At 52.4% G+C, this 56526-nt stretch carries 57 protein-coding genes, 2 tRNA genes, 1 other RNA gene and 2 pseudogenes; 30 read left to right on the top strand and 32 right to left on the bottom strand.

Annotated elements, in window-relative coordinates:
- The 5 genes from GA0061070_RS15950 to nth all read left to right on the top strand — a co-directional run.
- The coding region (locus GA0061070_RS15950; RefSeq protein ID WP_090137032.1) for an electron transporter RnfC at positions 1-203 on the top strand (203 nt) is incomplete at its 5' end.
- Positions 204-1256, top strand: a complete 1053-nt coding sequence (gene rsxD, locus GA0061070_RS15945; protein WP_090137031.1) for an electron transport complex subunit RsxD — start codon at positions 204-206, stop codon at positions 1254-1256.
- 9 nt (positions 1257-1265) lie between these two features.
- Positions 1266-1886, top strand: a complete 621-nt coding sequence (gene rsxG / locus GA0061070_RS15940) for an electron transport complex subunit RsxG (protein WP_090137030.1) — start codon at positions 1266-1268, stop codon at positions 1884-1886.
- Between the two features lie 3 nt (positions 1887-1889).
- Entirely contained in the window at positions 1890-2585 is a 696-nt protein-coding gene (locus tag GA0061070_RS15935; RefSeq protein WP_090137029.1) for an electron transport complex subunit E, read from the top strand.
- The gene (gene nth / locus GA0061070_RS15930) at positions 2585-3220 is read left to right on the top strand and encodes an endonuclease III (RefSeq protein WP_090137028.1); all 636 of its coding nucleotides are present in this window, start codon (positions 2585-2587) and stop codon (positions 3218-3220) included. The genes GA0061070_RS15935 and nth overlap by 1 nt, the downstream gene beginning before the upstream one ends.
- A 6-nt stretch (positions 3221-3226) precedes the next feature.
- Here the strand turns inward: nth and GA0061070_RS15925 are convergent, their stop codons facing one another.
- Positions 3227-3652, bottom strand: a complete 426-nt coding sequence (locus GA0061070_RS15925) for a CopD family protein (protein ID WP_090137027.1) — start codon at positions 3650-3652, stop codon at positions 3227-3229.
- A 743-nt stretch (positions 3653-4395) separates the two neighbouring features.
- Here GA0061070_RS15925 and dtpA point away from each other — a divergent pair.
- Together dtpA and gstA are read left to right on the top strand one after the other, a co-directional pair.
- Positions 4396-5898 carry a dipeptide/tripeptide permease DtpA gene (gene dtpA, locus GA0061070_RS15920; protein ID WP_090137026.1) on the top strand — a complete coding sequence of 501 codons (1503 nt, stop codon included), beginning with the start codon at positions 4396-4398 and terminating at the stop codon, positions 5896-5898.
- 108 nt (positions 5899-6006) lie between these two features.
- Entirely contained in the window at positions 6007-6612 is a 606-nt protein-coding gene (gstA, locus tag GA0061070_RS15915) for a glutathione transferase GstA (RefSeq protein ID WP_090137025.1), read from the top strand.
- Between the two features lie 78 nt (positions 6613-6690).
- Here gstA and pdxY read toward each other — a convergent pair whose 3' ends face one another.
- The 5 genes from pdxY to anmK form a co-directional block, all read right to left on the bottom strand.
- Positions 6691-7551: a pyridoxal kinase PdxY gene (pdxY, locus tag GA0061070_RS15910; RefSeq protein WP_090137024.1), complete on the bottom strand. Its 861-nt coding sequence runs from the start codon at positions 7549-7551 to the stop codon at positions 6691-6693.
- A gap of 71 nt (positions 7552-7622) precedes the next feature.
- Positions 7623-8897 carry a tyrosine--tRNA ligase gene (gene tyrS, locus GA0061070_RS15905; RefSeq protein WP_090137023.1) on the bottom strand — a complete coding sequence of 425 codons (1275 nt, stop codon included), beginning with the start codon at positions 8895-8897 and terminating at the stop codon, positions 7623-7625.
- Between the two features lie 142 nt (positions 8898-9039).
- Positions 9040-9696, bottom strand: a complete 657-nt coding sequence (gene pdxH, locus GA0061070_RS15900; protein ID WP_090137022.1) for a pyridoxamine 5'-phosphate oxidase — start codon at positions 9694-9696, stop codon at positions 9040-9042.
- A 57-nt stretch (positions 9697-9753) separates the two neighbouring features.
- A complete protein-coding gene (gene mliC, locus GA0061070_RS15895; RefSeq protein ID WP_090137021.1) occupies positions 9754-10074 on the bottom strand; it encodes a C-type lysozyme inhibitor in 321 nt (106 codons plus the stop codon).
- Between the two features lie 91 nt (positions 10075-10165).
- A complete protein-coding gene (gene anmK / locus GA0061070_RS15890) occupies positions 10166-11290 on the bottom strand; it encodes an anhydro-N-acetylmuramic acid kinase (protein ID WP_090137020.1) in 1125 nt (374 codons plus the stop codon).
- A 284-nt stretch (positions 11291-11574) separates the two neighbouring features.
- Here anmK and slyB point away from each other — a divergent pair, with 284 nt between their 5' ends.
- Positions 11575-12042: an outer membrane lipoprotein SlyB gene (gene slyB / locus GA0061070_RS15885; RefSeq protein ID WP_090137019.1), complete on the top strand. Its 468-nt coding sequence runs from the start codon at positions 11575-11577 to the stop codon at positions 12040-12042.
- A 73-nt stretch (positions 12043-12115) separates the two neighbouring features.
- Here the strand turns inward: slyB and slyA are convergent, their stop codons facing one another.
- Complete coding sequence (slyA, locus tag GA0061070_RS15880) at positions 12116-12556, bottom strand: transcriptional regulator SlyA (RefSeq protein WP_090137018.1); 441 nt, start codon at positions 12554-12556, stop codon at positions 12116-12118.
- A gap of 197 nt (positions 12557-12753) precedes the next feature.
- On the opposite strand from slyA, the gene GA0061070_RS15875 reads away from it, so the two are divergent.
- Both GA0061070_RS15875 and GA0061070_RS25555 read left to right on the top strand, forming a co-directional pair.
- The gene (locus tag GA0061070_RS15875; RefSeq protein WP_090137017.1) at positions 12754-12969 is read left to right on the top strand and encodes a DUF1656 domain-containing protein; all 216 of its coding nucleotides are present in this window, start codon (positions 12754-12756) and stop codon (positions 12967-12969) included.
- Positions 12947-13156: pseudogene (locus tag GA0061070_RS25555) on the top strand (FUSC family protein); the annotation flags it as partial. The gene GA0061070_RS15875 and the pseudogene GA0061070_RS25555, both read left to right, overlap by 23 nt.
- On the opposite strand, the gene sodC reads toward GA0061070_RS25555, so the two are convergent.
- From sodC to GA0061070_RS15855, 3 genes are all read right to left on the bottom strand, one after another.
- Entirely contained in the window at positions 13149-13670 is a 522-nt protein-coding gene (sodC, locus tag GA0061070_RS15865) for a superoxide dismutase [Cu-Zn] SodC (protein WP_090137016.1), read from the bottom strand. The pseudogene GA0061070_RS25555 and the gene sodC overlap by 8 nt on opposite strands.
- A 72-nt stretch (positions 13671-13742) precedes the next feature.
- Entirely contained in the window at positions 13743-14639 is an 897-nt protein-coding gene (locus tag GA0061070_RS15860) for an aldo/keto reductase (RefSeq protein ID WP_090137034.1), read from the bottom strand.
- Between the two features lie 49 nt (positions 14640-14688).
- Positions 14689-14928: a DUF1289 domain-containing protein gene (locus GA0061070_RS15855; protein WP_035889243.1), complete on the bottom strand. Its 240-nt coding sequence runs from the start codon at positions 14926-14928 to the stop codon at positions 14689-14691.
- 119 nt (positions 14929-15047) lie between these two features.
- On the opposite strand from GA0061070_RS15855, the gene GA0061070_RS15850 reads away from it, so the two are divergent.
- From GA0061070_RS15850 to rnt, 4 genes are all read left to right on the top strand, one after another.
- On the top strand, positions 15048-15644 hold the full coding sequence (locus tag GA0061070_RS15850; RefSeq protein ID WP_090137015.1) for a TetR/AcrR family transcriptional regulator: 597 nt from the start codon (positions 15048-15050) through the stop codon (positions 15642-15644).
- A 56-nt stretch (positions 15645-15700) separates the two neighbouring features.
- On the top strand, positions 15701-16795 hold the full coding sequence (gene nemA, locus GA0061070_RS15845; RefSeq protein WP_090137014.1) for an alkene reductase: 1095 nt from the start codon (positions 15701-15703) through the stop codon (positions 16793-16795).
- 96 nt (positions 16796-16891) lie between these two features.
- The gene (gloA, locus tag GA0061070_RS15840; RefSeq protein WP_090137013.1) at positions 16892-17299 is read left to right on the top strand and encodes a lactoylglutathione lyase; all 408 of its coding nucleotides are present in this window, start codon (positions 16892-16894) and stop codon (positions 17297-17299) included.
- A gap of 91 nt (positions 17300-17390) precedes the next feature.
- On the top strand, positions 17391-18044 hold the full coding sequence (gene rnt, locus GA0061070_RS15835; protein ID WP_090137012.1) for a ribonuclease T: 654 nt from the start codon (positions 17391-17393) through the stop codon (positions 18042-18044).
- A 41-nt stretch (positions 18045-18085) separates the two neighbouring features.
- Here rnt and GA0061070_RS15830 read toward each other — a convergent pair whose 3' ends face one another.
- The gene (locus GA0061070_RS15830; RefSeq protein WP_074779280.1) at positions 18086-18430 is read right to left on the bottom strand and encodes a Grx4 family monothiol glutaredoxin; all 345 of its coding nucleotides are present in this window, start codon (positions 18428-18430) and stop codon (positions 18086-18088) included.
- 330 nt (positions 18431-18760) lie between these two features.
- Between GA0061070_RS15830 and GA0061070_RS15825 the strand changes: the two genes are divergently transcribed.
- Both GA0061070_RS15825 and sodB read left to right on the top strand, forming a co-directional pair.
- Entirely contained in the window at positions 18761-19594 is an 834-nt protein-coding gene (locus tag GA0061070_RS15825) for a C40 family peptidase (protein WP_090137011.1), read from the top strand.
- A gap of 123 nt (positions 19595-19717) precedes the next feature.
- Positions 19718-20299 carry a superoxide dismutase [Fe] gene (sodB, locus tag GA0061070_RS15820; RefSeq protein WP_090137010.1) on the top strand — a complete coding sequence of 194 codons (582 nt, stop codon included), beginning with the start codon at positions 19718-19720 and terminating at the stop codon, positions 20297-20299.
- A 61-nt stretch (positions 20300-20360) separates the two neighbouring features.
- Here the strand turns inward: sodB and GA0061070_RS15815 are convergent, their stop codons facing one another.
- Together GA0061070_RS15815 and cydH are read right to left on the bottom strand one after the other, a co-directional pair.
- Entirely contained in the window at positions 20361-21530 is a 1170-nt protein-coding gene (locus GA0061070_RS15815; protein WP_090137009.1) for an MFS transporter, read from the bottom strand.
- A 164-nt stretch (positions 21531-21694) separates the two neighbouring features.
- Positions 21695-21784 carry a cytochrome bd-I oxidase subunit CydH gene (gene cydH, locus GA0061070_RS15810; RefSeq protein ID WP_090137008.1) on the bottom strand — a complete coding sequence of 30 codons (90 nt, stop codon included), beginning with the start codon at positions 21782-21784 and terminating at the stop codon, positions 21695-21697.
- Positions 21785-22083: 299 nt separating this feature from the next.
- On the opposite strand from cydH, the gene purR reads away from it, so the two are divergent.
- On the top strand, positions 22084-23109 hold the full coding sequence (purR, locus tag GA0061070_RS15805; RefSeq protein ID WP_090119933.1) for an HTH-type transcriptional repressor PurR: 1026 nt from the start codon (positions 22084-22086) through the stop codon (positions 23107-23109).
- Positions 23110-23128: 19 nt separating this feature from the next.
- Here purR and punR read toward each other — a convergent pair whose 3' ends face one another.
- A complete protein-coding gene (gene punR / locus GA0061070_RS15800; protein ID WP_090137007.1) occupies positions 23129-24040 on the bottom strand; it encodes a DNA-binding transcriptional activator PunR in 912 nt (303 codons plus the stop codon).
- A gap of 110 nt (positions 24041-24150) precedes the next feature.
- On the opposite strand from punR, the gene punC reads away from it, so the two are divergent.
- Entirely contained in the window at positions 24151-25350 is a 1200-nt protein-coding gene (gene punC, locus GA0061070_RS15795) for a purine nucleoside transporter PunC (protein ID WP_090137006.1), read from the top strand.
- A 288-nt stretch (positions 25351-25638) separates the two neighbouring features.
- Complete coding sequence (gene cfa, locus GA0061070_RS15790; protein ID WP_090137005.1) at positions 25639-26787, top strand: cyclopropane fatty acyl phospholipid synthase; 1149 nt, start codon at positions 25639-25641, stop codon at positions 26785-26787.
- A 27-nt stretch (positions 26788-26814) separates the two neighbouring features.
- Here the strand turns inward: cfa and GA0061070_RS15785 are convergent, their stop codons facing one another.
- On the bottom strand, positions 26815-27450 hold the full coding sequence (locus GA0061070_RS15785; protein WP_090137004.1) for a riboflavin synthase subunit alpha: 636 nt from the start codon (positions 27448-27450) through the stop codon (positions 26815-26817).
- A gap of 311 nt (positions 27451-27761) precedes the next feature.
- Here GA0061070_RS15785 and mdtK point away from each other — a divergent pair, with 311 nt between their 5' ends.
- From mdtK to GA0061070_RS15770, 3 genes are all read left to right on the top strand, one after another.
- Positions 27762-29135 (top strand): MdtK family multidrug efflux MATE transporter, encoded by a 1374-nt coding sequence (mdtK, locus tag GA0061070_RS15780; protein WP_090137003.1) that lies wholly within the window; start codon positions 27762-27764, stop codon positions 29133-29135.
- 151 nt (positions 29136-29286) lie between these two features.
- Positions 29287-29363, top strand: a tRNA-Val gene (locus tag GA0061070_RS15775).
- A 10-nt stretch (positions 29364-29373) separates the two neighbouring features.
- Positions 29374-29450, top strand: a tRNA-Val gene (locus GA0061070_RS15770).
- A gap of 83 nt (positions 29451-29533) precedes the next feature.
- Here the strand turns inward: GA0061070_RS15770 and GA0061070_RS15765 are convergent.
- The 4 genes from GA0061070_RS15765 to GA0061070_RS15750 all read right to left on the bottom strand — a co-directional run bounded on the left by GA0061070_RS15765 (position 29534) and on the right by GA0061070_RS15750 (position 33080).
- Complete coding sequence (locus GA0061070_RS15765; protein WP_090137002.1) at positions 29534-30589, bottom strand: NAD(P)-dependent alcohol dehydrogenase; 1056 nt, start codon at positions 30587-30589, stop codon at positions 29534-29536.
- Positions 30590-30769: 180 nt separating this feature from the next.
- Entirely contained in the window at positions 30770-31492 is a 723-nt protein-coding gene (locus tag GA0061070_RS15760; RefSeq protein WP_090137033.1) for an amino acid ABC transporter ATP-binding protein, read from the bottom strand.
- Positions 31479-32243 carry an amino acid ABC transporter permease gene (locus tag GA0061070_RS15755; protein ID WP_090137001.1) on the bottom strand — a complete coding sequence of 255 codons (765 nt, stop codon included), beginning with the start codon at positions 32241-32243 and terminating at the stop codon, positions 31479-31481. The genes GA0061070_RS15760 and GA0061070_RS15755 overlap by 14 nt, the downstream gene beginning before the upstream one ends.
- A 69-nt stretch (positions 32244-32312) precedes the next feature.
- Entirely contained in the window at positions 32313-33080 is a 768-nt protein-coding gene (locus tag GA0061070_RS15750; RefSeq protein ID WP_035889233.1) for a basic amino acid ABC transporter substrate-binding protein, read from the bottom strand.
- A gap of 172 nt (positions 33081-33252) precedes the next feature.
- On the opposite strand from GA0061070_RS15750, the gene GA0061070_RS15745 reads away from it, so the two are divergent.
- The 4 genes and pseudogenes from GA0061070_RS15745 (at position 33253) to GA0061070_RS15735 (ending at position 36509) form a co-directional block, all read left to right on the top strand.
- Complete coding sequence (locus GA0061070_RS15745) at positions 33253-34044, top strand: inositol monophosphatase family protein (protein ID WP_090137000.1); 792 nt, start codon at positions 33253-33255, stop codon at positions 34042-34044.
- Between the two features lie 295 nt (positions 34045-34339).
- Positions 34340-34468, top strand: a pseudogene (gene ynhH, locus GA0061070_RS26005) (protein YnhH); the annotation flags it as partial.
- 83 nt (positions 34469-34551) lie between these two features.
- Entirely contained in the window at positions 34552-35964 is a 1413-nt protein-coding gene (gene pykF / locus GA0061070_RS15740; protein WP_090136999.1) for a pyruvate kinase PykF, read from the top strand.
- Between the two features lie 308 nt (positions 35965-36272).
- Positions 36273-36509 carry a major outer membrane lipoprotein gene (locus tag GA0061070_RS15735; protein WP_007374746.1) on the top strand — a complete coding sequence of 79 codons (237 nt, stop codon included), beginning with the start codon at positions 36273-36275 and terminating at the stop codon, positions 36507-36509.
- Between the two features lie 60 nt (positions 36510-36569).
- Here GA0061070_RS15735 and ldtE read toward each other — a convergent pair whose 3' ends face one another.
- The 7 genes from ldtE to sufA all read right to left on the bottom strand — a co-directional run bounded on the left by ldtE (position 36570) and on the right by sufA (position 43195).
- Entirely contained in the window at positions 36570-37592 is a 1023-nt protein-coding gene (ldtE, locus tag GA0061070_RS15730; RefSeq protein ID WP_090136998.1) for a L,D-transpeptidase LdtE, read from the bottom strand.
- Positions 37593-37687: 95 nt separating this feature from the next.
- Positions 37688-38104: a cysteine desulfuration protein SufE gene (gene sufE, locus GA0061070_RS15725; RefSeq protein WP_090136997.1), complete on the bottom strand. Its 417-nt coding sequence runs from the start codon at positions 38102-38104 to the stop codon at positions 37688-37690.
- A gap of 14 nt (positions 38105-38118) precedes the next feature.
- Positions 38119-39339, bottom strand: a complete 1221-nt coding sequence (sufS, locus tag GA0061070_RS15720; protein ID WP_090136996.1) for a cysteine desulfurase SufS — start codon at positions 39337-39339, stop codon at positions 38119-38121.
- Positions 39336-40607, bottom strand: coding sequence for a Fe-S cluster assembly protein SufD (gene sufD / locus GA0061070_RS15715; protein ID WP_090136995.1), 1272 nt, complete (start codon positions 40605-40607; stop codon positions 39336-39338). The genes sufS and sufD overlap by 4 nt, the downstream gene beginning before the upstream one ends.
- Positions 40582-41328, bottom strand: coding sequence for a Fe-S cluster assembly ATPase SufC (gene sufC, locus GA0061070_RS15710; RefSeq protein ID WP_090136994.1), 747 nt, complete (start codon positions 41326-41328; stop codon positions 40582-40584). The genes sufD and sufC overlap by 26 nt, the downstream gene beginning before the upstream one ends.
- A gap of 17 nt (positions 41329-41345) precedes the next feature.
- A complete protein-coding gene (sufB, locus tag GA0061070_RS15705) occupies positions 41346-42830 on the bottom strand; it encodes a Fe-S cluster assembly protein SufB (protein WP_090136993.1) in 1485 nt (494 codons plus the stop codon).
- An 8-nt stretch (positions 42831-42838) separates the two neighbouring features.
- Positions 42839-43195, bottom strand: a complete 357-nt coding sequence (sufA, locus tag GA0061070_RS15700; RefSeq protein WP_090136992.1) for a Fe-S cluster assembly scaffold SufA — start codon at positions 43193-43195, stop codon at positions 42839-42841.
- 1479 nt (positions 43196-44674) lie between these two features.
- Between sufA and GA0061070_RS15695 the strand changes: the two genes are divergently transcribed.
- Positions 44675-45412: an EAL domain-containing protein gene (locus GA0061070_RS15695; protein ID WP_090136991.1), complete on the top strand. Its 738-nt coding sequence runs from the start codon at positions 44675-44677 to the stop codon at positions 45410-45412.
- 2 nt (positions 45413-45414) lie between these two features.
- Here the strand turns inward: GA0061070_RS15695 and GA0061070_RS15690 are convergent, their stop codons facing one another.
- The 4 genes from GA0061070_RS15690 to ydiJ form a co-directional block, all read right to left on the bottom strand.
- Positions 45415-45765, bottom strand: coding sequence for a hypothetical protein (locus GA0061070_RS15690; protein ID WP_244153156.1), 351 nt, complete (start codon positions 45763-45765; stop codon positions 45415-45417).
- A 68-nt stretch (positions 45766-45833) separates the two neighbouring features.
- Positions 45834-46751 (bottom strand): kdo(2)-lipid IV(A) palmitoleoyltransferase, encoded by a 918-nt coding sequence (gene lpxP / locus GA0061070_RS15685; RefSeq protein ID WP_090136989.1) that lies wholly within the window; start codon positions 46749-46751, stop codon positions 45834-45836.
- A 209-nt stretch (positions 46752-46960) separates the two neighbouring features.
- Entirely contained in the window at positions 46961-47371 is a 411-nt protein-coding gene (gene menI / locus GA0061070_RS15680; RefSeq protein ID WP_090136988.1) for a 1,4-dihydroxy-2-naphthoyl-CoA hydrolase, read from the bottom strand.
- Positions 47368-50424, bottom strand: coding sequence for a D-2-hydroxyglutarate dehydrogenase YdiJ (gene ydiJ / locus GA0061070_RS15675; protein WP_090136987.1), 3057 nt, complete (start codon positions 50422-50424; stop codon positions 47368-47370). The genes menI and ydiJ overlap by 4 nt, the downstream gene beginning before the upstream one ends.
- A gap of 208 nt (positions 50425-50632) precedes the next feature.
- On the opposite strand from ydiJ, the gene ydiK reads away from it, so the two are divergent.
- On the top strand, positions 50633-51742 hold the full coding sequence (gene ydiK, locus GA0061070_RS15670; protein ID WP_090136986.1) for an AI-2E family transporter YdiK: 1110 nt from the start codon (positions 50633-50635) through the stop codon (positions 51740-51742).
- Between the two features lie 191 nt (positions 51743-51933).
- An RNA gene (rprA, locus tag GA0061070_RS15665) (antisense sRNA RprA) lies at positions 51934-52041 on the top strand.
- Positions 52042-52103: 62 nt separating this feature from the next.
- Here rprA and GA0061070_RS15660 read toward each other — a convergent pair.
- Together GA0061070_RS15660 and GA0061070_RS15655 are read right to left on the bottom strand one after the other, a co-directional pair.
- A complete protein-coding gene (locus GA0061070_RS15660) occupies positions 52104-54500 on the bottom strand; it encodes a glycoside hydrolase family 3 N-terminal domain-containing protein (RefSeq protein WP_090136985.1) in 2397 nt (798 codons plus the stop codon).
- Positions 54497-55906, bottom strand: a complete 1410-nt coding sequence (locus GA0061070_RS15655; protein ID WP_090136984.1) for an MFS transporter — start codon at positions 55904-55906, stop codon at positions 54497-54499. The genes GA0061070_RS15660 and GA0061070_RS15655 overlap by 4 nt, the downstream gene beginning before the upstream one ends.
- Positions 55907-56234: 328 nt before the next feature.
- Here GA0061070_RS15655 and GA0061070_RS15650 point away from each other — a divergent pair.
- Positions 56235-56526 (top strand): transposase (locus GA0061070_RS15650; RefSeq protein ID WP_208598181.1); only part of this gene is annotated, 292 nt, incomplete at its 3' end.

Genomic DNA, 56526 nt, shown 5'->3' with positions numbered 1-56526 from the left:
CCGTCGATCCGCGCAAAGCTGCCGTCGAGGCGGCAGTTGCCCGCGCAAAAGCGCGCAAAGCAGAACAGATGCAGGCAGCGGTAAAGGAAACATCACCGGTTCCGCAGGCCGCTAATGATGATCCACGCAAAGCGGCGGTCGCTGCCGCCATCGCCCGTGTTCAGGCTAAAAAAGCCACGCAGCAAGCTGTTAACGAGGATTAAATGGTTTTCCGAATCGCAAGTTCTCCTTATACCCATAACCAGCGTCAGACTTCACGCATTATGCTGCTGGTGACACTTGCCACCATGCCAGGCATTGCCGCTCAACTGTGGTTTTTCGGTTGGGGAACTCTGATACAGATTATTCTCGCGATTGTCAGTGCCCTTACTGCGGAAGCGCTGGTATTGTCGCTGCGTAAACAAAACGTGGCCGCGATTCTGGCGGATAACTCTGCGCTGCTAACCGGTTTGCTGCTGGCGATCAGTATTCCCCCTTTCGCGCCATGGTGGATGGTGGTACTGGGTACGGTGTTCGCCGTCATTATCGCCAAACAGTTATATGGTGGGCTTGGTCACAATCCATTTAATCCAGCGATGATCGGTTATGTGGTACTACTGATCTCCTTCCCGGTGCAAATGACCAGTTGGCTACCGCCATACGAAATTGCCCATACCGTACCGGGCTTTATGGATGCGGGACAGATGATCTTCAGCGGGCATACCGCAACGGGTGCCACCATGGAAACCCTGCGCATTGGCATTGATGGTGTCAGCCAGGCTACGCCACTGGATACCTTTAAAACGTCACTGCATGCGGGTCACAGCGTCGAGCAGATCCTGCAATACCCGATCTACAGCGGTGTGCTGGCGGGCGCAGGCTGGCAGTGGGTTAACCTCGGCTATCTGGCCGGTGGGCTATTCCTGCTATGGCAAAAGGCCATTCGCTGGCATATTCCGCTGAGCTTCCTGCTCTCGCTGGCGGTGTGTGCCACGCTTGGCTGGATCCTTTCCCCGCAATCGCTGGCTGCACCGCATCTGCATTTGCTCTCCGGCGCAACTATGCTGGGGGCGTTCTTTATTCTGACCGATCCGGTAACCGCCTCCACCACTAACAAAGGGCGGCTTATTTTTGGCGCGCTGGCAGGTTTGCTGGTGTGGCTGATCCGCAGTTTTGGCGGCTATCCTGATGGCGTCGCTTTTGCCGTGCTGCTGGCTAACATCACCGTACCGTTGATTGACTACTACACGCGTCCACGCGTGTACGGGCATCGTTGAGGAGTCGCCATGCTGAAGACAATGCGTAAACATGGCGTGACGCTGGCGCTGTTCGCAGCGGGTTCTACCGGACTGACAGCGGCCATTAATCAAATGACCAAAACCACGATTGCCGAACAGGCTGCGCAGCAACAAAAGGCGCTGTTTGATCAGGTGATCCCCGGTGACAGCTATAATAATGCGCTGCAACAGAGCTGTTATCTGGTGAGCGATCCTGCGTTAGGTAAAGGTCAGCATCATCTGTGGATTGCCAAAAAAGATGAGCAGCCGGTGGCGGCGGTGATTGAAGCCACAGCACCCGATGGCTACTCTGGGGCGATTCAGTTATTGGTCGGTGCCGACTTCTCCGGCACTGTGTTGGGTGTGCGCGTGACTGAGCAGCATGAAACGCCGGGGCTGGGCGATAAAATCGAACTGCGTATTTCCAACTGGATCACGCATTTTTCCGGAAAGAAAATTGAAAGTGCCACCGACCCGCATTTCGCAGTGAAAAAAGATGGCGGCGATTTCGATCAGTTCACAGGAGCCACCATTACCCCGCGCGCCGTGGTCAATGCGGTTAAACGCGCGGGTCTGTATGCAACGACGCTGCCTGAGCAACTTTCCCGTTTACCGGGTTGTGGAGAGTAAACGATGAGCGAAGTAAAAGACGTTATCGTCCAGGGGCTATGGAAGAACAACTCCGCATTGGTGCAGTTGCTCGGGATGTGCCCACTGCTGGCAGTAACCTCCACGGCAACTAACGCGCTGGGTTTGGGGCTGGCTACCACGTTGGTTCTGACGTTGACCAACTTCGTTATTTCACTATTGCGCCGCTGGACGCCCGCAGAGATCCGTATTCCTGTTTACGTGATGATTATCGCGTCCGTGGTCAGTGCGGTACAAATGCTGATCAACGCTTACGCTTTTGGGCTGTACCAGTCTTTAGGGATCTTTATTCCGCTGATCGTCACCAACTGTATCGTGGTCGGACGTGCTGAAGCTTTTGCCGCGAAAAAAGGCCCGGCGTTATCGGCGCTGGATGGTTTTTCCATCGGCATGGGAGCAACCTGTGCGATGTTTGTTCTCGGCTCGCTGCGTGAAATCCTTGGCAACGGTACCCTGTTTGACGGCGCAGATGGTCTGCTCGGCAATTGGGCAAAAGTACTGCGTATTGGAGTGTTTCATACCGATTCACCGTTTTTGCTGGCGATGCTGCCGCCAGGTGCATTTATCGGTCTGGGCATGATGCTGGCGGTGAAATATCTTATCGATCAAAAAATGAAAAAGCGCCGGGAAGCCACTGCCGCTGTTAGTGACGCAGTACACTCGTCGCCCGAGAAAGCATAATGAATAAAGCAAAACGGCTGGAAATATTAACCCGTTTACGGGAAAACAACCCCCACCCGACCACAGAACTCAATTTCAGTTCGCCATTTGAACTATTGATCGCTGTGCTGCTTTCCGCCCAGGCAACAGATGTCAGTGTTAATAAAGCCACCGCGCTGCTCTACCCGGTTGCCAATACACCAGCAGCGATGCTGGCATTGGGCGTTGAGGGCGTGAAACAGTACATCAAAACCATTGGCCTATTTAACAGCAAAGCGGAAAACGTGATTAAAACCTGCCGTATTTTGCTGGAAAAGCATGGTGGCGAAGTGCCGGAAGATCGCGCTGCGCTGGAAGCGCTGCCGGGCGTTGGGCGTAAAACCGCCAATGTGGTGCTTAACACCGCCTTTGGCTGGCCAACTATTGCCGTCGATACACACATCTTCCGCGTCTCCAACCGCACGCGTTTTGCGCCGGGTAAGAACGTTGAAGAAGTGGAGGAGAAGCTACTGAAAGTGGTACCGGCAGAGTTTAAAGTCGATTGCCACCACTGGTTGATCCTACACGGGCGATACACCTGCATCGCCCGTAAGCCGCGCTGCGGCTCCTGCATTATCGAAGATCTCTGCGAGTACGACGACAAAACCGAACTCTGACTGCCGTCAGAACGGCCGGAATACCGCCAGCAGAATAATCCCTGCCACCACGACGATAATCAGTGTGGTGGCATTGCGCACTGCACCAGATCCTTTCACTGGTTCACTCGCCGCCATCCGGCGTATCGTTGCAGAGAGAAAACCGTGCAACCCGGAAAGCGCAATCACGGCCACGATTTTCACGACCAGCCAGAGATGCGGAAACTGACCGTGAGCGATAACCATGATAGCCCCAGCCATCCACAGCAACAGCATCGCAGGGGTGACGACTTTGCGGCTCCAGCGGCGTACCGCCAGCAACAACCCAACCGTTGAGGTTTTATCGCTTTGCAGCGCACTCCAGCCGACAACCACCGCCATTACTAACATGCCGCCAATCCAGACGATGGCGGAGACAAGATGTAACGCATTGAGCCACGGATGAAAACTCATTATTTGACTCCAGTAAAAAAGGACAGGCAGCAGTCTGCCAGCAGCGCGGTGGGATGTCATGAGCAATGCGCGGCATTATGTTTACAAAGCCATGGTTATTGCCCTTTTATCGTATGGGGCAGTAATGGAAATTGGCGGAACTTGCTGATTTGCAGCAGATAACTGATGTGATATTACTCACATCTCTACACATCACCCATAAAGACGAATTAACGTTCGGAAAGTCATGAATTGAACAAATAATAGTTCGCATATTCGTATTCACTAAGACTTATCATTTTTTTAGAATAAAAAAATACAACTAAAGTGTGATTATACTTACATTGCTAATATGTTGTTAAAACGAAGTTTAGCGCGGAAAACTTCAGGTCTGAGCGCAAAGTTTAATCACTCACTTTCAAGACATATAACCATTAATGTTTAATTAACCAGCCCAATGCACTGCGTCACAAGCAAAATAGCAGAACATATAGCTAATGATGCAATCCCACTCCGTAATTGCAGTGGAAAAATCCATCTTTATTACATTGGTAAAATTTAACTCTGAATAACAAACACAACTACCGAGCAATGTAATGCTTAAGTTCTATGTAACAGAATATGTCAAAGGTATTGCCTGAAAGCCCAGGATAGTGAACATTACCCACCGTTTCCCCCTCCCAATATAACTATAAGCGTGATGAATTCTGGTTATCACGCGCTGAACACTCCCGTTAATATGGGATGTAAAAAAAGAGGTATATGTGTCAACTGCAAACAAACCAACCGAAAGCGTTAGCCTGAACGCTTTTAAACAACCCAAGGCGTTTTATCTGATTTTCTCGATCGAGTTATGGGAACGTTTTGGTTACTACGGCCTGCAAGGGATTATGGCCGTTTACCTGGTAAAACAACTGGGTATGTCCGAAGCAGACTCGATTACGTTGTTCTCTTCCTTTAGCGCTCTGGTCTACGGCCTGGTCGCTATCGGCGGCTGGCTGGGCGATAAAGTCCTCGGCACCAAGCGTGTGATTATGCTGGGCGCGATTGTGCTGGCGATCGGCTATGCACTGGTGGCATGGTCTGGCCATGACGCCGGTATTGTCTATATTGGTATGGCGGCTATCGCCGTCGGTAACGGGCTCTTCAAAGCCAACCCGTCTTCCCTGCTCTCCACCTGCTATGCCAAAGATGATCCGCGTCTGGATGGTGCATTTACCATGTACTACATGTCCATTAATGTTGGCTCCTTCTTTTCTATGCTGGCAACCCCGTGGCTTGCCGCGAAGTTCGGCTGGAGCACGGCATTTGGTCTGAGCGTTGTCGGTCTGCTGATCACCATCGTTAACTTCACCTTCTGTAAACGGTGGGTGAAAAACTACGGTTCAAAACCGGACTTCGCACCGGTGCGCATGGGTTACCTGCTGGCAACCATCGTCGGTGTCGTAGTGCTGATTGCCATCGCAACCTGGCTGCTGCACAACCAGGGGATCGCCCGTATGGTTCTGGGTGTTGTTGCGTTGGGTATTATTTGCATTTTTGCGAAAGAGACATTCACCCTGCAAGGCGCTGCGCGTCGCAAAATGATCGTGGCTTTCATTCTGATGCTTCAGGCGATCGTTTTCTTCGTTCTGTACAGCCAGATGCCGACCTCCCTGAACTTCTTTGCGATTCGCAACGTTGAACACACCCTGTTCGGCATCGCGTTTGAGCCGGAACAGTATCAGGCGTTGAACCCGTTCTGGATCATTATTGGTAGCCCGATTCTGGCCGCCATCTACAACAAAATGGGCGATACGCTGCCGATGCCGCATAAATTTGCCATCGGTATGGTGCTGTGTTCTGGCGCCTTCCTGGTTCTGCCGCTGGGCACAAAATTCGCCTCCGATGCAGGTATCGTCTCTGTAAACTGGCTGATCGCAAGCTACGCTCTGCAAAGTATTGGTGAACTGATGATTTCCGGTCTGGGCCTGGCGATGGTTGCGCAGCTGGTACCGCAACGTCTGATGGGCTTCATCATGGGTAGTTGGTTCCTGACGACTGCCGGTGCGAACATCATCGCAGGTTATGTCGCTAACCAGATGGCGATCCCGGAAAACGTGACCGACCCGCTGATGTCACTGGACATCTACGGTACTGTCTTCCTGCAGATTGGTATCGCTACAGCCGTAATTGCCGTACTGATGATCCTGGCTGCACCGAAGCTGAACCGCATGACGCAGAGCGACGACAACGTGCGCGAAGCGTCGGAAACCGCAACAGCGTAAACGCTGCGGGGAACACGAAATATTTAGCCGCTAGCGTAAGTTAGCGGCTTTTTTTTTATTCCGCGACGTAATAACCTAATGCCCGAAATTAACTATAAGGAAAGCATAATGAAACTGTTTTACAAGCCTGGCGCCTGCTCGCTTGCATCGCATATTGCCCTGCGTGAAACCGGTAAAGACGTGACGCTGGTAAGTGTCGACCTGATGAAAAAGCGCCTGGAAAATGGCGAAGACTTTCTTTCTATAAACCCGAAAGGCCAGATCCCAGCACTTCAACTTGATGACACCACGCTGGTGACGGAAGGTGTGGCAATCATGCAGTATGTCGCCGACAGCGCGCCGGACAGCCAGCTTCTGGCACCGGTCGGTACGTTGCCACGCTACAAGACGCTGGAGTGGCTGAACTTTGTCGCTACCGAGCTGCATAAAGGTTTCACGCCGCTTTTCCGCCCGGATACGCCGGAAGAGTACAAACCGACGGTTCGCGCTCTGCTGGAAAAAAAGCTGCAATACGTGAACGAAGCCCTTGCAAACAGCGAGTGGATCAGCGGCGAGCACTTCACCATTGCTGATGGCTACCTGTTTACGGTGCTGCGCTGGGCGCGCGCGGTGAAACTGAACATGGAAGGCCTGAGCCATATCGACGCTTATATGTCGCGCGTTGCCGCACGCCCGGCAGTTGCGGCGGCGATGGCAGCGGAAGGTATTCAGTAATTGATTGATAGCCCCGCAGTGCATTTGCGGGCGGCATGTATGCCGTAAGGGGAAGGCGGGAAGATCCCGCCTTTTTTATTACAACAGGGTTGCGCTGAACAGATGTTCCGGTTTCGCGATCCTGTCCTGCGCTGCCACCACTTGCAGCTCGTACTCTTGCATGCCGTGAGTAGTCAGCATAATTTCATACACCGCGGCCGTTACATGCTCCAGTGCCTCACGCACCGGCGTGCCCTGCAACAGCTTCACCAGTAACAGCCCGCTGGTGACATCGCCGACGCCAACCGGCTGGCGCGCGCCGAAATCGACCAACGGACGGCTGATATGCCAGGCTTCATGTGGCGTTACCAGCAGCATCTCAAAACGATCCGCGCTCAGACCGGCGCGCGCAAGATGCTTCACCAGCACAATCTGCGGCCCTTTAGCAATCAGTTCACGCGCGGCCGCCACCGCCTCCTGCACGCTATTCACTGGATGTTCGCAAAGGATCTCCAGCTCAATCAGATTAGGCGCAATGATATCGCTGGCCGGTAACGCGTTGCGCAGATGAAATTCGGCGACGCCTGGCGCAACGATGCACCCTTTTTCGGGATGTCCCATCACCGGATCGCAAAAGTATTTCGCCTGCGGATTAGCGGCTTTTACCTGACGCACGATGCCGAGAATATGTTCACCCTGTTCCGCCGACCCAAGGTAGCCGCTCAGTACCGCATCGCAGCGCTGTAGCTGATCAATAGCGGCGATACCCTGCACAATTTCTGTCAGATGCGCGGGCGACATGACGCTGCCTGTCCATTTACCGTACTGGGTGTGGTTAGAAAACTGCACCGTATTCAGCGGCCAGACATTGGCCCCAAGACGGCGCATCGGAAATTCAGCCGCACTGTTCCCCGCATGCCCAAAGACCACATGCGATTGAATGGCGAGGATGTTCTTCATTTTTGTAGCCTTGCAATGACGGGACGAAAAAGAAGGGAGTGATTTCTCACTCCCCCGAGATATGACGTGAATTATTTCCAGCAGATCAGGCAGTAATTTTTCTTACCGCGACGCAGCAGCGTGTAGCGACCAAACAGGCGATCGCCATCAACGAAGGTGTATTCCGGATCGGACTGTTTTTCACCGTTGATGGTCACTGCATTGGAAGCGATGGTTTTACGCGCCTGGCCGCGGGACGGTTGCAGTTCGGAGTCGACCAGCGCCTGCATCAGATCCGCGCCTTTTTCCATCTCAACCATCGGCACGCCATCCTGTGCCAATTGTTCGAAATCCGCTTCGCTCAGATCGCTCAGCGTGCCGTTAAACAGGCTTTCGGTGATGCGTTTTGCGGCAACCAGCCCCTCTTCGCCATGCACCAGACGCGTGACCTGCTCAGCCAGCACATACTGCGCGCGCGGCGCTTTACCGCTGTTTTTGTCTTCTTCTTCCAGCGCATTAATTTCTTCGATGTCCATAAAGGTGAAGAATTTCAGGAAGCGATAAACATCCGCATCGGCGGTGTTGATCCAGAACTGGTAGAACTTGTATGGACTGGTTTTCTTCGGATCCAGCCAGACCGCGCCGCCTTCGGTTTTACCGAATTTGGTACCGTCAGCTTTGGTGATCAGTGGAACCGTCAGGCCAAATACCTGATTCTGGTGCAGACGACGGGTCAGGTCGATACCGGAAGTGATGTTGCCCCATTGATCGGAGCCGCCGATCTGCAACACCACGCCGTGCAGCTTGTTCAGGCAGGCGAAGTCGTAACCTTGTAACAGGTTGTAGGAGAACTCGGTAAAGGAGATACCAACATCATCACGGTTCAAACGCTGTTTCACCGCTTCTTTGTTAATCATCTGGTTAACAGAGAAGTGCTTGCCGATATCGCGCAGGAAAGTCAGCACATTCATGTTGCCGAACCAGTCGTAGTTGTTCGCCGCAATTGCCGAGTTGTCACCGCAGTTGAAATCAAGGAACGGTGCTACTTGCTTGCGGATTTTATCCACCCACTCCTGCACAGTGTCTTCGGTATTCAGTTTGCGCTCGGTCGCTTTAAAGCTCGGATCGCCAATCAGCCCTGTCGCACCGCCTACCAGCGCAACCGGCTTGTGACCAGCCTGCTGGAAGCGTTTCAGGCATAACAATGGAACGAGATGCCCCAAATGCAAGCTGTCTGCGGTGGGATCGAAGCCGCAATAAAGCGCGATTGGCCCCTGCGCCAGTCGTTCTGCTAACGCTTCCTCATCCGTTACCTGAGCCACCAGGCCCCGCTCTTGCAATTGTTTAATCAAGTTACTGCTTGCCATCAAATTCTCCATGTATAAAACGGAACTGCACCTTTGCCGGTACACGACTTTTCGCCAGATGCGAAAGGATACTTCAGGGGGGCAGATAGCATAAAGCGCCGGAACACGGAGTGCCAGCGCTTAACGCAACATTTTTCAGGGATTACGGAGCGAGACGATCAATTTTCCATGCGTTATTTTCACGCTGGTATAAAAAACGATCATGCAGACGGTTAGCACCACCCTGCCAGAACTCCATCTGCTCAATGCTGACGCGAAAACCGCCCCAGAAGCTGGGCAACGGTATTTCGCCCTGCTGAAACTTTTGCTTCAGTTCAAGGAATTTGCTTTCGAGGATACCGCGTGCGGAAATACGGCTGGATTGTTTAGAAACCCAGGCGCCAATTTGGCTGTCGCGCGGGCGGCTATGAAAGTACTTCACCACTTCCAGCGTCGATAAACGCTCCGCTTTACCGGTTACCATCACCTGGCGTTCCAGTGTGTGCCATGGGAACAGCAGGCTGACCGCCGGGTTATGCTCAATATGGTGCGCTTTACGGCTGCCCAGGTTGGTATAAAACACCAGCCCTTTTTCATCATAATGTTTGAGCAGCACGATGCGCTGATAAGGCTGGCCATTCTCATCTACCGTTGCGACCACCATGGCAGTCGGATCGGCGAGCTGAGCCTCACAGGCTTGCCCTAACCAGCGCTCAAAGAGTTTCAGCGGCTCTGCTGGCAAGTCGTTGCGGCGCAGACCGCCTTTAGTGTATTCACGGCGCAGATGCGCGATTTGCTGCAATTGATCGTTATCAGACATGGCGTTAGCAAAAAATAATCATCAGGGAGGGCTATTATGCTCCCCCCCGTGAAAATCTCAACGCTCTGGGATTAACTGACAGTTATTCAGCACGATGCGGTCGCGTTTATAGACCGTCGCGCCATTACCTTTCGACCAGAAAACATAAACGCCATCGGTATAGCGCACACCAGATGCCGATAACCCCTGTTGCAACGTCAGTAGTTTGCCATCCCAGACGAAACTGGCCTGCTGGCGAGTATTGTTAATTTTCACGGTCAGGGGTTTTTCATCACACTGGTAAAGCAGCGTGTCGGTATGCATTCGTTCAACGAACTGGTTGTAATAACTACACCCAGCAAGCAGAGCGGGCAGGCAGGCAATCAGTATTTTTTTCATTGGGTATCTCCGGACGGTCCTGGTCACGGAGGGCTAAGCGCCCTCTTTAAATTCGGTCAGTCTAGCGATGTAACACCAAAGTAAAATCCGGTTAACTCTGATTCTGGCGTGGATTTGCAGGAAAGATGGCACCAAGTACCGTCGGCGCAGAAGCGCCGGTCACCGACGGCAGATTGCCAGGTAATCCGGCGAGGGTTCGCCATGCCAGCCAGGCAAAAGCCAGCGCTTCCATATCATCGCCGCTGATCCCCGCGTCATCCGTAGTAGAAACTTCGATACCCGGCAGCGCTGCCGCCAGACGCGCCATTAGCAGCGGATTGCGACTGCCGCCGCCGCACACCAGCAGGCGTTCACAACCGCCGCTCAGCAATACCTGTTCGGAAATGGTCACTGCCGTCAGCTCCGTCAGCGTTGCCTGGACATCGCTGGCGCGAATAGCTGGGAAATGGGCCAGATGGCGTTCAAGCCAACCATAGTTGAAATATTCACGCCCGGTGCTTTTCGGCGGCGCTGCCGCAAAGTAAGGATCGCTGAGCATGTTTTGCAGCAACGGTAGCACCACTTTCCCTTCACTTGCCCACTGAGCATCTTTGTCATACGGCTTGCCTTTTTGCCGCCAGATCCAGGCATCCATCAGCATATTACCCGGCCCGGTATCATAGCCTCTGACCGGCTGCCCAGGGATTAACAGCGACAGGTTAGCAATGCCGCCAATATTGAGCACCATCCGCCGTTCAACCGGATGCGCCAGCAGCGCGTGGTGAAAAGCCGGAACCAGCGGCGCCCCCTGTCCGCCCAGTGCCATATCGCGCCGACGAAAATCGCCGACCACCGTTACGCCAGTACGTGCGGCAATCTGATTGTTATCGCCAATTTGCAACGTATGCGGCGCAATGCCCGTTGGCTCATGCCAGACCGTTTGCCCGTGGCAGCCAATCGCCACGATATCTTCCGGATGCAGATGCTCGCGATCCATCAACGCCAAAACAGCATCAGCGAACAGTTTCCCCAGTTGCGTATCCAGTCGTCCCAGTTGCGAAAGCGTGAGCGACTGCCCCTGGCAAATTGCGAGTATCGCCTCTTTCAACGGCAGTGGAATAGGAAACGTCAGGCTTGCCTGCTGCGCGACCATGTTCTCATCGATGGCCGCCAGCACCACATCCACACCGTCCAGACTCGTTCCCGACATCACCCCAATGTAGCGACCCGATTTCATACGCCTTCCTTAATTTGCGTAACTCAGAAGTCACACTCCACCATAAAGCAACCATTAACGCTATCGACTACAAACACTTTTTAACAATCCTGACGTTTTGCACTAAGTGAAATCCTATCAGGCTGCGTTTATAATCGCTTCGTTTAAAGCGGGTTAAACAGACACCACGTATTATTTTTGCCAGGATTGGGCGGAAGATACGACCTGGCATTGTAAAAATGCCATATAATTTAAGCATGACGGATGCTCATAAGAGCGTTTCATGGTGAACAGGAGATTCATAAATGATGTTACGTGCACTGGCAGTTTCGCTGATTGGTTTTACGTTGGCTGGTTGTGTCAACAACGATACGCTTTCCGGCGATGTTTACTCTGCCTCCGAAGCCAAACAAGTGCAAAATGTCACTTACGGTACTATTGTTAATGTCCGTCAGGTACAGATTCAGGGCGGCGATAACAACAACGTTATTGGCGCGATTGGCGGCGCGGTGCTGGGTGGTTTCCTTGGTAATACCGTGGGCGGCGGCACAGGTCGTTCTCTGGCTACCGCAGCAGGCGCGGTTGCAGGCGGCGTAGCGGGTCAGTCCGTTCAGGGTGCGATGAACAAAACTCAGGGCGTTGAGCTGGAAATTCGTAAAGATGACGGTAAAACCATCATGGTGGTGCAGAAACAGGGCAATACCCGTTTCTCTGCGGGTCAGCGCGTCGTGATGGCCAGCAATGGTAGCCAGATCACTGTTTCTCCGCGCTAAGCAGGAGACTGTCGGTTACTGTTGAGACCACTTCAGACATAAAAAAGCCTTGCAATTGCAAGGCTTTTTCAATTCAATCCCGCGACTGGAGTTCAAGGATATTTTGCTCCAGCCGGGCAATCATCTTGATTAACAGATCCAGTTCTTCCGCAGAGATCCCGGAAAGAATTTCACCCCGGGTTTTGCGAATCACAGCCTCCATTTCATCGATAATCGGTGCTGCTTTTTCCGTCAATTTGATCCTTTTTGCCCGGCGATCGTTGGCGCATGTCTGCCGAGAAATAAGGCCCTTTTCCTCCAGTTGGTCAAGCGTTCGCACCAGCGAAGGCTGCTCAATACCAATCGCTTTAGCCAGTTGAATTTGCGACTGTTCGGGCGGCAACTGATGAATATTGTGCAGTGTTACCCAATGAGTCTGCGTTAATTCCAGAGGTTTCAGGCGATGGTCAATCAAAGCACGCCACACGCGCACTAAGCGCGCCAGATCAGAACCTAATGGCGATTCCAATTTCATCTCCTTATAATTAGCTTGCTAACTTATTATACTCATTTTAAAATAGTTTGCAGTATTTGTATCGGTAAGACAAATGTATTGCGGTTCTGGTCAGGTAGTTTGCGAAGTCGCTCCCAGCTCTGAAGTAGCACCTTTATCGATTTTCTTACTATTCAGCCCTGCCCGGCGATCCGTTTGACTATACAGGCTTCATAAACATGATGTGGAATTCAAGTTCGCTGGATTTACCCCGGCAGGACTTGGTTTTCGGCGCATCAGTCTATTTTCTTCCCTTATTTAAAGTTGCGATGCCTGGCTTTCTGCTCTGGTATATCGCCCATCGCCTGTTGCGTGAGTGGATCTATTCTGGAGAGATCTGGCACTCCATTCTGCTGGATATTTCCTTGTTTGTTACTGTGCGATGTGATGAATGAGCGTGGCGTACAGCAGCGAACATTGTCCGCCACGCTGGCGGAGTTACAACATATTTGTGTCACGCGGGGAAAACACCATCAACTTGCAGCGCGCGAACTGGCGTCAGTTATCTGGCGCCTTTACTGTTCGCTTTCCCAACCAGAACAAGTGCCGCCCGAAGGCACGCTCACAGAGCGAATCACTTGATGATGCCGCAGGCGTAACGTGCCCCGCCACCGCCCAGCGGTTTTGGTTGATCGGACATATTATCGCCGCCAACATGAATCATCAGCGCTTTGTCTTTTACGTCATCCAACTTTTTCAATCGCGGCGCGATCACCGGATCAGTAGCTTTACCGTCGTTATTGACCACCAGCACCGGTAGATCGCCTAAATGTCCGACACCCTCAGGCCCTTCATGTTTACCCGTATGTTGCGGATCAAGGTGACCACCAGCGGCTTCGGCTGCGGAGGCTTTGCCCTCCTTCATTGCGGGCTCACAACTGCCTTTGGCATGGACGTGAAAGCCATGCTCGCCGGGCGGCAGGGCTTTCAGATCCGGTGCAAATTCCAGCCCTTTGTCCGTTTCACTGATTTTCACGCTGCCGATCGACTGCCCAATGCCGTGGGCAGTGACGAGATGCATCTCGACATCTTCACTGGTAGCCTGCGCTCCAGCACAGACCAACAGCGCCAGCATTGCCAGACTAAAACGCTTCATATGACCTCCTTTGATATACATTAACCCTGTCAGTTTAAGCCAGGATGAATGATTTCACCGGGAAGTCTTTACTTAAGGAACGTCGTAGCCCAACGCCGCTTTGCGGATGCGGAACCATTGCTGACGAGTCATCTGCAATTCCAGGGCGCCAAGCGCCGATTTAACGCGTTCAATTTTACCGGAACCGATAATCGGCAGCGGCGATGATGGCAGACGCATGACCCAAGCGTAAACCACCTGCTCGATAGTTTGCGCATTCAGCTCGCGAGCAACATTTGTCAGCTCATCGCGCAATGGTTGAAACGCAGGATCATTAAACAGGCGACCACCGCCCAGGCACGACCAGGCCATCGGGCGAATGCGCAGTTGTTGCAGTTGATCCAACGTGCCATCAAGAAGCAGCGGTTGATGTACCGGGGAGATCTCCACCTGATTAGTTGCCAGCGTAAACGGAAGCCGTGATTGCAACAGTGAGAATTGCGCCGGGGTGAAGTTGGAAACGCCAAAATTGCGTACTTTACCGCTCTGGTGCAGATGCAAGAATGCCTCTGCCACTTCATCGGCATCCATCAGCGGATCCGGACGATGAATTAGCAGTAGATCGAGATGATCGGTAGCAAGATTGCTCAGCGACTGTTCAGCGCTCTTGATGATGTGGTCACGATCGGTAATGTAATGACCAAGCTGATTTTCCGCTTTCGCGGTGGTCGCAATACCGCATTTGCTGACGATTTCCATCCGTTCACGCAAATGCGGAGCCAGTTTCAGCGCGTCGCCAAACGCAGATTCACACTGATAACCGCCATAAATATCGGCATGATCAACAGTTGAAATGCCCAGATCGAGATGTGCCTCGATAAAACTCACCAACTGGCGCGAGGAGAAGTTCCACTCCATCAAACGCCAGTACCCCATCACAAAACGAGAGAACTCCGGGCCTTGCGGCGCAAGAGTAATACGTTGAACCATAATGGTATCCTCAAAGGTCATTTTCCTGTGAGTATACGCATTTTCACGGTTAAAAAAGTGAAGGTTGCTGAGGTTCTTCCGGGGGAAGGGATTTGTTTGCGCGCATCTTGCGCAGCCAGCGCTGGCGGCACAAGCGAAGTACCTCTTGTTTTTGTCCATCGCTCATATTTTGCCAGTTGAAACGCTCATCGCGGCTGCGCATGCAGCCACGGCAAAAGCCACGCTCATCTGACTGGCAGATACCGCGACACGGACTCTGAACGGGAAAAAACTCCAGTTGTTCTGGCACTGTCATCTCCGTTAATGCATGCACTCTCTCTATTGAAGACTGCTCATTGATAACGCGCAAGCCCTAAAGCGCACTGATTGCCACTTGCAATAGACCAATCGGTCTATTAGAGTGGCGAGATGAGCAGAAATACCGAACACGACACACGCGAACACTTACTGGCTACTGGCGAGCAACTTTGTATGCATCGCGGGTTCACCGGTATGGGCCTGAGCGAATTATTGAAAACAGCAGAAGTGCCGAAAGGCTCGTTCTACCACTATTTTCGCTCAAAAGAAGCGTTTGGCGTGGCGTTACTTGAGCGTCACTATGCGGGTTACCACCAGCGGCTGGCTACTCATTTCGCCAGCGGGCCGGGTAATTATCGTGACAGGCTACTGGCGTACTATCAGGAGACGCTGAACCAGTTTTGCCAGCAGGGCATTATCAGCGGTTGCCTGACAGTGAAACTCTCTGCGGAAGTGTGCGATCTGTCGGAAGATATGCGCGCCGCAATGGACAAGGGCGCAAGCGGCGTTATCGCCCTGCTTGCACAAGCGCTGGAAAAAGGGTGTGAAGATCGTAGCCTCACTCTTTCTGGTAACGCGCTGACCCAGGCGCAGGTGCTGTATGCCTTATGGCTGGGTGCCAATTTACAGGCCAAGATTTCTCGCAGTGCCCTGCCGCTGGAAAGTGCGCTGGCGCATGCGAAAACGATTATCGCTATGCCTAAGTAATATCAGGCTTTTTTATTTCACATTTTACTAGTCGACCGGTCTATTCAGGAGTTGTTATGTCCAGTAAACTATTCACGCCGCTGAAAGTGGGTGCAATTACCGTTCCAAACCGCGTTTTTATGGCTCCGCTGACGCGTCTACGCAGCATTGAGCCGGGCGATATCCCGACGCCGCTGATGGCGGAATATTACCGTCAACGCGCCAGCGCTGGGCTGATCATCAGCGAAGCCACACAAATCTCCGCGCAGGCGAAAGGCTACGCGGGCGCGCCGGGCCTGCACAGCGCCGAACAGGTCGCTGCATGGCAGAAAATTACCGATGCAGTACATCGTGAAAACGGCCGTATTGCGGTTCAACTATGGCACACCGGTCGTATCTCACACACCAGCCTGCAACCGGGCGGCGCAGCGCCTGTCGCGCCCTCCGCTATCAACGCGGGCACCCGGACTTCACTGCGTGATGCCAATGGCAACGCCACCCGCGAAGACACCTCTACGCCGCGCGCACTAGAGACCGCCGAAATCCCGGGTATCGTTAACGATTTCCGCCTGGCCGTTGCTAATGCACGTGAGGCAGGCTTTGACCTGGTTGAACTGCACTCTGCCCACGGCTACCTGCTGCATCAGTTCCTGTCTCCATCATCCAACCATCGTACCGATCAGTACGGCGGTAGCGTGGAAAACCGCGCCCGCCTGGTACTGGAAGTGGTCGATGCCGTAAGCAAAGAGTGGGGTGCCGATCGCATCGGGATCCGCGTTTCGCCGATTGGCACGTTCCAGAATGTGGATAATGGCCCGAACGAAGAAGCGGATGCGCTGTATCTGATCGAAGAATTGGGTAAACGTGGGATTGCTTACCTGCATATGTCCGAGCCGGACTGGGCGGGTGGCAAACCGTACACCGATGCGTTCCGTGAAAAAGTGCGAGCACGCTTCCAGGGCCCGATCATCGGTGCTGGTGCTTACACCGTCGAGAAAGCGGAGGCGCTGCTCGAGAAAGATTTGATCGATGCTGTAGCATTTGGTCGCGCTTATATCTCTAACCCGGATCTGGTAAAACGTCTGCAATTGAAAGCTGAACTGAACCCACAGCGCCCGGAAAGCTTCTACGGAGGCGGCGCGGAAGGCTATACCGACTACCCCTCTCTGTAATCCTCTGCTTGTTCATTGATAGCGGCGGGTTTCCGCCGCTATACTAAAACGATGTTTCTAACTGGAACGTTAATTCATTTGTATAAAGAGGACATCATGCGCTTACTTCACACCATGCTTCGTGTTGGCAATCTGCAACGCTCCATCGACTTCTACACCAAAGTGCTGGGAATGAAGTTACTGCGTACCAGTGAAAATCCGGAATATAAATACTCGCTGGCCTTTGTGGGTTACGGCCCGGAAACCGAAGAAGCGGTCATCGAGCTGACTTACAACTGGGGCGTCGAAAGCTATGAACTGGGCACCGCCTATGGTCACATCGCGCTGAGCGTGGAAAATGCCGCTGAATCCTGCGACGCGATCCGCAAAAACGGCGGTAACGTAACCCGCGAAGCGGGCCCGGTTAAAGGTGGTACCACCGTTATCGCCTTTGTTGAAGATCCGGACGGTTATAAAATCGAACTGATTGAAGAGAAACATGCCGGCCGCGGCCTGGGTGATTGATCCCTTCGGGCGCATTTTGCGCCCGCTGTTTTACATCCCTTCGCAAAATTTGCCATAATGCGCTGCCATTTTCCCGTATCAAGAGATCCTGATGTCCGATAACGCTCAACTTGCTGGTCTGTGCGACCGTTTTCGCGGTTTTTATCCTGTCGTGATTGATGTTGAAACTGCAGGCTTTAATGCCAAAACCGACGCACTGCTGGAAGTCGCCGCCATTACGCTGAAAATGGATGAACAAGGCTGGCTGATGCCTGACAGCACCCTGCATTTCCACGTTGAGCCTTTCGAAGGCGCGAATCTGCAACCGGAAGCGCTGGCTTTTAATGGTATTGATCCCTCGAATCCGTTACGTGGTGCGGTAAGCGAACATGATGCGCTACACGCCATTTTTAAAATGGTGCGCAAAGGCATTAAAGATCAAAGCTGCAACCGTGCGATCATGGTGGCGCATAATGCCACATTCGATCACAGCTTTATGATGGCCGCAGCCGAACGCGCTTCACTGAAGCGAAACCCTTTCCACCCGTTCGTCACCTTTGATACCGCATCCTTGAGCGGGCTGGCACTGGGGCAAACCGTGCTGTCAAAAGCCTGTGCTGCTGCAGGTATTGCTTTTGACGCCTCGCAGGCGCATTCGGCACTCTACGATACAGAGCAAACCGCCCTTCTCTTTTGCGAAATAGTGAACCGCTGGAAGCGTCTGGGCGGATGGCCATTACCACTCGCCGATGATCCACAGGCGTAAAAAAAGCGACCAGAAGAGGTCGCTTTTTTATTGGCGGAAGCTTATTCCGCAGCCGGCTCGTCTTTATGTTTCGCCGCCGCTTCTTTAATCAGCGATTGCAGTTCGCCACGCTGATACATCTCAATGATGATATCGCAGCCACCGACCAGTTCGCCTTCAACCCATAGCTGCGGGAAGGTTGGCCAGTTAGCATATTTCGGCAGTTCTGCGCGGATGTCCGGGTTTTGCAGGATATCCACATACGCGAAACGCTCGCCACAAGCAGAGAGTGCCTGCACAGCCTGGGCAGAGAAGCCGCAGCTCGGCAGTTTCGGGGAGCCTTTCATATACAGCAGAATCGGGTTTTCAGCAATTTGACGCTGGATTTTCTCAAGGGTTGTGCTCATTGTCTTACTTCCTTCAACTTCTTCTACGGCTGAGGTCTGACATTGTAACGGTTCAGACAAGTAACGGAAAATAACATTTTATTCACCGTTCATTATTTTATCGTCTGTCACGTAAAGTTGCCTTAAAAATATGACTTAACCCAACTCATCCTGCTCAACTCTTAACCGTCATAGAAACGTTTTGCTGCTTTTTTTTGCGCTTGCTAACGAAATGAAGGTATAGATGCAAAAACAGTATTAACTTTTGTGCTTTTTATGGATTAGAATCGACAGGTTTTGAAAAACCACACGCAGGCATATTATATGCTTGCCTTAACAGGGGATTGCTCAGTGGCGCGGATACCAAAAGCTTCGATCACGCTCTGTGCTTTGTTGTTCACCACGCTTTCTTTCACGCCATTGGCTAATGCCTCTAAACAGGCGCGAGCGTCGGCCGTGCAGAAATCGCATCTGGCGAAAGCATCCGAACGTAAGAAAAAAACCACATCACAAAAAACGTCAAAGAAAAGCAGTCGCAGCACGGCAGAAAAAAATACCAGTAAAAAAACACCAGAAAACAAGAAGTCACCGGCCAAGAAAAAAGTTTCCACCAGCAGTAAAGCCAGTCAGATTACCTCTCGTCGTAACAAAACCAGCCAGTTAAAAACTACAGAAGTCGCCTGGACGGAAAAATGCAGCAAGCCGCGTAAAGGCCACAAGCCTCATTGCGTCAATGTCAAAAAAACCACGACCATTGCTGAAGCACATAAAGTGCGTATCCAGAAAGCTCAGAAAACGGCGATGTCAAAGCTGCTCAACCAGATTGGTAAACCTTACCATTGGGGCGGCACCTCACCGAATACCGGTTTTGATTGCAGTGGTCTGGTCTATTACGCCTATAAGGATTTGGTGAAATTCCGCATTCCGCGTACCGCAAACGAAATGTATCACCTGCGTGATGCTTCGCCGGTAAATGTGGCGGAACTGGAAAGCGGTGATCTGGTATTCTTCCGCACACAGGGGCGCGGCACTGCCGATCACGTTGGCGTGTACGTTGGCAACGGCAAGTTTATCCAGTCTCCGCGTAGCGGCCAGGATATACAGGTCACTTCCCTTAGCGAAGACTACTGGCAGCGCCATTACGTTGGCGCTCGCCGCGTCGTTACGCCGAAAACCATTCGTTGATCCCATCGCCTGTCGTCACTGCGACAGGCGATGCTCTCTTTTTCCCGTCCCCGCTATTTGTTACTCTAAGTCTTACACTCAGTAGGTCTATTGGGTGTATTAAAATAATGAAGGAGAGTAGCAATGTCGTTCGAATTACCTGCATTACCGTATGCAAAAGACGCCCTGATGCCGCACATCTCAGCCGAAACGCTGGAATATCACTATGGTAAGCACCATCAGACTTATGTCACTAACCTCAACAACCTGATCAAAGGAACTGCCTTTGCAGGTAAAACGCTGGAAGAGATCGTTAAGCACAGCGAAGGCGGCGTGTTCAATAATGCCGCGCAGGTCTGGAACCATACCTTTTACTGGAATTGCCTGGCACCACACGCTGGTGGTGAGCCGACTGGTGAACTAGCCGCTGCGATTGCTAAAGCATTTGGCAGCTTTGCTGAGTTCAAAGCGCAATTTACCGATGCCGCAGTGAAAAACTTTGGTTCAGGCTGGACATGGCTGGTGAAAAAAGCGGATGGCGGGCTGGCGATTGTCTCAACGTCCAATGCGGGAACCCCGCTGACGACAGATGCAACACCGCTGCTGACTGTCGATGTCTGGGAACATGCTTATTACATTGACTACCGCAACGCCCGTCCGAACTACCTTGAACACTTCTGGGCGCTGGTCAACTGGAACTTCGTAGCGAAGAATTTAGCCGCATAAAACATTCACCACATCAAAAACAAAGGAGGGGCAATGTCCCCTCCTCTTTTTATTCGACTTTTTACTCGACTGCCGCACAGGCTCGTTCCGGCCGGGAACGTCCGGAAAACAGCACCACCAGCAGCCCAAGCCCCGCAATAATCGCCCCCATCACCGGCACAAAACCATATCCCAGGCCGCCGGAGATCACCGCGCCACCCGCAGCCGCACCGAGTGCGTTACCAAGATTAAAGGCACCAATATTCACTGAAGAAGAGAGCCCCGGCGCTTCATGTGCGACACGCATAACACGCATTTGCAGTGGCGGAACCACGGCAAAGGTCGCTGCGCCCCAGACCACCATACTGATAGCCGCGCCCACTTCGCTGCGGGCCAGGAACGGAATAGCCAGCATGATGGCAATCAGCAGGATAAGAAAGCCTTTCAGCGTACCGGTTACCGAGCGATCTGCCAGTTTGCCGCCAAGATAGTTACCAATCGAGAAACCGACCCCAATCAGAACCAGCATCCCGGTAACAAATACCGGCGTAGCATCAGTAATGGTACGCAGCACCGGCGAAATATAGGTATAAAGCGTGAACATCGCGCCCGCGCCGAGCACCGTCGTCAGCAGCGCTGAGAGCACCTGTGGACGAACCAGCACGGACAACTCTTTGCGTACATCCGGACGTTCACCTGTTCCGCCGCCAGGCAGTGAAAAGTAAAGGCTCAGCATAGCAACCAGGCCCAGCACAGCGGTCGCCATAAATGACATACGCCAGCCAATGGTTTCACCCAACCAGGTTGCGGCAGGCACGCCGCCAATATTGGCGATGGTCAGCCCCATAAACATGGTCGCAACAGCGCTGGCTTGCTTCTCTTTTGCCACCACGCTTGCCGCAACAACCGACCCAAGACCAAAGAAGGCGCCATGGTTGAGGCTGGTGACGATGCGAGCCAGCATTAAGGTGGTGTAGTCCGGCGCGATTGCCGACAGCACGTTGCCCAGGGTAAAGATCGCCATAAGGAAAATCAGCGCGTTACGCCTGCCACGGTGCGACAGTAGCAGCGTCATTAGCGGCGCTCCCACCATCACGCCCATTGCATAAGCGCTAATCAGCATCCCCGCAGCCGGAATGGAAACATCGACGCCACGGGCAATAACGGGCAGCAACCCCATCGGGGAGAACTCCGTTGTACCTATCCCAAAGGCGCCAATCGCCAGGGCAAGTAGAGGGAAATTTATTTTCATCGTTTGACTCCGAAAAAGCCGTGTCAGTTGGGGACACTGTCGCAGAAGTCAAAAGTATGACAGAAATCACAAAAAACAGTCGTTAGCAGAATGACAAAAGATTATTGCAGAAGTGATAACAATGGCGGGAGAAAGCCGAGGGAGAAGCTCTCCCTCGTGCCAGATCAATGCAGCGCGGCAGTCAGCCCACCGAAAACAATCAGGCTCAGAACAATGACGGTAGTGACCAAAGAATACTTCAGATCGGTGCTCATCAATTTTTCTCCATTTTCATTTCCCCACAAAAAGTGAGTTTGCGCATTTTTGCACAAATAATCATAAAAATCTTGCAGGAATTAGGAGGAGATATGTTTTAGCACTTCCCCTTTTGCTCAAGATGAGACAAAATTCGACGCTAAATTTATTAGCGTATCGGCCATTGACTCCCCTCCTGACGTTCAGTGCCTTTTCCCCGGCGTACCGCACTCACTTTGCTGGAGTTCAGGGTGATGGAAGGCAAACGTTTACCTTATGTATTATCAGGAGCTTATGATATGGTCTGGAGTGATTTCTGATGGCAACGATTAAAGATGTCGCGAAACGAGCAAACGTTTCCACTACAACCGTATCACATGTAATTAACAAAACGCGTTTCGTCGCTGAAGAGACCCGCAATGCCGTATGGGCGGCGATCAAAGAATTACATTACTCCCCCAGCGCCGTGGCGCGCAGCCTGAAGGTCAATCACACCAAATCGATCGGTTTGCTGGCCACCAGCAGCGAGGCCGCCTATTTTGCCGAGATCATCGAAGCCGTAGAGAAAAAATGCTTCCAGAAAGGCTACACATTGATTCTCGGCAACGCCTGGAACAGCCTTGAGAAACAGCGCGCCTACCTGTCAATGATGGCGCAAAAACGTGTCGATGGCCTGCTGGTGATGTGCTCCGAATATCCGGAATCGCTGCTGAGCATGCTGGAGGAGTATCGTAATATTCCAATGGTAGTGATGGACTGGGGCGAATCAAAAGCCGATTTTACTGACTCGGTCATTGATAACGCTTTTGAAGGCGGCTATATGGCCGGACGCTATCTGATCGAGCGCGGACATCGCGATATTGGCGTCATTCCTGGCCCGCTGGAGCGCAACACTGGCGCAGGCCGCCTCGCCGGTTTTATGAAGGCGATGGAAGAAGCAATCATCACCGTGCCGGAAAACTGGATCGTACAGGGCGACTTTGAACCGGAATCGGGTTACCGGGCGATGCAGCAAATCATCAACCAGTCCCACCGCCCTACTGCCGTATTCTGCGGCGGTGATATTATGGCGATGGGCGCGCTCTGTGCGGCAGATGAAATGGGGTTGCGCGTTCCTCAGGATATTTCGCTGATCGGGTATGACAATGTGCGCAATTCCCGCTACTTTACGCCCGCGCTGACCACTATCCATCAGCCGAAAGATTCTCTGGGCGAAACGGCGTTTACCATGTTGCTCGATCGCATCGTCAACAAACGCGAAGAGTCGCAATCCATTGAAGTCCATCCGCGGCTGATCGAACGCCGTTCGGTAGCGGATGGCCCGTTCCGCGACTATCGCCGTTAATCACGCCCTGCGGGGGTCGCTACTCCGGCTCCCGCAACCATTCGCTGTTCAGCGTCTCACTGTCCCCCAAATACTCCAGCAACCAGTTCAACGCCGGTGATGCGTCATTTTGTTGCCATGTCAGGCAGCAGGCCGCATCAGGAAACGGATTCTCCAGTTGCAGCGCCACCCAGTCGCCGCTATCTAGCCGTGGACGGGCGAAATGCGCGGGAACCATCCCCACACACAACCCGGCGGAAAGGCAGGCTTCTGAAGAGGGCCAGTCCGGCACGATGATCCGCTTCTGGTTATCCAGCAACCAGGTAATACGTTTAGGCAGCGAGCGCGACGTATCTTCCTGGATCAATGAAGGCCAATTGCGCAACGTCTCATCGCTTAGCGGACCGGGCATTGATGCCAGCGGATGGCGGCTGGAGACCACACATTTCCAGCTTAGCATGCCCATATCACGAAACGCGTACCGCCCTCCGACCGGGATCGCCTGAGTCGCGCCAATCGCCAGCTCAACGCGGCCATCTGCCAGCGCATCCCAGACACCGTTAAACACCTCCTGGTAAACCTGTAACTCGACATCGTTAAAATGTCGGTAGAAATCGACGATCAATTGTCGTGTTCGCGCCGGTTTAACAATGTTATCCACGGCAATTGCCAGTTGGCCGCGCCAGCCATTGGCAATCTGTTGACACTGCTGGCGGGTGATCTGCATTTTTTTGATAACAGATCGTCCCTCTTTTAAAAACCAGCTTCCGGCAGGTGTTAGTTCCACATCGCGATGGCGGCGTTCAAATAACGGAACCGCCAGCCACTCTTCAAGTTGGCGCACGGTATAGCTCACCGCTGAAGGTACACGGTGCAACTCCTGGGCGGCACCGCTGAAACTACCGTTGCGTGCAACAGCATCAACCACTTCCAGTGAATATTCTGACCACATAATCTGCCTGCAAAAAATTTGAAATCACTGAGCAAATATTAGCGTTTCACAAGCAGGAAATCACTCCTTACACTCGACAGCCCTGAAGAAGCAACAAGGTGAGAACTCGAATGCAACCTGGAAAAGGATTTTTAGTCTGGCTCGCGGGATTAAGCGTGCTGGGCTTTTTAGCCACGGACATGTACCTGCCCGCGTTTAGCGCGATACAACAAGATTTGCAGACCTCTCCGGCCATCGTCAGCGCTACGCTCAGTTTGTTCCTGGCAGGTTTTGCTGTCGCGCAACTGGTGTGGGGCCCCTTGTCGGATCGCTATGGCCGCAGACCCATTCTGTTAAGTGGGTTGGCCATTTTCGCGCTTGGGTGTCTGGGAACATTATGGGTACGGGACGCCAGTCTGTTACTGGCGTTGCGTTTCGTACAGGCGATCGGCGTTTGCGCCGCTACGGTTAGCTGGCAGGCGCTGGTCACTGACAACTATCCGGCACACCGTGTTAATCGTATCTTCGCGACCATTATGCCACTGGTAGGTCTGACGCCTGCACTGGCCCCACTGCTGGGTGCCTGGATGCTGGAACACTTCTGCTGGCAGGCGATTTTTGCCACGCTGCTGACAATAACCCTGGTGCTGATGGTGCCCGCATGGCGGTTGAAAACGCCCACACAGCCTGCTGTGTTGCATGAACAGCCATTGACCTTTTTCGATCTGCTGCGTAATAAAGCATATCGCGGCAATGTCATCATCTACGCCGCCTGCTCAGCCAGTTTTTTTGCCTGGCTGACCGGCTCGCCGTTTATTTTGCACGAAATGGGTTATGGTCCATCAGTAATCGGTCTGAGCTACATACCACAGACCATTGCTTTCCTGATTGGCGGTTATGGTTGTCGCGCCGCATTGCAAAAATGGCAGGGTTCCCACCTTCTTCCGTGGCTACTGGGCACCTTTGGACTCAGTGTGGTTGCCACCTGGATTGTGGGTTTGCTGCCACAGGCATCACTGACCGGACTGCTTATCCCGTTCAGTTTTATGGCAATGGCCAACGGCGCCATCTATCCGGTTGTGGTGGCGCAGGCGTTACGCCCGTTCCCCCTGGGTGCTGGCCGCGCAGCCGCGCTGCAAAATACCTTGCAACTCGGGTTGTGTTTCCTGGCAAGCCTGGTGGTTTCAGGACTGATTGCCACCCCGTTGTTCACTACCACCAGCGTGATGATGGTGATGGTTCTGCTGGCAGCATTTGGTTACCGTCAGCAATGCCAGTGTGATACCGAAACGGTAGAAGATGAGGCTGTCCCCTCCTCTTCCCACGGATGATTCTATCAATAGCGCGGTGATTAGCTTGCTAACAGCTTTAAGTTGAATCACCTGATATTGAGGCCTATACTGATTTTCAGTTTCTAATAAATACGATAAATATTATGTAGTAACGGGCACAGGATTGTGCCCGTTGTTCCAGGGACGGCCTTTCGGCAAGGGTAATCTCCCTTCCTCTGTTCTACGTCGGATATCAGCCTCACGGCTAAGACCGTGAGATTTCTCACAAACCCGAAAAAGCGACTACGCTGTTTGAAGGTTCAGATCACTGCGAGTGATGGAGAAGATATGAGTTCATCGTGTATAGAAGAAGTTGGCGTACGGGATGATAATTGGTTCCGTATAGTAAACGAATTACTGAGCCGCGCTGGTATCCGCGTAAACGGTCCCGCAGCTTCAGATATCCAGGTGAAAAACCCGGATTTTTTTAAACGTGTTTTACAAGAAGGTTCGCTCGGGCTAGGCGAAAGTTATATGGACGGTTGGTGGGAATGCGATCGCCTGGATATCTTCTTCACCAAAGCGCTGCGCGCCGGACTGGAAAAACAGCTTCCTCGTCATTTCAAAGACACACTCCGCATTGCCGGAGCAAGATTATTTAATCTGCAAAGTAAAAAGCGGGCATGGATTGTCGGTAAAGAGCATTACGACCTGGGTAATGATCTATTTACCCGCATGCTGGACCCGCAGATGCAATACTCTTGCGCCTACTGGAAAGACGCAGAAAATCTCGACGATGCACAACGGGCGAAATTAAAGCTTATCGGTGAAAAACTAAAGCTGAAACCCGGTATGCGCGTGCTGGATATAGGCTGCGGCTGGGGCGGACTGGCACAATTTATGGCGCAGAATTACGGTGTCAGTGTGGTTGGCGTAACGATCTCGGCGGAACAGCAAAAAATGGCGCAACAGCGTTGTGAAGGGTTGGATGTCGATATTCGCCTACAGGATTATCGCGATCTGGATGAGCAGTTTGACCGCATTGTCTCCGTCGGGATGTTTGAACACGTGGGGCCGAAAAATTACGCGACCTATTTCAGCGTGGTGGATCGCAACCTTAAATCGGACGGAATTTTCCTGCTGCACACCATCGGTTCAAAACGCACCGACCTCAACGTTGACCCCTGGATCAACCGCTACATCTTCCCGAACGGCTGCCTGCCTTCCGTACGCCAGATTGCCAACGCCAGCGAATCGCATTTCGTGATGGAAGACTGGCACAACTTCGGCGCCGATTACGATCGCACGCTGATGGCATGGTATGAACGTTTTCTGTCCGCCTGGCCGGAAATTGCTGACAACTACTCTGAACGCTTCAAACGGATGTTCAGCTACTATCTGAATGCCTGTGCTGGCGCTTTCCGCGCGCGTGATATTCAGCTGTGGCAGGTCGTCTTCAGCCGCGGCATCGAACACGGCTTGCGCGTTCCGCGCTAACAAAACCCCGGTTTGCCGGGGTTTCCTTTACTCCTCGCTGCTGATGGCAGCAGCTTCTTTTGCTGCCATCACGCGCTCAACGGTATCGACCACAGCCTGCGTTTGCGGATCGATCTCAATATTGACGCGGTGACCCAGCTTTTTCGCGCCAAGGGTGGTGCGTTGCAGCGTTTCCGGGATCAGATGCACGCAGAAACGGCTACTTGTCACTTCACCGACCGTCAGGCTAATACCGTCGATACCAATAAATCCTTTATAGAGGATATATTTCATTAATACCGGATCCTGAACTTTAAACCAGATCTGGCGGTTATTCTCGGAAGTGAGAATTTTAACGATCTCAGCGGTCGTCATAATATGCCCGGACATTAAATGGCCGCCAATTTCATCGCTGAATTTTGCTGCGCGCTCAACATTTACCCTGTCGCCAATATTTAGCTCACCAAGATTGGTAATACGCAGCGTCTCTTTCATCAGATCGAAACTAATATGGTTACCATTAATGGCCGTCACGGTCAGACAGCAACCATTGTTGGCAATGGAAGCACCGGTCTCAACTCCCTCCAGCATCGTTTCAGGAAGCTCAACAACGTGGGTGCGGAAATTCGGTTTATCCTCAATCGAAACCAGTTTTGCCGTACCCTGTACAATACCCGTAAACATACTTACCACTCCTGTTCCATTCCTACGGCTCAGCCGTGTTCTTTACGCACAATAACAGGTGAAAATAGCCCATGCCAGTCTCATTCACCCCGCCGCTGCTTTTCCCACCAGGCCGGTGATAAGATAAGCACTCCGCTCCCGGCGCGATAATAATTTTGCTTTATGACCAACATGGAAAAAAGAGACAGTAGCAGGTAAGATTTATACACATGCCGCATCTTTCACACTGCGGCATCTTGTTAGCACAAGGAAAACTCCTTCCTGATAAGTCGTTCCATTCTTTCTTATAACAACAATATAAAGGTGTTCACGTGCAAAAGTATGTAGCAGAAGCGCGTCAGTTACTGGCACTTGCCGTGCCGGTTATTTTCGCGCAGGTGGCCCAGACCTCTATGGGCTTCGTTGATACGGTGATGGCGGGTGGCTACAGCGCCACGGACATGGCTGCTGTCGCCATTGGTACCTCAATCTGGCTGCCGGCGATCCTGTTTGGACACGGCCTGCTGCTTGCGCTAACGCCAGTGATTGCGCAACTTAACGGCTCCGGACGCCGCGATCGCATCGCTCATCAAATCGGCCAGGGCTTCTGGCTGGCAGGCGCTGTTTCCATTCTGGTGATGGTAGTACTGTGGAATGCAGGCCATATCATTCGCGCGATGAACAACATCGACCCGGAGTTAGCCAATAAAGCCGTGGGTTACCTGCGTGCGCTGCTGTGGGGCGTACCCGGTTATCTCTTCTTCCAGGTGCTGCGTAACCAGTGCGAAGGCCTTGCCCGCACCAAGCCCGGCATGGTGATGGGTTTCCTTGGCTTGCTGGTCAATATCCCGGTGAATTACATCTTTATCTACGGCCATTTTGGAATGCCGGAACTGGGCGGTATCGGTTGCGGCGTGGCTACCGCCTCGGTGTACTGGGTGATGTTTATCTGTATGCGTGTGTGGGTAAAGCGTGCCCGCGTCATGCGCGATATTCAGCAGAACCAGCGTTTTGCGAAACCGGATATGGACGTACTAAAACGCCAGACACAACTCGGCATGCCGATAGCGCTGGCGCTGTTTTTTGAAGTCACGCTGTTTGCGGTGGTCGCGCTGCTGGTGTCACCACTGGGTATTGTCGATGTCGCCGGGCACCAGATCGCCCTCAACTTTAGTTCGCTGATGTTCGTGCTGCCGATGTCGCTTGGCGCGGCTGTGACAATTCGCGTCGGTTTTCGCCTGGGCCAGGGCTCAACCATTGATGCGCAAATCGCGGCGCGCACCGGGTTGATAGTCGGCATCTGCATGGCTGTGGTTACGGCGATTTTCACCGTGCTGCTGCGCGAGCAGATTGCCTTGCTGTATAACGATAATCCGCAAGTCGTGGCGCTGGCGTCGCATCTGATGTTGCTGGCGGCGATTTATCAGATTTCCGATTCAATCCAGGTCATTGGCAGCGGCGTACTACGCGGCTATAAGGATACGCGCTCCATCTTCTTTATCACGTTTACCGCCTACTGGGTGCTGGGGCTTCCTTCCGGCTACATCCTGGCGCTAACCGATTTAGTGGTGCCAGGAATGGGGCCAGCCGGTTTCTGGATGGGCTTTATCATCGGCCTGACTTCTGCGGCAATTTTGATGATGCTGCGGATGCGCTTCCTGCAAAGCCAACCTTCCGCACGGATTTTGCAGCGCGCTGCGCATTAACAGGCCAGTAGCTGCCGGATGGCGGCTACTTTCCCGGCGTTTTGGTTAGTTGTTCCGCAATCACGTGAATTCAGGAAGAAATTTGCCATTTTCCCCTTGCCACATCTCCAGGCTGCCGCTAATATTCGTCCCCGTTGTCAACCACAACACTGCGTTCATAGCTCAGTTGGTTAGAGCACCACCTTGACATGGTGGGGGTCGTTGGTTCGAGTCCAATTGAACGCACCATCCTCTCAGTGCGTCCGTAGCTCAGTTGGTTAGAGCACCACCTTGACATGGTGGGGGTCGATGGTTCGAGTCCATTCGGACGCACCATTTTTACGTTTCCTTTTTACTTCCTTTATTTTATCGCTGCGTTACGCAGCAGACCGCAAACACGGCCTGCAAGTATTTTACGTTTACGCGCTCAGTGTTTTCATATCGATAACAAAACGGTACTTCACGTCGCTTTTCAGCAGGCGTTCGAAGGCGTCGTTGATCTCATCCATGCGAATCAGTTCGGAATCGGCCGTAATGTTATGTTCGCCGCAGAAATCGAGCATTTCCTGAGTTTCGGCAATACCGCCAATCGCGGAGCCGGAAACTGAACGGCGCCCAATCAGCAGCGAGATGGTGTTAATGGTCTGTTCGAGTTCGCCCACCAGCCCAACAAACACTAGCGTGCCATCCAGCGTCAGCGTTGACAGATAAGCATTGATATCGTGGGTGTAAGGTACGGTATCAATGATCAGCTCAAACTCCCCTTGTACCGCTTCCATCTGTTTCGCGTCTGTAGAGAGCACCACGTGGTGTGCCCCCAGACGACGGGCGTCCGCTTCTTTGCCCGGTGAACGGGTAAACAGCGTCACTTCCGCACCCAGCGCATGGGCCAGTTTCAGCGCCATATGCCCCAGCCCGCCAAGGCCAATCACCGCCACTTTACTGCCTTTTTTCACTCCCCAGCGGCGCAGTGGCGACCAGGTGGTGATCCCGGCACACAGCAGCGGCGCGACCGCTTGCGCATCGAGGTTATCCGGGATGCGCAACACAAAATCTTGCGAACAGACGATTGATTGTGAATAGCCACCAAACGTAGGGCGGCGATCGTGCCGATCAATGCCGTTATAGGTCTGAACACTCCCCTCTTCACAATACTGTTCCAGCCCCTGCTTGCAGTGGTTGCATTCACGACAGGAATCGACCATGCAGCCGATGCCGACTAAATCGCCGGGTTTGAATTTGCTGACACCCGCTCCCGCAGACACAACGCGGCCAATAATTTCGTGACCCGGCACGATGGGGTACTGGCTGAAACCCCAGTCGTTACGGGCCTGGTGAAGATCGGAATGGCAAACGCCGCAGTAAAGAATATCAATCACCACATCATCTGCCCGTGGGTCGCGACGCTCAAAATGGAAAGGCGCCAGCGGGGCTTTGTTTGACTGTGCGGCATAGCCGAGGACTTTCATCGTCATGGTTGTTCTCCGTTTATTCTTCAGGCTTGATTCAAGGTGATAACACCTGATAGTGATCCTGTTGTTGCTCCCACACCGTCGTTCAAGTATGGCGCGTTACAGTATCCACCGCCGTCCGATTGCACGCTTTGCACTTTCTGTCATCGGAAAACAAAAAAGCCCTCCGCAGAGAGCTTGATGTCAAAGAACTTTACTGAGGAATGCGGCGGTCCGGGGATTTGCAGGCGCAGTGAAAATCTGCTGCGGCGGGCCCTCTTCCTGGATCACGCCCTGATCGATAAATATCACCCGATCCGCCACTTCGCGGGCAAAGCCCATTTCATGAGTGACGATTACCATCGTCATCCCTTCCGTCGCCAGCGTTTTCATCACCTGCAATACATCACCCACCAGTTCCGGATCGAGCGCCGATGTCGGTTCATCAAACAACATAATCGACGGATTCATCGCCAGCGCGCGGGCAATTGCCACGCGTTGCTGTTGTCCACCGGAAAGACTCGACGGCCAGGCATCACGTTTATCGATCAGACCGACTTTCGCCAGCAAGTTTTCCGCCAGGGCAACGGCCTCAGTGCGTTTCATGCCCTTCAGGTTCACAGGAGCCATTGTCAGGTTGTCCAGCACCGTCATATGCGGGAACAAGTTGAAACGCTGGAAAACCATGCCGACACTTTCGCGCAGCTTGTTGATATCGGTTTGCGGATTGTGGATCGCAAAGCCGTTAACCTCAACAGTACCTTCGCTGACCGACTCCAGCCCATTCATACAGCGCAGAAAGGTACTTTTCCCCGATCCGGACGGCCCAATCACGCACACCACTTCTTTCGGTTTGATATCGCAACTGATACCGCGCAGCACATGGCTTTCGCCAAAATGTTTATGCAGGTTTTTAATGTGAATCACTTTTGCCAAACCTCTTTTCCAGTCGGTTAACCAGTTGCGCAAGCAGGAAGGTGATAACCCAGTAGACCAGAGAAATGGTCAGGTAGGGTTCCCAGTAGGTAGCATATGCCCCAGAAACAGTGCGGGCGGCATAGGCCAGATCCGCAAGGCCAATCGCCGAAGCCAGTGATGAATCTTTAACGATAGCAATGGCGTTATTACCCAACGGCGGCAGAATGCGGCGGAACGCCTGCGGCAGGATCACTTTACGCATCGTCTTCCACCACGGCATACCCAGCGCACGTGAGGCTTCCATCTGCCCGCGATCGATAGACTGAATACCCGCACGGAATATCTCCGACACATAGGCACCGGCATTGAGCGTAATGGCGACAATACAGGAGAGAAATGCGCCATAGTCGGAGCGCAATCCTCGCGCCAGATCGCTGCTCATGATCCCACTGGTCACCAGAATGCCGTCACGCGGGTTGATGAACAACGGCACCAGCGCAAAATGCACGACCATAATCTGCACAAACAGCGGCGTGCCACGAATGGCGCTGACATAAAAACGCACCGGAAATTGCACCAGATAGCGCAACAGATATTTCCATGGCCCATGTTCGGCCTGCGCCATGCGGCCAAGGCCGAGCGTTAAGCCCCAAAGCGTGCCTAAAATAACGCAGATAATTGTGCATTTGATGGTCATCCAGGCGCCTTCCATAAATAACGGCGCGTACTCCTGGATAATTTCCCAACGGAATCCCGACATAAGTCATTCCTGAAAAAATGACGGCTACCGGAATATTCACGGTAGCCGGAATAAAAAAGAAGAGAAGTGTTATTGTGCGGGCAATTCAGGCACGTGGTCGTCAAACCAGGTTTTATAAATTTTGGCGTAGGTTCCGTCAGCCACAATTTTCTTCAGGCCGCTGTTAATTTTCGCCTGCAATTCGGTATTCCCTTTCGCCACCGCAATACCAAAATATTGACGTTCAAACTTCGCGTCCGGTACCAGCTTGAACTGTTTTTCCGGGTGCTGCTTGATGTAGTACTTCACCACGCCCACATCGCCCACAGCCGCGCTGACGCCATCTTCGAACAACTCTTGCAGCATCAGAGGCGTATTATCAAAACGTTTAATCGCCGTGCTGTTTTTCCCCAACACGTCTGAAACCACGATATCGCCGGTACTGGAGTTCACAACGCCGACTTTTTCATCTTTCAACGACGCCAGAGAGGTCACTTTTGAGCTCGCCGGAACCACGATCGACTGCTCCGCCGGGAAGTAAGGTGCGGAAAAATCAACCATCTGCTTACGTTTGTCAGTAATGGTAATGCCGGAAATAATGATGTCGCGATCGCCGGAGCCCAGTGTAGCAAAGATCCCTTCCCACGGCGTATTGATCAGCTTGATATTAAAATCCTCGGCTTTGGCAATGGCTTTAATGATATCGATGTCAAAGCCTTCTAACTGCTTCTGGCTGTTTTCAAACTCGAATGGACGATATGTTCCTCCTGCGCCCACCACGTAAGTTTGCTGGGCAGCAAACGCGCTACTCGCCAGCGCAGCAAAAAGACAACCTGCCTGCATCCACTTCCTGAACATACACACCACCTTTTTATGCAAATTATATGCATAAAAATACATATAAGCCGCTATGTATGCAATCTTTATTGTCTACAATCAATAATCTGTCATTGGGTTATGCTACAACCAGAGATCCAACGCTCGGAAGGACCTGTTCCAGCGTACAAACAAGACAATGGGGAGTTACGCAATGAATTATATTGTGCCTGATAGCGCTTTTTTGCATGAACTGGCCGATGCGGCGGATCAACAGACACTGCCGCGTTTTCGCGCGCAAACCAATCTGCATGTCGGCAACAAACCTAAAGAAGGGTTTCGCTTCGACCCGGTGACCGATGCCGATCGCGAAGCGGAGCGGGTAATGCGCGACATCATCACCGCCCGCTATCCGGAACACGCCATTATGGGCGAAGAGTTCGGTGTGACGGGCTCCGGCCCGTTGCAGTGGGTGCTGGATCCGGTTGATGGTACGCGCCCTTTTCTCTGCGGTTTACCGATCTGGGGAACGTTGATTGGTCTGACGGTTGAAGGCCGTGCGCGTATCGGCATGATGGATCAACCCTTTACCCGCGAACGTTTCTGGGCCGATGGCGAGCAGGCATGGCATCAAGGGGCGCAGGGCACGACGCGGCTACAGACGCGCCGTGGAGTCGCGCTTGAGCAGGCCATTTTCCACACCACCTCGCCTGAACCCGTGTTGCGTTTCCCGGCGATCAATTTTGCTGCACTGGAAGCGAGTACGCTGATGATCCGCTACGGCGGCGAATGCTACGCGATGGCCATGCTCGCTGCCGGGCAGATTGATCTGTGTCTGGAATATGCGTTGCAACCGTATGACATTGTGGCGCTGGTACCCATTATCGAGCAGGCGGGTGGCGTGGTGACAACAATAGATGGCGGCAGACCGGAATCGGGCGGTCATATCCTTGCTTCCGGCTGTCCGTTCTTGCACGAACAGGCATTACGTATCCTGAACCGCTAAATAACTTCGCTAAAACGTTACAGCGTACACACTTAACGCGTTTCACTTGTAGCGATTTTATGCGTCCAAATTTGTGATCCAGGGACACGAATTAGTCCTGCTTTTATCCATTTGGTGCTAAAAGCGCGATTTTGGCGGCAAATCTGCGGATTTTATTTTTGTGTGAACTTAACACGTTGATAACACTTCGTTGTGAAACTGCACAGATGATTTTTGAAACACCGTTTTCATTTTCCTTTTCACTGAAAATCGGCGTATAATGGCCGCCTATTCACCCTTGAATGGTTTCAGCTGATTGAACTGTAAAACGCCAAACTTAAATCATACTTTTCCCTGTTGGGCTGAAACTCAGGCACATATTACTCTGCACGCTTTTTTGATGTCACCTATCCTTAGGCAGTGGCATCGCTCTTTTCGTAACACATGTTTGACTCCGGGGCCGTTGTGCGCCAGCCGGAGCGTGAATTCCCAATCCTTCTCAACTCAAACTTAAAGACCAGAACTGTCATGAAAAAGACCAAAATTGTTTGCACCATCGGTCCGAAAACCGAATCCGAAGAGATGCTGGCGAAAATGCTGGACGCAGGCATGAACGTCATGCGTTTAAACTTCTCTCACGGTGACTATGCTGAACACGGCCAGCGCATCAAAAACTTGCGCAACGTATTGAGCAAAACCGGTAAAAAAGCGGCAATTCTGCTGGACACCAAGGGCCCGGAAATCCGCACTATCAAGCTGGAAGGTGGCAATGACGTCTCCCTGAAAGCGGGTCAAACCTTCACCTTCACCACTGACAAATCCGTGGTCGGCAATGCCGAAACTGTTGCTGTGACCTATGAAGGTTTCACCAATGATCTGAGCGTCGGCAACACCGTCCTGGTGGATGATGGCCTGATCGGCATGGAAGTTACTGCAATCGAAGGTAACAAGGTTATCTGTAAAGTTCTGAACAACGGCGACCTGGGTGAAAACAAAGGCGTTAACCTGCCGGGCGTTTCCATCGCGCTGCCGGCGCTGGCTGAAAAAGATAAGCAAGACCTGATCTTTGGCTGCGAGCAAGGCGTTGATTTCGTTGCTGCATCCTTCATCCGTAAGCGTTCCGACGTTGTTGAAATCCGCGAGCATCTGAAAGCGCATGGCGGCGAAAACATCCAGATCATCTCCAAAATCGAAAACCAGGAAGGCCTGAACAACTTCGACGAAATCCTCGAAGCATCTGACGGCATCATGGTTGCTCGTGGCGATCTGGGCGTTGAAATCCCGGTTGAAGAAGTGATCTTCGCGCAGAAGATGATGATCGAGAAATGTATCCGCGCACGTAAAGTGGTAATCACCGCGACCCAGATGCTCGACTCGATGATCAAAAACCCGCGTCCGACTCGTGCGGAAGCAGGCGACGTAGCGAACGCTATCCTTGATGGTACCGATGCAGTTATGCTGTCCGGTGAATCTGCGAAAGGTAAATACCCACTGGAAGCCGTTGGCATCATGGCGACCATCTGTGAACGTACCGACCGCGTAATGACCAGCCGCCTGGACTACAACAACGACAGCCGCAAGCTGCGCATCACCGAAGCAGTTTGCCGTGGTGCCGTTGAAACCGCAGAAAAACTGGAAGCACCGCTGATTGTGGTAGCGACTCAGGGCGGTAAATCCGCACGTGCTGTGCGTAAATACTTCCCGGATGCAACCATCCTGGCGCTGACAACTAACGAAATCACTGCACGTCAACTGGTGCTGAGCAAAGGCGTTGTCGCACAGTTAGTGAAAGAGATCTCCTCTACGGACGATTTCTACCGTCTGGGTAAGGAAGTGGCGCTGCAAAGCGGCCTGGCCAGCAAAGGCGACGTCGTAGTTATGGTTTCCGGCGCGCTGGTTCCGAGCGGCACTACAAACACCGCTTCTGTCCACGTTCTGTAATAATAACCAGAAAATGTTGACTGATTAAAAAAGCGCCCTCGTGGCGCTTTTTTATATTCTCGTCTCCAGCTTGAATAAAAAATCAAATCGGATTTCACTATTTAAGCAGCACCTTACCTAAGGTGAATCCGATGGAAGCCTGCTGTTTTAACACACGTTTTTTAACCTTTTATTCAAAGTCGGTGCTTCTTTGAGCGAACGATCAAATTTAAGGGTATTCCCATCAAAAAAATATTCTCAACCTAAAAAACTTTGTGTAATACTTGTAACGCTACATGGAGATTAACTCAATCTAGAGGGTATTAATAATGAATCGTACTAAACTGGTACTGGGCGCGGTAATCCTGGGTTCTACTCTGCTGGCTGGTTGCTCCAGCAATGCTAAAATCGATCAGCTGTCTTCTGACGTTCAGACTCTGAACGCTAAAGTTGACCAGCTGAGCAACGACGTGAACGCAATCCGTTCCGACGTTCAGGCTGCTAAAGATGACGCAGCTCGCGCTAACCAGCGTCTGGACAACCAGGCTCACTCTTACCGTAAGTAAGAGTTCCTGTAATGAAATGGCGCACAGTGTGCGCCATTTTTTTTGCCCGCAATTTACCCCTTACCCCTTCTCCTGATGCGTTACCGTTTCTGCCGTTTCCGCATTCATGGCTGCCGCTTTCGTGTTGTTTTGCACCGATAGCACGCTGTCAGGGCTTTCTGCCCGCTTTGCCGCAGGGATTATCACCGGATAACCCGCACGACGGTACAGCGCTTTATCAATCGCAACTTTATCGCCGCCCGCCCGGGTAATAAACGACGCCAGCGTTGGGGAGAAAGTTATCGGCAGCGTCTGGGTATTATCTTCCACTTTCTGCGACAACGGGCGATGCACCTCAATATAGTGCCTGCCGTCCGGCTCAACCGCATACTTCACCGGTTCGTTGATGATAGTCACCCTGGTTCCCGTCGAGACCTGGGCAAACAGCGCTGCGATATCAGGCGCATTCATACGCATACAGCCGGAACTGACGCGCAGCCCGACGCTGTCCTGCGCATTGGTGCCATGAATAAGATATTCGCCGTGACCTATCCCCAAACGCAGCGCAAAGCGTCCCAGCGGGTTATTGGGCCCGGCAGGTATTACTGGCGGCAATTCAATACCATTCGCCAGTGAGCGTGCGCGGATGCCCGCTGTCGGCGTCCAGGTTGGGTTAGGTATTTTCTGACTGACCTTCGTCACAGACACTGGTGTTTCCAGGCCCTGCTGACCAATACCAAGGGGATAAACCTGAACGCTATTTTTACCGGGTGGGAAGTAATAAAGCCGTAACTCCGCAAGATTGACCACAATTCCCTCCCGCGGCGTATCGGGGAGCAACATTTGCGAAGGAATAGTGACCACCGTTCCCGGCTTCGGCACAGGCGCAATAGTGTCATTAGCTTCAATGATAAGCATTGCGGCGGTATCAAAGTGACGGGCGATAGTTTGCAGGTTTTTATCTCCCGCCTGCACGGTGTAAGTCTGGTTTTGACCGATGATACGGCTCCCGTTTCCCGGCAGGGTATATTCCGCCGCATGAGCCACCGAAAGAGCGCTAATAGCGCCAAAGAGACTGAGAGTTATCAAAGACACGCGTTTCATTGTCGTTCCTGTATTCACTGGCAAAACGCCGGAAAGCTGAAAACCAGCGAGGCAAAAAACGCCTCGCATAACAGAATGAAAGCTTTTCTTTGAGTTTAGCTAATGTTGGCAGCTTTGGAGCGGATTGCACGGATCATTGCTTCCAGCCCCTGCGAACGTGAAGGAGTGAGATGCTGTGCCAAAGAGAGTTTTTCGAACCACGGACGAACATCGAACTCGATGATGTCCTGTGGCGTCATCTGCTGGTACAGTGCAAAAACGATGGCAATAAGCCCTTTAACAATCGCGGCATCGCTGTCGCCAGCCAACTCAATCACGCCATCGTCATTACAATGCATCACAATCCAGACCTGGCTTTGACACCCCTGGATAATGTTTTGCGGATTATGATCCACGACGCTCAGCGCCGGCAACCGCTGTCCCAGTTCGATAATATAAAGGTACTTCTCTTCCCAGTTGGCACAGCGGGCAAAATTGCGCAGCAATTTCTCTTTATCAGGTAATGCGGCCATTCTTGCCTCTTTAGTTAGCCCAGTAACTGATGAATACGTTTCAGGCCAGCCACCAGACGATCCACCTCTTCTTGCGTATTGTACATGACCAGCGAAGCACGACACATGGCAGGCACGTTGTAAAAAGCCATCAGCGGCATCGCACAGTGATGCCCGGTACGGACGGCAATACCATAATTATCGAGGAAACTACCAACGTCATAAGCGTGATGTTTACCAAGGTTGAAGGCAATTACCCCCTGACGCTGTGACGGGCCATAGAGCGTCAAATCCGGCACCTCCGCCAGCGCCGCCAGCGCATAACGCATCAAGGTCTGCTCATACTCGCCTATCGCCTTCAGGCCCAATGCGGTCACATAATCGATCGCCGCGCCCAGCCCGATAATCCCACCAGTATTCGGCGTCCCGGCTTCAAACCGCCACGGCGCTTTCGCGTAGGTAGTGCCTTCCCTCAGTCTGACGGTGGCAATCATTGAACCTCCGCCTTCCCACGGCGGCATAGCCTGCAAAATTTCCTCTTTGGCATACAGCACGCCAATACCAGTCGGGCCATATAATTTATGCCCGGAGAAAACATAGAAATCGCAGTCCAGCGCCTGTACGTCTATCGGGTGATGCATCACAGCCTGCGCGCCGTCCACCAGCACTTTCGCGCCGTGCTGATGCGCCAACGCGATCATCTGCGCTACCGGGTTTTCCGTTCCCAGCACGTTAGAAACTTGGGTGATCGCCAGTAGCCGCGTGCGTTTATCCAGCAGTGTCGGCAGCACCTCTAATTGCAGGGTGCCATCCTGGTTAAGCGGGACCACCCGCAACTGTGCGCCCACACGTTCACACAACATCTGCCATGGCACAATGTTCGCATGGTGCTCCATCGCGCTGATGATGATGTTGTCGCCCGCACACACCTGGCTGTTACCCCAGCTATTGGCGACCAGGTTAATCCCTTCCGTCGTTCCGCGCACAAATACCAGCTCTTCCGGCAAACGCGCGTTCAGAAACGCCGCCGCCTTCTCACGCACCTGCTCCATACGCTGCGTGGCTTCCGCACTAAGGGTATGGATCCCCCGATGCACGGCAGCGTAACCGTGGCGGTAAAACTCCGCTTCGGCATCAATTACCTGATTCGGTTTTTGCGCGCTGGCAGCGCTGTCGAGGTAAGCCAACGGCGATCCGTTCACTTCACGCAGCAACACCGGAAAATCGGCGCGTACCGCGTTCACGGGAAAACTCATGCTACGCCCCCTGCCAGGCGCTGACTGATACGCGCCAGAACCTGTTCTTTCAACGCTTCGTCGCTAATCACTTCCGTCAGTTCAGCGGCAAAAGCATGGATGATCATTTTCTGCGCCGCCTGCTGGTTAATACCGCGCGAGCGCAGATAAAACATCTGTTCATTATCAATACGGCCAACTGTTGCGCCGTGGCTGCACTTCACATCGTCAGCATAAATTTCCAGTTGCGGTTTGGTATCTATTTCCGCCAGACGTCCTAACAGCAGATTATTGTTGGTCATCTGGCCGTCGGTTTTAATCGCGTGTTGCGCAACGTTGATTAAACCGTTGAACACCGCCCGTCCTTTATCGCTGACAATAGTTTTATGTAACTGGCGGCTGTTGCAATAACCTTTGTTGTGTTCAAGCCAGGTGCGGGTGTCGCACACTTCTGATTTCACCGGCATCGCCAGGCTGTTGATATTAAGCTGCGTGTTTTCACCATTCAGTTGCGTACTGGTGTGATGGCGCAAAACCAGGCCGCCGAGCAGGAAGCTATGACTGTCAGCCGCCGCATCGGCTCCCAGAAGAAGATCGTTATGCGAAAAGTGATAGCTTTGCGGGTTTTCAAACGCCAGCTTCACATGGTGCAAATGTGCATTTGCCTCCACATTCATCGTCAGACGCGAACCGGTAAAGTGTGGCTGTTCGTTGAGGCTGACATAATGCTCATAGATTGTCGCTTCGGCGCCCTGCGCCAGTTCGAGATGATGGCGATAATGCGCGGTGTTCATCTCCTCGCCCGCCAGCCCCTGAGTGATATGCATCAGCAACAAAGGTTTCGTCGGGCGTTGATTGCGCGCGACCTGAATCCAGGTCATGTTCTGCGCCAGGCTTTCAGTCAGATGCAGGAACATCTCCGGCTGCACCGGTGCTGGCAGAACATGGCGTGCGTCGCTGAACGTCACTTCAAAACCGGAACCGGCTATCTCATCGCTTAATTCTGCGCTGAACTGTCCATCGACAAACACTAACCTGATGGCATCCACCGGTAACGCCAGCGCATCACGCTGCGCGGTGTTTACCGTGGCGCACGCACTAACAAACTGGTTATTCAGTAATCCCTCAAGCGGGGTGTATTTCCAGTTCTCCTGTTTGCGCGTTGGCAGGCCTAAGCGCAACATTTGTTGCAAATGCTGTTGCGCCACTTCCGAGCGCGATCCGCCCTGGGTTTCGAACAGGTGGTGCCACTGTTGCAGCGCGTTACTGCTGTTCGGTAAGCCAGCCATAGCCCTGCTCCTCCAGTTGCTTAACCAGCGTGAAATCGCCGGACTTCACGATGCGCCCCTGATACAACACATGCACAAAGTCGGGTTTGATGTAATCGAGAATACGCTGGTAGTGTGTGACGATAATAAAAGCCCGTTTCCCATCGCGGAGGGCGTTCACCCCGTCAGCAACGATTTTCAGCGCATCAATATCCAGCCCGGAGTCAGTTTCATCAAGAATGCAGAGGTCCGGTTCCAGCACCGCCATTTGCAGAATATCGTTACGCTTCTTCTCCCCCCCAGAGAAACCCACGTTCACCGAACGAGTCAGCAGATCTTCCGGCATCTTCAGCAGTTTGATTTTATCTTCCATCAGATCCTGAAAATCGAAGCGATCAAGCTCGTCCTTGCCGCGATATTTCCTCACCGCATTCAGCGCCGTCTGTAAAAAGAACTGGTTGCTAACGCCGGGAATTTCTACCGGATACTGAAAGGCCATAAAGATACCTTCCCCGGCGCGATCTTCCGGCGACAGTTCCAGCAAATCTTTGCCTTTAAATTCCACGCGGCCACCAACGACTTCATAATCTTCACGTCCGGCGAGGGTTGCGGAAAGCGTACTTTTCCCGGAACCGTTCGGCCCCATGATGGCATGCACTTCGCCTGGACGAACGCTCAGACTCAAACCGCGCAGGATTGCTTTGCCTTCAACGCTCACCTGCAAATCATTGATACTTAACATTTATTATCCTTTAATTCTTAACCGACGCTGTGTTCAAGGCTGATAGCCAGCAGTTTTTGCGCTTCAACGGCAAATTCCAGCGGCAACTCGGAGAAGACATCTTTACAGAAACCGTTAACAATCATCGAGATAGCATCATCCTCGCTGATACCACGTTGCAGGCAATAGAACAGTTGATCTTCGCCAATGCGCGAGGTTGTGGCTTCGTGTTCAAGCTGGGCGCTGTTATTACGACATTCAACATACGGGAAAGTATGCGCACCACAGTCCGGACCGATCAGCATCGAGTCGCACTGGGTAAAGTTACGGGCATTCGTTGCCGTCGGCATGATTTTCACCAGTCCGCGATAGCTGTTCTGGCTATGTCCGGCCGAGATCCCTTTCGAAATAATGGTCGATTTGGTGTTCTTGCCGATGTGGATCATCTTGGTACCGGTGTCGGCCTGCTGATGTCCGCTGGTCAGCGCCACGGAGAAGAACTCGCCAATGGAGTTGTCACCACGCAGAATGCAGCTCGGATATTTCCACGTAATGGCCGAACCGGTTTCTGATTGCGTCCACGACATCTTGCTGTTTTCGCCTTCACACAGCGCGCGCTTGGTGACGAAGTTAAGAATGCCGCCCGTGTTGTTGTCGCCGGGGAACCAGTTCTGCACGGTGGAGTATTTTACTTCGGCATCTTTGTGGATGATCACTTCCACCACTGCCGCGTGAAGCTGGTAGCTATCGCGCACCGGCGCGGAGCAACCTTCGATATAGCTGACATAACTGCCTTCATCAGCCACCAGAATAGTACGTTCGAACTGGCCAGTTTTCTCCGCATTGATACGGAAATAGGTGGACAGTTCCATCGGGCAACGCACGCCTTTCGGGATATAAATAAACGTGCCGTCGGAGGCAACTGCAGCATTCAGCGCAGCAAAGAAGTTGTCATTCGATGGCACCACGGTACCGAGGTACTTTTTCACCAGTTCGGGATGATCGTGAATAGCCTCACCGAACGAGCAGAAAATAATGCCCTGCTCCGACAGTTTCTCGCGGTAAGTGGTGGCAACAGAAACCGAGTCGAAAATGGCGTCCACCGCCACTTCTCTGCCTTCACGCACCGGTACGCCCAGTTGGTTAAACGCGGCTTCCACTTCATCAGTCAGATACGCGTTCGCGCCTGTCTGTTGCACAGCACCAGGCTGCGAGACGCACGTGTCATCGCAATTACCGCAAGATGGCGCCGAATAGTAGCTGTAGTCCTGATAATTCAGTTTGTCATAGTGCGCTTTCAGCCAGTGCGGCTCTTCCATTTCAAGCCAGGCACGAAAAGCACTCAGACGGAACTCCAGCATCCACTCCGGCTCGTTACGTTTTGCCGAGATCGCCCGCACGACATCTTCATTGATGCCTTTCGCCAGCTCATCGGTGGTTAATTGCGTAAAGAACCCCTCTTTATAATTGAGGTTACCGGTCCAGATTTTGACATCGTCAGTTGCTTCAGTATTACGAGACATAGTACCGCCTATACCCCAAAGCTTTCGCCACAGCCACATTCGTGCTGGGCTTTCGGGTTATGAAATTTGAAGATCTGATTTAACCCTTCACGCACATAATCCACTTCAGTGCCATCAATAAAGGGCATCGCCTGAAGTGAAACGTAAAGGCGCGCGCCTGCGGATTCATACAGCAAATCGTCGACATTCGGCTCCGTCACGGTATCCAGCACATAACCAAAGCCCGCACAGCCCGTCTGCTTAATACCGAGCCGCACACCCAGCACACCGGCTTGTTTACTGGCCAGCGTACGAATATGTTCAGCAGCGGCAGGCGTCATGGTCAGCCCGCGCCACGCAAAATCTTCCGGATTAAATGATTCCATCACGTTACCTCAACTCACCAGATTCGAAGGGCATAATGCTATGGTAGTGACAATCATTCTCACTTCAACCTCTTTCCCGCAGGGGTATTCCCCCTGTAGCTCTTTTTTCAACGGTTGCTATAAGCATAGTCTCCAGGCAAAGGCTTTACAGATAAGTGAAAAAATGTTTAAGAGATTGATAAGTAATGAATTTAAAACAACCAACCGCGAACATCCGGCGAAAAAGATAAGATGTATAGGCAATACCTATTTTTGAGATAGGATCAAAAAGACATCGCCTTAAAAAGGTAGTGGGTTATCAAAAAACAGAAGCACATGCTCCATTTAGGCCCATTTCATCTTCACCAATCGCGATAAAACCCACGGTTATGTGAACAGAGATCGCAATGGAAAAAACAGCGACATTTGCGATATCGCATTGGCCACAGCTTAAGACGTTTCTCTGCAATTAAGATTTTCTCACCCAACGCGGCGAAAATATCTCCTGTAAGAGATCGCCTGGTTTAAATCCAGGCTACGCCCTGCAAACATGGAGAAAGTTGATGAAGGCAACAATGTCGGGCTGAAAAGCTGGGCTGCGATTTCACGCTGGTCCCGAATGCTGCACATATCAGCAACCGTGAAAGCCCTGAGGTGGTGCTGCGCTTGATTGAGGACTTCCTCTCCAGGCCGTTATAACTCTCCGTGATACTCCACTCCCCCGCCGATGGAGAGTGGAGATCGCACAGGCTCATCGCCTGACTTCAACGTACATATTGCGACACCCACAACTCACGCACGATATTTTTGACGTACAGCAATAGCGTATAAAAATACCGCGATCGACTTTTGTTATTTTCAGTACTCATCGCGTCCCTTGCATACGCAATTCATTAATCGCAAATTTGAAAGGGTTTTATTAGCGCATTCGGAGCATATTTATTTCTTTAAGGCTTTCCCTCTCATCGGTACACAAAAGCGGAAGTGATATTGCCACAAAATAATATTTCATTTTTTAATCTCCCACTGTCTTCGGTCGATATGCCTGTTAAAAATACATCTTCCCGGAGCACATTCATGACTAAAAAAGATCAAAAAAAGATCAACGAATAACGTGATGTGAAGCAGTGGCAGGAAATCTTCAGACTGAAAAGGGGTGATATGCGCCAAAGTTTACACTTTTGGTGAATCCTGCTATAGGCGGTAAGCACGTATAAATTTGCGTTGAGTCCACTTTACCGCAGAAAAACAAGGAGATAAATAATACAAAACACAAATCATTAGTTGATAAAACTGACACAATAAAAATACATAAAATAAAAGGCCATATTTATTTATAGATTTAAGCGATCATTTTAATAATAGTAATAGATACAGGCTATCGAAAAGAGAGGATCGATCATTCAAAACAATTTTCAAACTTTATGATGAGTTGTGTAGAATCGAAAAATTATATAGTGGTTAGACCTGTTCTTTTGAGTGGGAGCTGATTCAGGGATAATGAATATAACAACATTGGAAATTGCGGGCAAAAAACTTAGTGTTAACGCAGAGTTTAACCCCGTCATGCATCTTTCTGGAAAAAATATTTTCCGCTACGAAGTTCTTGCCAAAATTTATAATGCCAAAGATCGTTGGCTTCCAGTAGAACAATCCTTCGATATTCTTGAGAGAGAAACCATTAAAGCAGTTAGCGATTTTTTGTTTGAGACCGTCTGCGAACTGTTGAAAATGAAAGAAGGTATCACGGTATCATTCAAACTTCCTGCTCAGTTAATGAATGATATGGCGTACCTCGCCAGCCTTTACCAGCGGTGCGGACATCATCATATAGCGCCACAACGCATTGAGATTGAGATTGGTAAGTGGCTGACTGATACACCACATAGAGATTGCCAGGCGTTTTTAGAGCAGGCGAGAACCTATGGTTTTATGCTCTTGTTAGATAATTTTGGCAGCCTGGATGAATCCGCCGACAGCCTGCGGCTGTTTCGCTTTGACACAATTAAACTCGCGCGAACGCTTATTTACGGCATTGCCACCAGCCCGGCAAAATTATCAACACTGCACAATTTGATCGACAAGGTGATCCCGCCTGGGACGCATGTAATTTGCGAGGGCGTGGAACGTTCATCCGATCTTGCACTGCTCAGCCGCTACAGCCATATCGGCATCGAAGGATACATTTTCTCCCGCCCGTTAACCTTCAGTCAGTTGCGACTGCTGGAAGGCTTTTAACCTTACTGCCCTGCATCCTTACGCGTACAGATGATGGCTTTATCATCCGTGTGTTTGCTATTCGAAAAGAAGAAGGCTTTTTTACCGCTGGAGATCTGCGTGATGATGTTGATGGCCACCCAGTTGCTCTGGTTGTTCTGATCCTGGCTGTCGGTATAAATCAGAGAGCGACCAGTGTAATCGTCAGAGAGATCGAACGGCTTCTCTTGCGGATTGGTATAACGATGGCCGTTGACGGTAAGCCCGTCAGGTTCAACAACAGCAGTATATTCATCGCAGGAGAGGTTGATACCGGCAGCGAACGAACATGCAGAAAAGAGGGTAAAACAACTGACCACAATAAACCTGACCATAAGCATCCCGTGTCAATTTTAACGTCATGTAATACAACGCCCCGAAGTTGGGGCGCTGAGAAAAGAGATTAGTTATAGAGCGAAGGCTCGCCGAGCGGACGAGTTTTAAAACGGCGATGGATCCACAGATACTGTTCCGGCGCGCGCAAAATTTCACGCTCAATCACTTTATTCATATAGCTGGCCGCCGCAAACTCATCCGCGCATGGATAATCATTTAACGCGGAACCAATATGCAACGAATAACCGGAGCCATCGGTTTTGCGGACCATCGTTACCGTCAATATTTTAGCGCCCGACAGGCGCGAAAGCACATACGTGCCGTTAGTGGTGGCGGCATTTTTCACCGAGAAAAACGGCGCGAAGGTGCTTCCCTTGCGACCATAGTCCTGATCCGGCGCAAACCAGACGGCTTCCCCTTGTTTTAACGCATTCACCAGCCCTTTCAGGTTGCGACGATCAATCATATTTTTATTAGAACGCATACGCCCGCGCGTCTGCACCCACTCCATCAGCGGGTTATTGTGCTGGCGATAGGTAGCCATCATTGGCTGGCACAATCCCATCACTCGGCCGCCCAGTTCCAGCGACATGAAATGTACTCCGACAACCATTACGCCCCGTCCGCTGGCCTGCGCGGCCTGTAGATGCTGGTAACCTTCAACATCAAACCAGCGGCGCACACGTTTATCCGACCAGAACCATGCCATGCCGGTTTCGATCAATCCCATACCAAGAGACATAAAATTTTTGCCGATCAGCGCATCACGCAGCGCTTCGCTCATAACCGGAAAGCAGAGTTCAAGATTACGGCGCGCGATGCGTTCGCGACGCTTCAGAAAACGGCGGGAGTATTGTCCAAGCCCCGCGCCAAGGCGGACCAGAACGGGATAAGGAAGTTGAACGAGCAGCCAGAGCAGAGCCAGACCGCTCCAGGTCACCCAGTAGCGTGGGTGCAGGAGTGCGAGTTTAAACGATGCCATCATTGTTACCTTAAAGCCTAAATTCAGTAGCGCTTAAGGAGACAATGAATCACTTCATCAAGTCATTACGCGTTACAGCTATTCGCTGCAGCAGAAGGCGCCGAAACGATACATCCTGTGCAGCGCACTATAGCACGAAGCGTTAAAAAGAGATGATGAGAATGATGAAGAAAAAATGAATATTTTCGGCGGATTGCCTCCGCCGAAGCTGGTCAGACAATTGCTGTGGTCAGGCGGGATGAGCAGCAAAGCCGCGACTGTTCATCAAACAGATCGATTTGCCAGACCTGATGGCGTCCGCCCGTATACAGCGCCTGACAAACGCCACGAACCCGGCCACTTCGCACCGAACGCAAGTGGTTCGCATTAACCTCCAGCCCTACCACTTTTTGCTCCCCTTCGGTGCATAAATAGCCAGCCACCGAGCCAAGCGTCTCCGCCAGCACAACCGACGCGCCTCCATGCAGCAGGCCAAACGGCTGATGCGTACGTTCATCTACCGGCATAGAGGCTTCCAGCGCATCATCCGTGATGCGCTCAAAGCGGATATCCAGCAGGCCAACCATATTGCCGTCGCCCATGGCATTAAGCGCTTCCAGCGTGACTACACGTTTCCAGATCATCCCAGTATCTCCAGCAAAGCCTGCAATGGATGACGTACGCCGTTACCCTCAATGCGCTTCACCTGGCTACGACAGGAATAGCCAGTCGCCAGACAGCGTTTGCGCGGCAGACGCTGTATTGCCTGGTGCCAGGACAGTTCATAAATGCCCAGCGAACTGGCGTGGTTCTTCACTTCATGGCCGTAAGTACCGGCCATGCCGCAGCAGCCTACACTGACATTTTCCAGCTTCGCGCCGAAACGAGCAAAGATCGTCGCCCACTGCCCTGGCGCGCCCGGCAATGCCGTCACTTCCGTACAGTGGCCGAACAGATACCACGGTTCGCCACTCATCGCGCGGGGCTCGACATGCACCAGCGCCGCAGGCAGCCACTCATGCACCAACTGAACATGAAAATCACCGCGCTTATCGCCCAGCGCCAGTTTGTACTCGTCGCGATAGCACAACACCAGAGCCGGATCGACACCGACCATCGGCATTCCCAGTTGCGCCACGCGATTGAGGAAATCGGCGGTCTTTTGCGCGGTTTTGGCAAAACGGCTGAGGAACCCTTTAATGTGCTGCGCCTTGCCGTTTGGCGAGAATGGTAGCACTACCGGCTCAAAGCCGAGTTTCTCCACCAGCCGCACAAAGTCAGCGACTACCTGCGCATCGTAATAGCTGGTGAATGGATCCTGTACCACTAGCACCGTTTTCGCTTTCTGCGCAGCATTGAGCTTTTCAAGCTGCTCCAGCGTCATATTCGCCGTGCGGTGACCCACCATCTGGCGCTGCAGGGAGGGCACTGACAACAGCGGTAAATCGACCATGCCAATATGTTTGGCCGACAGCGAACGCACCCACGGCTGACTCATAAAAAAGTTAAATGTTTTCGGCGCACGCGCCATTAGCGGCGCATAACTTTCCACTGTGGCAACCAGGTGATCGCGCACCGGACGCAGATAACGGCTGTGATAGAGTTGCAGGAAGCGCGAACGGAATTCCGGCACATCAATTTTAATCGGGCACTGTGTGGAGCAAGCTTTGCAGGCCAGACACCCGGACATCGCCTCTTTCACCTCGTGCGAAAAATCATACTCCCCGCGCCGTGCATGCCAGCTGTTGCGGGTACGCTCAATCAATGTACGCAGGCTGGCGCGTTTTTCCGGCAGCTCTTTTTCCAGCTTCAGCGGATCAACGCCGCGATCCGCCAGCAAGCGCAGCCACTCGCGCACCAGCATCGCGCGCCCTTTCGGTGAGTGGATTCTGTTGGCGGAAATCTTCATTGACGGGCACATTGGGCTTTTCACATCAAAGTTAAAGCACAGACCATTGCCGTTACACTCCATCGCCCCGCGCCATGAGGTACGCACCGCGATGGGAATTTGTCGATCCAGGGTGCCGCGTTTGACGTCATCCACCTGTTTCATTGGCGCATCCACACCCTCTGGCGGACAAATTTTACCAGGATTCAGGCGATTCTCAGGATCGAATGCCGCTTTGATTTTGCGCAGCTCGCCATAGAGTTGAGTGCCGAAAAAGGCCGGGCTGTACTCGGCGCGGAACCCTTTCCCGTGCTCTCCCCACAGCAGACCGCCATATTTCGCCGTCAGCGCCACCACCTCATCAGAAATGGATTTCATCAATACTTCCTGCTGCGGATCGCACATATCCAGCGCAGGCCGCACGTGCAGCACCCCGGCATCCACATGACCGAACATGCCGTAGCTCAGACCGTGGCTGTCCAGCAGCGCGCGGAACTCAACGATATAATCTGCCAGATGTTCCGGCGGTACGCAGGTATCTTCAGCAAACGGGATCGGTTTAGCCGCCCCTTTCGCGTTACCCAGCAGACCGACCGCTTTTTTACGCATCGCATAAATACGCTCAATCCCGGCCAAATCCTCGCAAAGCTGCCAGCCAATGACCCCACCTTCACCGTTGGCCATCAGTGCATCCAGCCGCTGGCACAGCGCCGCGATCTGACCCTCAATTAATTCCTGATCGTCACCAGCGAACTCAACAATATTCAGGCCGAGCAGCGTTTTGTCCGGCACATCGGTAATCAGTTCTTTCACTGAATGCCAGACGATATCTTCCCGCGCCAGGTTCAGTACTTTCGAATCCACGGTCTCCACCGACAGCGCGCGCGCTTCCACCATAAACGGCGCATTGCGCAAGGCGGAATCAAACGAATCATATTTTATGTTCACCAGACGACGCACTTTCGGTAGTCGGGTGATATCGAGCCGTGCTTCAGTGATAAACGCCAGCGTCCCTTCCGACCCGGTTAACACGCGGGTGAGATCGAACTCCGTCATCTCATCATTAAAGACGTGACGCAGGTCGTAGCCGGTCAGGAAACGGTTCAGTTTCGGAAATTTATCGAGGATCAACTGGCGATTATCACGACAACGCTCAAGTACGGTTTTGTAGACGCGACCAATCGCTGTGTTGGCCTTGCCCAGCGTTTCCGCCAGCGCCACCGGCATCGCCTGCGTATCGAGAATATCACCGCCCAGCAGCACCGCGCGCACGCCCAAAACGTGATCGGATGTTTTACCGTACACCAGTGAACCCTGACCGGAAGCATCGGTGTTGATCATTCCGCCAAGTGTCGCGCGGTTACTGGTGGAGAGCTCCGGCGCGAAAAAGAAACCGTAAGGTTTCAGGAACTGGTTAAGCTGATCCTTAATGACGCCCGCTTCAACGCGCACCCAGCCCTCTTCCGGGTTGATCTCCATAATGCGGTTCATATAGCGGGACATATCGACAATAATGCCCTGATTCAACGCCTGGCCATTGGTGCCGGTGCCACCTCCGCGCGGCGTAAACACCAGCGTGCGGAAGCGCTCTTCGGCCGCCAGACGGGTAATCAGTGCAACATCAGATGTTGAACGGGGGAAAACGACTGCATCGGGTAATAACTGGTAAATACTGTTGTCTGTCGCCATTGTCAGCCTGTCGGCATAATTTGTGGCGGTATCACCTGTAAAACCTTGCTGCTCCAGTGCTTGCAAAAAATTCAGCACCAGCTGAACAACGCCGGGTGCCTGGGAAATCTGTGGGATCATTATGCTTGACCCTGCCTGATGGTAAGTGTTGTGAATAGGTAATCGTTTGCTTTAAGCATGCATCGTTGTATCACATTTTTTTCTTATACGCCCAGAGAATTGCAGGCACAATCGGGCTGGGCAAACGCTCTGAAATCATTAATCATTATCACGGGCCTTTTCCTGCAATGCCCACTCTTCCGCAACTTAATAAAGGTGTGTAAACCATATGGTTGATCTACGTCAGTCCAGGGATGTGCCGCAAGTGATGCTGTCGGTACTGTTTTTAGCAATCATGATTATCGCCTGCTTGTGGATTATTCAGCCGTTTATCCTCGGTTTTGCCTGGGCCGGAACCGTGGTGATAGCCACCTGGCCGTTGCTGTTACGTCTGCAGCGCTTGCTGTTTGGCCGACGCTCGCTGGCGGTGTTGGTGATGATGTTGCTATTAATCCTGCTGTTTATTGTTCCCGTTGCCCTGCTGGTGAACAGCCTGGTGGACTCCAGCGGCCCGGTTATTCATGCCATTACCACGGGTTCGATGTCGCCACCCGATCTGGCATGGCTGAACAGAATTCCGCTGGTCGGTGCAAAGCTCTATAGCGGCTGGCATAACCTGCTGGACATGGGCGGCAGCGCAATTATGGCGAAACTACGACCTTACATTGGTACAACCACGACGTGGTTTGTCAGCCAGGCCGCGCATATTGGACGCTTGATGCTGCACTGCGGCCTGATGCTATTATTCAGCGCCTTACTCTACTGGCGAGGCGAGCAGGTTGCGCAGGGGATTCGCCATTTTGCCATTCGTCTGGCGGCCAGGCGTGGCGATGCAGCGGTATTGCTCGCCGGCCAGGCTATCCGTGCGGTGGCGCTGGGTGTGGTAGTGACCGCGCTGGTGCAGGCGGTTCTGGGAGGGCTCGGGCTGGCCATCTCCGGCGTCCCTTACGCTACGCTGCTCACCGTGGTGATGCTGATGACCTGTCTTATCCAGATTGGGCCATTGTTGGTGCTGGTTCCGGCGATCATCTGGCTTTACTGGAGCGGCGACTCCACCTGGGGCACCGTGCTATTGGTCTGGAGCTGCGTGGTCGCCACACTGGATAACTTTATCCGCCCGGCGCTTATTCGCATGGGCGCAGACTTACCGCTGATTTTGATCCTCTCCGGCGTCATCGGCGGGCTAATCGCATTTGGTATGATCGGCCTGTTTATCGGCCCGGTACTGCTGGCCGTCTCGTGGCGTCTTTTCTCCGCATGGGTGAATGAAGTACCCGAACCGACTACGCGATCAGAAGATGTATTGAATGATAAGCAAAATTCAGGAGCCTCTTCCTGAAATAGTCTTAAGGCGGGGTAGCCCGCCTTAAATAATCATTAAGCCGCGCTTATCATTTAAAGTAATCAAACCTGGTTGACCCCCTCTGCAGCCCGCAGAATGTGGCATTTCCCGCATATATTCTTCAAGACCATTAAACTAATGAGACGAATCTGATCGACTCAAAAAAGCCCCATGCCTACTATAAGGCCACGGTTATAAATCAACACCTTGGTTTATAAGCATGGAAATCCCCTGAGTGAAACAACGAATTGCTGTGTGTAGTCTTTGCCCATCTCCCACGATGGGCTTTTTTTTTGCTTCATCGCGCTTTACCAATCCCCACGCTGTACCATTATCAAACACAGCGCTTTTATGGGAGTCAGTCCGCAGATGGGCTGTTTTCCTGGCGGTTGATTTCGCAGCAGCTCATCATTCTCCATGCAACTGGCAGCACCCGCGTTTCGCCGGTAACATTTACCGTTGCTGTCGCGCGTATATCGCCCGATGATGCGCCAGCCTGCAACTCAAACTCGCCCGACTCGACAATACGCTTGCCGTCGCGCCGCGTGAAATTGAGCATATCCACGGGCAGCGTAAAGGTCAGCGTTGCTGTTTCTCCTGGGGAAAGATCCACGCGCTGGAACGCTTTTAGCTCCTGTACCGGGCGCACCATCGAAGCCACTTTATCGCGCACGTATATCTGAACAACTTCACTGCCGCTGCGTTCACCAACATTGGTGACCCGAACCTGTAATGCGATCTCGCCATCAATAGCCACTTCCGGCGTCAACAAGACCAGAGGCGCGTAATCGAACTGCGTCCAGCTCAGTCCGTAACCGAACGGGTAGCGGGAGCCAAAATGGAAGGCGAACGGCGTCCCGCCGCTTTTTAGTTTATGGTTGTAATAATAGGGCATTGCACCCGCGCTTTTCGGCACGCTCACTACCAGTCGTCCCTGTGGTTCTGCACAGCCGGTCAGCACATCGGCAATGGCGTAGCCACCCTCCTGACCAGGCGCCCATGCCATTAGCCAGGCTGCGACACGTGTTTCCAGCCCTTGCAGGTTGTAAGGACGCCCACCAGTCATCACCACCACCACGGGTTTACCAGTATCCACCAGCGCCTCAAGCAATTGCTGTTGCACACCGGGCAGTGACAGACTGTCCGTGTCGGAGCCTTCACCCACCGTACCGCTCTGGAATAGCCCGGCGAGATCGCCCACGCAGGCAATCACCACATCACTCTCCTGCGCCGCACGAACCGCCTGCGGGATCAGGCTTTGATCCATGGAAACTGGCGATTGCTGCATCGGTTTGCCGGAAGCATCGCCCGGGAAGACCGGCGCTCCCGCCATGCGTTTTTCTATGATATGGCAACCTTTCGCATAGCGAACATTGCCCTCGCCCAGCGTCTGCCGCAAGGCCGCCAGCGGCGTAGTGACCTGCGAGATCTCTTCCAGCATATCGCTGATAATCAAATGTACCGGGAAGCTGTAACCACTGAGCAGAGCCAGCGGATCGTCCGCTGTCGGGCCAACCACCGCCACTTTTGGCGCTCCGCGCAGCGGCAGAATACCGTTATTCTCCAGTAAGGTCAGCGAACGAGTTGCCACGTCACGCGCAGCCTGCCGCGCAGCATCAGATTGCAACACGATGCGTCGCTCATCCGTATAGGGCTGTTCGAACAATCCAAGGCGGAATTTAACCGCCAGCACGCGGGCGACGATTTCATCGATCTTCGCCATTGAAATCAGCCCGCGCTCAACCGCCTCCGCCAGATGACGGGCGCAGTCATCTTTTGGCAATTCAATATCCAGCCCGGCATTAAAGGCTAATGCCGCCGATTCTGCTGCATCATGACTGACACCGTGATGCTGATGGAGCAGACTAACACCGCCATAATCAGCAACGATAATGCCATCAAATCCCCACTCTTCGCGTAGCAGCGTAGTCAACAGGAAATGATCGCTGTGCCCGGGTTGATTATCGATGTCGTGATAGGCGGGCATCACCGAACCGGCTTTCGCCAGTTTGACGGCCATTTCAAAGGGCAACAAAAAGGTATCGTTCAGTTCGCAAAAACCCAGATGTACCGGCGCATGGTTGCGCGCACCTTCGCTGAAAGAATGGCCAACATAGTGTTTGAGCGTCGCCAGAATATCGCCTTGCTCTCCCTGCAACCCATCAACATAAGCACAAGCCATCACGCCCACCAGCCAGGGATCTTCACCAAACGTCTCCTCGGTGCGGCCCCAGCGCACATCGCGCGAAACATCCAGCACCGGTGCCAGCCCCTGCCTGCAACCGGTGCTGTGCGCTTCCTCACCGATTTGCTGTGCGGCACGTTTGATCAGCGCAGGATCCCAGGTCGAACCATAGTTGAGTGATGAAGGAAATAGCGTGGCATCTTTGCATAACAAGCCTACCAGACACTCTTCGTGAAACAGCGCAGGGATCCCCAGCCGCGTATCTTCTACCAGGGTTTTTTGCAGCCGGTTAGCGGCCCTTACTCCGCTTTGCGCATCAACGATATGCGTACCGAGCGGACGGGTTATCTGCCCAATGCCGCGTGTTAACCGTTCAGTCAGTGCCGCCTGGGCGCTGACGCCGGCAAATTCGTCGCTCAGATCGCTGCGTTCTCGGTGGTCACCATCTTCTGACAGCACCAGCCACAACGCATGCATCTGGGCGAATTTCTCTTCCGGTGTCATCCGGGCAAGCAGATCGGCCACGCGTTCAGAAACCGGGCGGTAAGAATCATGATAAATTGCGCTCATCGGGTCACTCCTGTGTTACTGAAATCCGGGGTAGTTTGAGGGGGTGTCACTGAATTGCTGGCGTCGCGTTTGCGGATCAGTTCACGAGCGATGGTGTCGGTCACCTGGCTATTCAGTTTGTAGCGGGTAAGCAACAGCACCATGCTGATAAACAGCAGACAAGGGATCAGCGTAAACAACGCATTGATGGTGGTCAGAACGCTGGCCGTTTGCTGCGCCTGATTCGGTACATAATCCACCGCGCCCAGCACCCAACCAACAACGGCACCTCCAAGCGCAAGACCGAACTTGATGGCAAACAGCGCCGTCGAGAACACCAGACCATCAAGGCGTCGTCCGCTGCGGTGCTCTTCGTAATCCACCACATCGGAAAACATGGTCCACTGTAGCGGAGTGGTGAGATTCTGAATAAAGCTGAAAACAATGTTAAGGCCGAATATAAGCCACACTTGCGTTGGCGGAATGATAAATATCAGTGCGGCAAACGCAACAAAAGTAATGATGGTCCATTGATAGGCACGAACACGATCAAATTTCCCTAGCAAACGTGCGGAGAATAATGCACCAAGCAGCGCAGCAATCATGCCAGAAACAATAAAAGTAAAGACCATTTCCGGGCGCTGTAATACATATTTGACGTAATACATGGTAGCCGAGCCACGCGTCACCACGGCGGTAAGCAATAAAATATTAAACAGAAAAACAATCCGCCACTGGCTATTTTTCGCCACTAATTTGAGATCGCTGAATAGTGATCCTGAACTGTCATTATTCGGCGTATAACGCTCACGGGTCATAAAGAAGCAGCCAAAGAACAGCAAAATACCCAGCACGCCCATCATACTCATCGCGTAAAAATAGCCCTTCTGATCGTTACCGTTACCGAGCTGTGCCACCAGAGGTAACGCAATCACCGTCACGATCAATCCGCCGATAAATGACAGACAAAAACGCCACGATTGCAGGGAATGGCGTTCCTGCGGGTCCATGGTCAACGCGCCGGGCATCGCACAGTACGGTACATTTATCGCGGAGTAGATAAAACTCAGGATCGCGTAGGTCACGCAGGCATAGATGATTTTTGCCGTTGGGCCCGCATCCGGCACATAGAAAGTGATAATGCAACTGACGCCAAACGGAATCGCAAACCACAGCAACCACGGACGGAAACGTCCGTGACGGGTTTGCGTGCGATCAACCAGTGCGCCAATACAGGGGTCAGCAAACGCATCAATTACCCGCACCACTAAAAACATGGTGCCCATAATAGCGGCGGGTAAACCAAAAACATCGGTATAGAAATAAGCGAGAAACAGTGTGGCCGTTTGCCAGACTAGTGCGCTGGCCATATCGCCGAGGCCATAACCTATTTTATCTTTGGTACTGAGAACAGAGGATAGGGTCATTTTATCAGCCTTGTGAGGTGAAAATGGATATTTCAACCTGACGCGAATATGACTTCGCGCCGCTCACTACAGGCTAAAGTATTAGAAGAAGTGCGCCCCCGGACAATTGTAATAATTACCAGGCTTTTTACGTTTTTTAGCAATTGTGATCGCCGACGAGTTCACGGCGAAAGTAAAAGACCACCTTCTTAGAAAGTGGCTTTTGAGAATGCCCCCTGTGTATTGAAATTAACAGGCTTAAAAGCCTTCTCAAATCTCTTAAGGTGTTGTCGGGAGTGTTAGAAATTCTGTGTCATTCCAGTAATATACAATCAAAAAGGAATGACACATGTCCCAGCCCTTCGATTTTGACAAAGCACTTAAGGCTCTCCAGTCCGGTCAGGCATTAACCGGAAAGGATGGTATCTTAACGCCATTAATCAAACAGTTAACTGAAGCCGCTCTTGCTGCTGAGCTTGATTCACATCTGGCTCAGGATGTGGAAGCCAACCGTAAAAATGGTTCCGGTAAGAAGACCATCAAAGCGCCGACCGGCAGCTTCGAACTGGCAACTCCGCGCGATCGTAACGGCACCTTTGAGCCGCAGCTGGTTAAGAAGCATCAGACCACGCTTTCTGACG

The organism is Kosakonia oryziphila (genome assembly GCF_900094795.1).
Classification (GTDB): domain Bacteria; phylum Pseudomonadota; class Gammaproteobacteria; order Enterobacterales; family Enterobacteriaceae; genus Kosakonia; species Kosakonia oryziphila.
The sequence above is the reverse complement of the archived record's forward strand: the minus strand, read 5'-3'. Positions and strand labels throughout refer to the sequence as shown.

Excerpts from the sequence above, each read along its gene's own strand:
- GA0061070_RS15750 (WP_035889233.1), bottom strand. The coding sequence starts at position 33,080 with ATGTTCAGGAAGTGGATGCAGGCAGGTTGTCTTTTTGCTGCGCTGGCG.
- nth (WP_090137028.1), top strand. The coding sequence starts at position 2,585 with ATGAATAAAGCAAAACGGCTGGAAATATTAACCCGTTTACGGGAAAAC.
- sodB (WP_090137010.1), top strand. The coding sequence starts at position 19,718 with ATGTCGTTCGAATTACCTGCATTACCGTATGCAAAAGACGCCCTGATG.
- GA0061070_RS15660 (WP_090136985.1), bottom strand. The coding sequence starts at position 54,500 with ATGAGCGCAATTTATCATGATTCTTACCGCCCGGTTTCTGAACGCGTG.
- GA0061070_RS15925 (WP_090137027.1), bottom strand. The coding sequence starts at position 3,652 with ATGAGTTTTCATCCGTGGCTCAATGCGTTACATCTTGTCTCCGCCATC.
- GA0061070_RS15755 (WP_090137001.1), bottom strand. The coding sequence starts at position 32,243 with ATGTCGGGATTCCGTTGGGAAATTATCCAGGAGTACGCGCCGTTATTT.
- sufB (WP_090136993.1), bottom strand. The coding sequence starts at position 42,830 with ATGTCTCGTAATACTGAAGCAACTGACGATGTCAAAATCTGGACCGGT.
- GA0061070_RS15860 (WP_090137034.1), bottom strand. The coding sequence starts at position 14,639 with ATGGTTCAACGTATTACTCTTGCGCCGCAAGGCCCGGAGTTCTCTCGT.
- punC (WP_090137006.1), top strand. The coding sequence starts at position 24,151 with ATGCAACCTGGAAAAGGATTTTTAGTCTGGCTCGCGGGATTAAGCGTG.
- GA0061070_RS15830 (WP_074779280.1), bottom strand. The coding sequence starts at position 18,430 with ATGAGCACAACCCTTGAGAAAATCCAGCGTCAAATTGCTGAAAACCCG.
- lpxP (WP_090136989.1), bottom strand. The coding sequence starts at position 46,751 with ATGATGGCATCGTTTAAACTCGCACTCCTGCACCCACGCTACTGGGTG.
- GA0061070_RS15655 (WP_090136984.1), bottom strand. The coding sequence starts at position 55,906 with ATGACCCTATCCTCTGTTCTCAGTACCAAAGATAAAATAGGTTATGGC.
- GA0061070_RS15735 (WP_007374746.1), top strand. The coding sequence starts at position 36,273 with ATGAATCGTACTAAACTGGTACTGGGCGCGGTAATCCTGGGTTCTACT.
- pdxH (WP_090137022.1), bottom strand. The coding sequence starts at position 9,696 with ATGTCTGATAACGATCAATTGCAGCAAATCGCGCATCTGCGCCGTGAA.
- gloA (WP_090137013.1), top strand. The coding sequence starts at position 16,892 with ATGCGCTTACTTCACACCATGCTTCGTGTTGGCAATCTGCAACGCTCC.
- punR (WP_090137007.1), bottom strand. The coding sequence starts at position 24,040 with ATGTGGTCAGAATATTCACTGGAAGTGGTTGATGCTGTTGCACGCAAC.
- ydiK (WP_090136986.1), top strand. The coding sequence starts at position 50,633 with ATGGTTGATCTACGTCAGTCCAGGGATGTGCCGCAAGTGATGCTGTCG.
- GA0061070_RS15875 (WP_090137017.1), top strand. The coding sequence starts at position 12,754 with ATGATGTGGAATTCAAGTTCGCTGGATTTACCCCGGCAGGACTTGGTT.
- cydH (WP_090137008.1), bottom strand. The coding sequence starts at position 21,784 with ATGAGCACCGATCTGAAGTATTCTTTGGTCACTACCGTCATTGTTCTG.
- rsxG (WP_090137030.1), top strand. The coding sequence starts at position 1,266 with ATGCTGAAGACAATGCGTAAACATGGCGTGACGCTGGCGCTGTTCGCA.
- GA0061070_RS15690 (WP_244153156.1), bottom strand. The coding sequence starts at position 45,765 with ATGGTCAGGTTTATTGTGGTCAGTTGTTTTACCCTCTTTTCTGCATGT.
- GA0061070_RS15785 (WP_090137004.1), bottom strand. The coding sequence starts at position 27,450 with ATGTTTACGGGTATTGTACAGGGTACGGCAAAACTGGTTTCGATTGAG.
- GA0061070_RS15850 (WP_090137015.1), top strand. The coding sequence starts at position 15,048 with ATGAGCAGAAATACCGAACACGACACACGCGAACACTTACTGGCTACT.
- sodC (WP_090137016.1), bottom strand. The coding sequence starts at position 13,670 with ATGAAGCGTTTTAGTCTGGCAATGCTGGCGCTGTTGGTCTGTGCTGGA.
- pykF (WP_090136999.1), top strand. The coding sequence starts at position 34,552 with ATGAAAAAGACCAAAATTGTTTGCACCATCGGTCCGAAAACCGAATCC.
- sufS (WP_090136996.1), bottom strand. The coding sequence starts at position 39,339 with ATGAGTTTTCCCGTGAACGCGGTACGCGCCGATTTTCCGGTGTTGCTG.
- GA0061070_RS15765 (WP_090137002.1), bottom strand. The coding sequence starts at position 30,589 with ATGACGATGAAAGTCCTCGGCTATGCCGCACAGTCAAACAAAGCCCCG.
- mliC (WP_090137021.1), bottom strand. The coding sequence starts at position 10,074 with ATGAAAAAAATACTGATTGCCTGCCTGCCCGCTCTGCTTGCTGGGTGT.
- sufD (WP_090136995.1), bottom strand. The coding sequence starts at position 40,607 with ATGGCTGGCTTACCGAACAGCAGTAACGCGCTGCAACAGTGGCACCAC.
- purR (WP_090119933.1), top strand. The coding sequence starts at position 22,084 with ATGGCAACGATTAAAGATGTCGCGAAACGAGCAAACGTTTCCACTACA.
- cfa (WP_090137005.1), top strand. The coding sequence starts at position 25,639 with ATGAGTTCATCGTGTATAGAAGAAGTTGGCGTACGGGATGATAATTGG.
- GA0061070_RS15695 (WP_090136991.1), top strand. The coding sequence starts at position 44,675 with ATGAATATAACAACATTGGAAATTGCGGGCAAAAAACTTAGTGTTAAC.
- rnt (WP_090137012.1), top strand. The coding sequence starts at position 17,391 with ATGTCCGATAACGCTCAACTTGCTGGTCTGTGCGACCGTTTTCGCGGT.
- sufC (WP_090136994.1), bottom strand. The coding sequence starts at position 41,328 with ATGTTAAGTATCAATGATTTGCAGGTGAGCGTTGAAGGCAAAGCAATC.
- rsxD (WP_090137031.1), top strand. The coding sequence starts at position 204 with ATGGTTTTCCGAATCGCAAGTTCTCCTTATACCCATAACCAGCGTCAG.
- sufE (WP_090136997.1), bottom strand. The coding sequence starts at position 38,104 with ATGGCCGCATTACCTGATAAAGAGAAATTGCTGCGCAATTTTGCCCGC.
- sufA (WP_090136992.1), bottom strand. The coding sequence starts at position 43,195 with ATGGAATCATTTAATCCGGAAGATTTTGCGTGGCGCGGGCTGACCATG.
- gstA (WP_090137025.1), top strand. The coding sequence starts at position 6,007 with ATGAAACTGTTTTACAAGCCTGGCGCCTGCTCGCTTGCATCGCATATT.
- menI (WP_090136988.1), bottom strand. The coding sequence starts at position 47,371 with ATGATCTGGAAACGTGTAGTCACGCTGGAAGCGCTTAATGCCATGGGC.
- nemA (WP_090137014.1), top strand. The coding sequence starts at position 15,701 with ATGTCCAGTAAACTATTCACGCCGCTGAAAGTGGGTGCAATTACCGTT.
- tyrS (WP_090137023.1), bottom strand. The coding sequence starts at position 8,897 with ATGGCAAGCAGTAACTTGATTAAACAATTGCAAGAGCGGGGCCTGGTG.
- GA0061070_RS15935 (WP_090137029.1), top strand. The coding sequence starts at position 1,890 with ATGAGCGAAGTAAAAGACGTTATCGTCCAGGGGCTATGGAAGAACAAC.
- anmK (WP_090137020.1), bottom strand. The coding sequence starts at position 11,290 with ATGAAATCGGGTCGCTACATTGGGGTGATGTCGGGAACGAGTCTGGAC.
- ldtE (WP_090136998.1), bottom strand. The coding sequence starts at position 37,592 with ATGAAACGCGTGTCTTTGATAACTCTCAGTCTCTTTGGCGCTATTAGC.
- GA0061070_RS15745 (WP_090137000.1), top strand. The coding sequence starts at position 33,253 with ATGAATTATATTGTGCCTGATAGCGCTTTTTTGCATGAACTGGCCGAT.
- slyA (WP_090137018.1), bottom strand. The coding sequence starts at position 12,556 with ATGAAATTGGAATCGCCATTAGGTTCTGATCTGGCGCGCTTAGTGCGC.
- ydiJ (WP_090136987.1), bottom strand. The coding sequence starts at position 50,424 with ATGATCCCACAGATTTCCCAGGCACCCGGCGTTGTTCAGCTGGTGCTG.
- pdxY (WP_090137024.1), bottom strand. The coding sequence starts at position 7,551 with ATGAAGAACATCCTCGCCATTCAATCGCATGTGGTCTTTGGGCATGCG.
- GA0061070_RS15815 (WP_090137009.1), bottom strand. The coding sequence starts at position 21,530 with ATGAAAATAAATTTCCCTCTACTTGCCCTGGCGATTGGCGCCTTTGGG.
- slyB (WP_090137019.1), top strand. The coding sequence starts at position 11,575 with ATGATGTTACGTGCACTGGCAGTTTCGCTGATTGGTTTTACGTTGGCT.